General features: G+C 39.3%; 56 protein-coding genes, 1 pseudogene and 2 riboswitches (2 of these 59 cut by a window edge). Of the genes and pseudogenes, 49 read left to right on the forward strand and 8 right to left on the reverse strand.

What is annotated here, in order from left to right; genetic code table 11:
- The 3 genes from BUB56_RS01835 to BUB56_RS01845 all read left to right on the forward strand — a co-directional run.
- Positions 1–630: the 3' portion of a phosphatidylserine decarboxylase gene (locus BUB56_RS01835; protein WP_110939677.1), read on the forward strand. It extends 261 nt beyond the left edge of the window; only the last 630 of its 891 coding nucleotides appear in the window; its start codon lies off the left edge, out of view; it ends in the stop codon at positions 628–630.
- 20 nt (positions 631–650) lie between these two features.
- Positions 651–1460 carry a histidinol-phosphatase HisJ family protein gene (locus tag BUB56_RS01840; protein ID WP_110939678.1) on the forward strand — a complete coding sequence of 270 codons (810 nt, stop codon included), beginning with the start codon at positions 651–653 and terminating at the stop codon, positions 1458–1460.
- Positions 1461–1479: 19 nt separating this feature from the next.
- A riboswitch (Fluoride riboswitch) is annotated at positions 1480–1546 on the forward strand.
- Between the two features lie 86 nt (positions 1547–1632).
- Positions 1633–2820: a cation:proton antiporter domain-containing protein gene (locus BUB56_RS01845; protein ID WP_110939679.1), complete on the forward strand. Its 1188-nt coding sequence runs from the start codon at positions 1633–1635 to the stop codon at positions 2818–2820.
- A gap of 134 nt (positions 2821–2954) precedes the next feature.
- On the opposite strand, the gene BUB56_RS01850 is transcribed toward BUB56_RS01845, so the two are convergent.
- Positions 2955–3710, reverse strand: coding sequence for an ABC transporter permease (locus BUB56_RS01850; protein ID WP_110939680.1), 756 nt, complete (start codon positions 3708–3710; stop codon positions 2955–2957).
- Positions 3711–3724: 14 nt separating this feature from the next.
- Entirely contained in the window at positions 3725–4441 is a 717-nt protein-coding gene (locus BUB56_RS01855) for an ABC transporter ATP-binding protein (RefSeq protein ID WP_110939681.1), read from the reverse strand.
- Between the two features lie 197 nt (positions 4442–4638).
- On the opposite strand from BUB56_RS01855, the gene BUB56_RS01860 reads away from it, so the two are divergent.
- The 5 genes from BUB56_RS01860 to mgtE (BUB56_RS01885) all read left to right on the forward strand — a co-directional run bounded on the left by BUB56_RS01860 (position 4639) and on the right by mgtE (BUB56_RS01885) (position 9690).
- Positions 4639–5076: a MarR family winged helix-turn-helix transcriptional regulator gene (locus tag BUB56_RS01860; protein WP_110939682.1), complete on the forward strand. Its 438-nt coding sequence runs from the start codon at positions 4639–4641 to the stop codon at positions 5074–5076.
- A gap of 15 nt (positions 5077–5091) precedes the next feature.
- Entirely contained in the window at positions 5092–5907 is an 816-nt protein-coding gene (gene arsM / locus BUB56_RS01865) for an arsenite methyltransferase (RefSeq protein WP_110939683.1), read from the forward strand.
- A gap of 12 nt (positions 5908–5919) precedes the next feature.
- Complete coding sequence (locus BUB56_RS01870; RefSeq protein WP_110939684.1) at positions 5920–6414, forward strand: arsinothricin resistance N-acetyltransferase ArsN1 family A; 495 nt, start codon at positions 5920–5922, stop codon at positions 6412–6414.
- Between the two features lie 102 nt (positions 6415–6516).
- A riboswitch (M-box (ykoK) riboswitch) is annotated at positions 6517–6683 on the forward strand.
- Between the two features lie 166 nt (positions 6684–6849).
- Positions 6850–8187, forward strand: a complete 1338-nt coding sequence (gene mgtE, locus BUB56_RS01880) for a magnesium transporter (protein WP_110939686.1) — start codon at positions 6850–6852, stop codon at positions 8185–8187.
- Positions 8188–8355: 168 nt separating this feature from the next.
- The gene (gene mgtE, locus BUB56_RS01885) at positions 8356–9690 is read left to right on the forward strand and encodes a magnesium transporter (RefSeq protein ID WP_110939687.1); all 1335 of its coding nucleotides are present in this window, start codon (positions 8356–8358) and stop codon (positions 9688–9690) included.
- Positions 9691–10083: 393 nt separating this feature from the next.
- Here mgtE (BUB56_RS01885) and BUB56_RS19275 read toward each other — a convergent pair whose 3' ends face one another.
- A complete protein-coding gene (locus BUB56_RS19275; RefSeq protein ID WP_190014062.1) occupies positions 10084–10257 on the reverse strand; it encodes a hypothetical protein in 174 nt (57 codons plus the stop codon).
- Positions 10258–10409: 152 nt separating this feature from the next.
- Between BUB56_RS19275 and BUB56_RS01890 the strand changes: the two genes are divergently transcribed.
- From BUB56_RS01890 to pstA, 4 genes are all read left to right on the forward strand, one after another.
- Complete coding sequence (locus BUB56_RS01890; RefSeq protein WP_190014064.1) at positions 10410–12296, forward strand: methyl-accepting chemotaxis protein; 1887 nt, start codon at positions 10410–10412, stop codon at positions 12294–12296.
- A 141-nt stretch (positions 12297–12437) separates the two neighbouring features.
- The gene (locus BUB56_RS01895; RefSeq protein WP_207650380.1) at positions 12438–13301 is read left to right on the forward strand and encodes a phosphate ABC transporter substrate-binding protein; all 864 of its coding nucleotides are present in this window, start codon (positions 12438–12440) and stop codon (positions 13299–13301) included.
- Positions 13302–13807: 506 nt separating this feature from the next.
- Positions 13808–14692: a phosphate ABC transporter permease subunit PstC gene (gene pstC, locus BUB56_RS01900; protein WP_110939690.1), complete on the forward strand. Its 885-nt coding sequence runs from the start codon at positions 13808–13810 to the stop codon at positions 14690–14692.
- Positions 14693–14695: 3 nt separating this feature from the next.
- On the forward strand, positions 14696–15610 hold the full coding sequence (pstA, locus tag BUB56_RS01905; RefSeq protein ID WP_242946192.1) for a phosphate ABC transporter permease PstA: 915 nt from the start codon (positions 14696–14698) through the stop codon (positions 15608–15610).
- Between the two features lie 56 nt (positions 15611–15666).
- On the opposite strand, the gene BUB56_RS01910 is transcribed toward pstA, so the two are convergent.
- Positions 15667–16014, reverse strand: a complete 348-nt coding sequence (locus BUB56_RS01910; RefSeq protein ID WP_110939691.1) for a DUF2680 domain-containing protein — start codon at positions 16012–16014, stop codon at positions 15667–15669.
- 215 nt (positions 16015–16229) lie between these two features.
- Between BUB56_RS01910 and BUB56_RS01915 the strand changes: the two genes are divergently transcribed.
- On the forward strand, positions 16230–16934 hold the full coding sequence (locus BUB56_RS01915; protein WP_110939692.1) for a response regulator transcription factor: 705 nt from the start codon (positions 16230–16232) through the stop codon (positions 16932–16934).
- A complete protein-coding gene (locus BUB56_RS01920) occupies positions 16931–18346 on the forward strand; it encodes a sensor histidine kinase (protein ID WP_110939693.1) in 1416 nt (471 codons plus the stop codon). Before BUB56_RS01915 ends, BUB56_RS01920 begins: the two co-directional genes overlap by 4 nt.
- 69 nt (positions 18347–18415) lie before the next feature.
- Here the strand turns inward: BUB56_RS01920 and BUB56_RS01925 are convergent, their stop codons facing one another.
- Positions 18416–19990 (reverse strand): HD domain-containing phosphohydrolase, encoded by a 1575-nt coding sequence (locus BUB56_RS01925; RefSeq protein ID WP_110939694.1) that lies wholly within the window; start codon positions 19988–19990, stop codon positions 18416–18418.
- A gap of 280 nt (positions 19991–20270) precedes the next feature.
- Here BUB56_RS01925 and BUB56_RS01930 point away from each other — a divergent pair, with 280 nt between their 5' ends.
- The 31 genes from BUB56_RS01930 (at position 20271) to kduD (ending at position 49747) form a co-directional block, all read left to right on the forward strand.
- Positions 20271–20900 (forward strand): CBS domain-containing protein, encoded by a 630-nt coding sequence (locus BUB56_RS01930; RefSeq protein ID WP_110939695.1) that lies wholly within the window; start codon positions 20271–20273, stop codon positions 20898–20900.
- 104 nt (positions 20901–21004) lie between these two features.
- Positions 21005–21601, forward strand: a complete 597-nt coding sequence (locus BUB56_RS01935; RefSeq protein WP_110939696.1) for a hypothetical protein — start codon at positions 21005–21007, stop codon at positions 21599–21601.
- Between the two features lie 286 nt (positions 21602–21887).
- Complete coding sequence (gene acpS / locus BUB56_RS01940; RefSeq protein WP_110939697.1) at positions 21888–22307, forward strand: holo-ACP synthase; 420 nt, start codon at positions 21888–21890, stop codon at positions 22305–22307.
- Positions 22291–23844: an NAD(P)H-hydrate dehydratase gene (locus tag BUB56_RS01945; RefSeq protein WP_110939698.1), complete on the forward strand. Its 1554-nt coding sequence runs from the start codon at positions 22291–22293 to the stop codon at positions 23842–23844. Before acpS ends, BUB56_RS01945 begins: the two co-directional genes overlap by 17 nt.
- Positions 23845–23857: 13 nt before the next feature.
- Positions 23858–24304 (forward strand): CBS domain-containing protein, encoded by a 447-nt coding sequence (locus BUB56_RS01950; RefSeq protein ID WP_110939699.1) that lies wholly within the window; start codon positions 23858–23860, stop codon positions 24302–24304.
- 49 nt (positions 24305–24353) lie between these two features.
- On the forward strand, positions 24354–24995 hold the full coding sequence (locus BUB56_RS01955) for a LolA family protein (protein ID WP_110939700.1): 642 nt from the start codon (positions 24354–24356) through the stop codon (positions 24993–24995).
- A 167-nt stretch (positions 24996–25162) separates the two neighbouring features.
- Positions 25163–26338: an alanine racemase gene (gene alr, locus BUB56_RS01960; RefSeq protein WP_110939701.1), complete on the forward strand. Its 1176-nt coding sequence runs from the start codon at positions 25163–25165 to the stop codon at positions 26336–26338.
- Between the two features lie 165 nt (positions 26339–26503).
- Positions 26504–26779 carry a CopG family ribbon-helix-helix protein gene (locus tag BUB56_RS01965; protein WP_110939702.1) on the forward strand — a complete coding sequence of 92 codons (276 nt, stop codon included), beginning with the start codon at positions 26504–26506 and terminating at the stop codon, positions 26777–26779.
- 1 nt (position 26780) lies between these two features.
- Complete coding sequence (locus BUB56_RS01970; protein ID WP_069979814.1) at positions 26781–27131, forward strand: type II toxin-antitoxin system PemK/MazF family toxin; 351 nt, start codon at positions 26781–26783, stop codon at positions 27129–27131.
- A 197-nt stretch (positions 27132–27328) separates the two neighbouring features.
- A complete protein-coding gene (locus BUB56_RS01975) occupies positions 27329–27823 on the forward strand; it encodes a hypothetical protein (RefSeq protein WP_110939703.1) in 495 nt (164 codons plus the stop codon).
- A gap of 23 nt (positions 27824–27846) precedes the next feature.
- Positions 27847–29343 (forward strand): lipopolysaccharide biosynthesis protein, encoded by a 1497-nt coding sequence (locus BUB56_RS01980; protein ID WP_110939704.1) that lies wholly within the window; start codon positions 27847–27849, stop codon positions 29341–29343.
- Complete coding sequence (locus tag BUB56_RS01985; RefSeq protein WP_190014068.1) at positions 29330–29818, forward strand: DUF4330 domain-containing protein; 489 nt, start codon at positions 29330–29332, stop codon at positions 29816–29818. Before BUB56_RS01980 ends, BUB56_RS01985 begins: the two co-directional genes overlap by 14 nt.
- A 13-nt stretch (positions 29819–29831) precedes the next feature.
- The gene (locus BUB56_RS01990) at positions 29832–30368 is read left to right on the forward strand and encodes a hypothetical protein (protein ID WP_110939706.1); all 537 of its coding nucleotides are present in this window, start codon (positions 29832–29834) and stop codon (positions 30366–30368) included.
- Position 30369: 1 nt separating this feature from the next.
- Positions 30370–31722, forward strand: a complete 1353-nt coding sequence (locus BUB56_RS01995) for an O-antigen ligase family protein (RefSeq protein WP_190014070.1) — start codon at positions 30370–30372, stop codon at positions 31720–31722.
- Between the two features lies 1 nt (position 31723).
- Positions 31724–32908: a glycosyltransferase gene (locus tag BUB56_RS02000; protein ID WP_110939708.1), complete on the forward strand. Its 1185-nt coding sequence runs from the start codon at positions 31724–31726 to the stop codon at positions 32906–32908.
- On the forward strand, positions 32898–34196 hold the full coding sequence (locus BUB56_RS02005; protein WP_110939709.1) for a nucleotide sugar dehydrogenase: 1299 nt from the start codon (positions 32898–32900) through the stop codon (positions 34194–34196). The genes BUB56_RS02000 and BUB56_RS02005 overlap by 11 nt, the downstream gene beginning before the upstream one ends.
- 34 nt (positions 34197–34230) lie before the next feature.
- Complete coding sequence (locus tag BUB56_RS02010; protein WP_110939710.1) at positions 34231–34722, forward strand: DUF4330 domain-containing protein; 492 nt, start codon at positions 34231–34233, stop codon at positions 34720–34722.
- A gap of 67 nt (positions 34723–34789) precedes the next feature.
- Positions 34790–35929 (forward strand): glycosyltransferase family 4 protein, encoded by a 1140-nt coding sequence (locus BUB56_RS02015; protein WP_190014072.1) that lies wholly within the window; start codon positions 34790–34792, stop codon positions 35927–35929.
- On the forward strand, positions 35926–37008 hold the full coding sequence (gene csaB / locus BUB56_RS02020; RefSeq protein ID WP_110939712.1) for a polysaccharide pyruvyl transferase CsaB: 1083 nt from the start codon (positions 35926–35928) through the stop codon (positions 37006–37008). Before BUB56_RS02015 ends, csaB begins: the two co-directional genes overlap by 4 nt.
- A 12-nt stretch (positions 37009–37020) precedes the next feature.
- Positions 37021–37746 (forward strand): WecB/TagA/CpsF family glycosyltransferase, encoded by a 726-nt coding sequence (locus BUB56_RS02025; RefSeq protein ID WP_190014074.1) that lies wholly within the window; start codon positions 37021–37023, stop codon positions 37744–37746.
- Positions 37747–37785: 39 nt separating this feature from the next.
- Entirely contained in the window at positions 37786–38652 is an 867-nt protein-coding gene (locus BUB56_RS02030; RefSeq protein ID WP_110939713.1) for a YitT family protein, read from the forward strand.
- Between the two features lie 18 nt (positions 38653–38670).
- Positions 38671–39498 (forward strand): transketolase, encoded by an 828-nt coding sequence (locus tag BUB56_RS02035; protein ID WP_110939714.1) that lies wholly within the window; start codon positions 38671–38673, stop codon positions 39496–39498.
- The gene (locus tag BUB56_RS02040; protein ID WP_110939715.1) at positions 39498–40439 is read left to right on the forward strand and encodes a transketolase family protein; all 942 of its coding nucleotides are present in this window, start codon (positions 39498–39500) and stop codon (positions 40437–40439) included. The genes BUB56_RS02035 and BUB56_RS02040 overlap by 1 nt, the downstream gene beginning before the upstream one ends.
- A 367-nt stretch (positions 40440–40806) precedes the next feature.
- On the forward strand, positions 40807–41928 hold the full coding sequence (locus BUB56_RS02045) for an ABC transporter ATP-binding protein (RefSeq protein ID WP_110939716.1): 1122 nt from the start codon (positions 40807–40809) through the stop codon (positions 41926–41928).
- A 70-nt stretch (positions 41929–41998) separates the two neighbouring features.
- Positions 41999–43081 (forward strand): glycoside hydrolase family 88/105 protein, encoded by a 1083-nt coding sequence (locus BUB56_RS02050; protein WP_110939717.1) that lies wholly within the window; start codon positions 41999–42001, stop codon positions 43079–43081.
- 208 nt (positions 43082–43289) lie between these two features.
- Positions 43290–44597: an ABC transporter substrate-binding protein gene (locus tag BUB56_RS02055; protein WP_110939718.1), complete on the forward strand. Its 1308-nt coding sequence runs from the start codon at positions 43290–43292 to the stop codon at positions 44595–44597.
- Positions 44598–44649: 52 nt separating this feature from the next.
- A complete protein-coding gene (locus BUB56_RS02060; protein WP_110939719.1) occupies positions 44650–45534 on the forward strand; it encodes a carbohydrate ABC transporter permease in 885 nt (294 codons plus the stop codon).
- Positions 45531–46442, forward strand: a complete 912-nt coding sequence (locus BUB56_RS02065; protein WP_110939720.1) for a carbohydrate ABC transporter permease — start codon at positions 45531–45533, stop codon at positions 46440–46442. Before BUB56_RS02060 ends, BUB56_RS02065 begins: the two co-directional genes overlap by 4 nt.
- Before the next feature lie 76 nt (positions 46443–46518).
- Entirely contained in the window at positions 46519–48099 is a 1581-nt protein-coding gene (locus BUB56_RS02070) for a glycoside hydrolase family 28 protein (RefSeq protein WP_110939721.1), read from the forward strand.
- Positions 48099–48932, forward strand: a complete 834-nt coding sequence (gene kduI, locus BUB56_RS02075) for a 5-dehydro-4-deoxy-D-glucuronate isomerase (protein WP_110939722.1) — start codon at positions 48099–48101, stop codon at positions 48930–48932. The genes BUB56_RS02070 and kduI overlap by 1 nt, the downstream gene beginning before the upstream one ends.
- A gap of 35 nt (positions 48933–48967) precedes the next feature.
- Complete coding sequence (gene kduD, locus BUB56_RS02080; protein ID WP_110939723.1) at positions 48968–49747, forward strand: 2-dehydro-3-deoxy-D-gluconate 5-dehydrogenase KduD; 780 nt, start codon at positions 48968–48970, stop codon at positions 49745–49747.
- A 132-nt stretch (positions 49748–49879) separates the two neighbouring features.
- On the opposite strand, the gene BUB56_RS02085 is transcribed toward kduD, so the two are convergent.
- Positions 49880–51277 carry an MATE family efflux transporter gene (locus BUB56_RS02085; protein WP_110939724.1) on the reverse strand — a complete coding sequence of 466 codons (1398 nt, stop codon included), beginning with the start codon at positions 51275–51277 and terminating at the stop codon, positions 49880–49882.
- A 216-nt stretch (positions 51278–51493) separates the two neighbouring features.
- On the opposite strand from BUB56_RS02085, the gene BUB56_RS02090 reads away from it, so the two are divergent.
- Together BUB56_RS02090 and BUB56_RS02095 are read left to right on the forward strand one after the other, a co-directional pair.
- On the forward strand, positions 51494–52342 hold the full coding sequence (locus BUB56_RS02090; protein ID WP_110939725.1) for an AraC family transcriptional regulator: 849 nt from the start codon (positions 51494–51496) through the stop codon (positions 52340–52342).
- A 322-nt stretch (positions 52343–52664) separates the two neighbouring features.
- Positions 52665–53663 carry a LacI family DNA-binding transcriptional regulator gene (locus BUB56_RS02095; RefSeq protein ID WP_110939726.1) on the forward strand — a complete coding sequence of 333 codons (999 nt, stop codon included), beginning with the start codon at positions 52665–52667 and terminating at the stop codon, positions 53661–53663.
- On the opposite strand, the pseudogene BUB56_RS20325 reads toward BUB56_RS02095, so the two are convergent.
- Positions 53620–54006, reverse strand: a pseudogene (locus tag BUB56_RS20325) (asparaginase); the annotation flags it as partial. The gene BUB56_RS02095 and the pseudogene BUB56_RS20325 overlap by 44 nt on opposite strands.
- Positions 54007–54237: 231 nt before the next feature.
- On the opposite strand from BUB56_RS20325, the gene BUB56_RS02105 reads away from it, so the two are divergent.
- Complete coding sequence (locus BUB56_RS02105) at positions 54238–54711, forward strand: protease complex subunit PrcB family protein (RefSeq protein ID WP_242946193.1); 474 nt, start codon at positions 54238–54240, stop codon at positions 54709–54711.
- Positions 54712–54846: 135 nt separating this feature from the next.
- On the forward strand, positions 54847–57291 hold the full coding sequence (locus BUB56_RS02110; protein WP_110939727.1) for a Lon protease family protein: 2445 nt from the start codon (positions 54847–54849) through the stop codon (positions 57289–57291).
- Positions 57292–57327: 36 nt separating this feature from the next.
- On the opposite strand, the gene BUB56_RS02115 is transcribed toward BUB56_RS02110, so the two are convergent.
- Positions 57328–57671: the 3' portion of a 5-formyltetrahydrofolate cyclo-ligase gene (locus tag BUB56_RS02115; protein WP_110939728.1), read on the reverse strand. The gene runs 226 nt beyond the window's last position; 344 of the gene's 570 nt are visible here — the last part of the coding sequence; its start codon lies off the right edge, out of view; it ends in the stop codon at positions 57328–57330.

Raw genomic sequence — 57671 nt, forward strand, 5'->3', positions numbered from 1 at the left:
TTTAATGATTTCTTTGCGAGGGAATTAAAGCCGTCAGCAAGACCAATTTGCAGGGAGAATTCCTGCCTCATTGCCCCTGCTGACGGAAGGGCACTGGCCTATGAAGATATTGATATCCGACAGGTGATCCAGGTAAAGGGTTCCTATTATTCTCTTGAGGATGTTTTTAATGATAAAGAATGGGCAGAGGAATACCAGGGGGGAACCTGTATTATCGTGAGATTATGTCCTGCAGATTATCACCGGTTTCACTTTCCTGACAGCGGAATTCCGCAAGCAGCCAGAAGAATCAAAGGTGAATACTACTCTGTTAACCCCATTAGCTTACATAAGGTTGAAAGAGTATATTGTGTAAATAAACGGGAAATTACCAAATTCGGCTCTGATCATTTTGGAGAAATAGCCTTTGTTGAGGTAGGCGCTACCTGTGTAGGAACTATCATACAAACCTATAAGTCAGGGGAAGCGGTGGATAAAGGACAGGAAAAAGGTTATTTCAAATTTGGCGGATCCACGGTAATCCTTTTTCTTAAAAAAGGTCAAGTGAAAATCGATGAGGATATAATACAAAATACAAAGGCTGGCTTTGAAACCAGGGTATTGATGGGAGAGGCCATAGGCAGAAAGTAGATTTGAAAGGTGTGATTTTTATGTATGATTATCATATGCATACATCCTTTTCAAGGGATGCAAGCATGGAGCTTGAAGAGGCTATACAGCGAGCTATAGAGGTAGGGTTAAAGGAAATTGTTTTTACTGACCATGCAGAATTAAATGTATGGAGCCCCGAGGATTTGATCATTGATGATATCTTTGATGAGGAAACCTATATTTCGACACTGCAGGCAGTCCGGGAGAAATATAAGGATCAGATTCAAATAAAAATTGGGATAGAAATGGGTCTTCAGGTGGAAGAAAAGGAGAGAATTCATCAACTGATACAAAGACATCCCTTTGATTTTGTCATTGGTTCCAGCCATACCATCGATAGAGTAGATTTATACTATGGGAAGCTTTTTGCAGACAGAAGGAAAGAGGAAACCTATGAGCGTTACTTTACAGAGATTCTGAGGATTGTAAAGGAAGTAGACGATTTTGATGTATACGGACACTTGGATTTAGTGAGAAGATATGCATTGAGTAAATATAAAGAGATAGAGCTGAACAGTAAAGATTATGAAATCATTGAGGAAATACTTAAGGTGCTGATTGGAAAGGGAAAGGGAATAGAGGTTAATACATCCGGGTATCGCTATGGACTGAATACGGTGAATCCTTCTCCAGAAGTATTAAAAATGTATAAGCAACTTGGGGGAGAAGTGATTACGGTAGGATCCGATGCCCATAAAAAGCAGGATGTAGGCTGCTATATATTAGAGACTTACCAGTTATTGAAAGAAATTGGATTCAAATATATCACGACCTTTGATCAACGAAAGCCGCATTTTGTGAGAATATAGGACTATAGGTTGTAAGTGATAGAAAGACGGTGATGGAGCTCACCTTTAAGTATTGCATCCGTGCAATTAATGGCTCCTACTTGGCTAAGCTAGTCGAAGTAGGAGTTTTTTGCTTTTATTTTCTCGGTTTAAAGATGATGTACATTTATGACTACATGGGAGGTTGAAACCAATGGCACTAAGTCTCGCTATCATTGTATTATTAGGATTGGCTTTTAATAAGGGTTTTGAAAAACTGAAGCTGCCCGGACTATTGGGAATGCTGTTGCTGGGAATATTGATCGGGCCCTTTGGGCTTAACTTGATTAGCAAGGAGATTTTAAATATTTCTTCCGAGCTTAGAAAGATTGCTCTCATCGTCATATTGTTAAGAGCAGGATTGGGAATAAAAAAAGAGACCCTCAATAAGGTAGGTGTGCCTGCCCTGAAAATGAGCTGTATACCCGGCCTGTTTGAAGGATTTACCATACTTTTCACAGCAAGCTATCTTTTGGGCATCACAACAGTGGAAGCAGGAATTTTAGGCTTTATTATTGCTGCCGTGTCCCCTGCGGTCATCGTTCCCTCAATGCTTCATTTTATTCAGATGAGAAAAGGGGAGCAGAAGGGTATTCCTACCTTGGTACTGGCAGGAGCCTCTATTGACGATGTATTTGCCATAACCCTGTTTTCCACCTTTCTGGGACTATATGGAACTCAGAATCTAAACATATTTAGACAGGTTTTAGATATACCCATTTCGATTGTCTTAGGGATCGGATTAGGCGTTGTGGTGGGGATTAGTCTGGTGATGATTTTTCAAAACTTCCATATTCGGGACACTAAAAAAGCCCTGATCATATTAGGTATTGCCATAGTTTTTACAAGTCTGGAGGATGCACTGAAGGATATGATTCCTATGGCCAGCCTTTTAGGGGTCATGACCATTGGATTTATAATTTTAGAAAAGTATCCTAAAGTGGCCAATCGGTTGCCTCAGAAGTTTAACAAGATTTGGGTGTTTGCAGAGCTGCTGCTATTCGTTCTTGTAGGTGCACAGGTGAATATTTACGTTGCCTTAAACTCTGGACTGATTGGCCTTCTGATCATCGCAGTAGGGCTCATCGGCAGAAGTCTGGGTGTGCTGCTATCACTGGCAGGAACTAATTTAAACCGGAGAGAACGGTTCTTTTGTGTATTTGCCTATATACCAAAAGCAACAGTACAGGCAGCCATTGGAGCTGTACCCTTGGCTGCCGGAATACCCTCCGGGGAGGTTATCCTAGCCATATCGGTTCTGTCTATTATCATTACGGCTCCTTTAGGTGCTATAGCCATTAGGATTACAGGAGAGAAGTGGCTGGCAGAAGATGCAGTATAAGGATAAGGGATGTAAAGTTGGAAGAAATGTAATATAATGGTACGAGGGTGGTAAGTCTGGGATGTGGAAATGGAAGGATTGCAGAAAAGAAGAGTATTGAGATTGCAGGATTATGATTATTCACAAGCAGGATATTATTTTCGTTCTAATGTCAGTTGAACCCTTTCATTGAAAAATTCCCGATAAGCCAGAAAACTGGAAGTAAAAGCAGAGATGGAAACGGCAGAAGAAAGCATGAAGGTAACCAGAATCTGATACTGAATAGCTACCAGCGGTGATACTCCTGCCAGAATTAAACCGGTCATCATTCCCGGGAGCTGAATAATTCCCAAGGTTTTCATAGAATCCACCGTAGGCATCATGCCGGTTTTTACTGCATCGCGGATCAGACCGATAGAAGCCTCCTTAGCAGAGGCACCTAGGGAAAGCTTAACCTCTATCTCCTGTATTTTATCCAAATAGTTTTGACGAAGCTGTTTAAAGGTCAGTCCTACAGCTACCATGGAGTTTCCAACAATCATGCCGCTGATGGGAATGACTTGGGAAGGGACGTATTCTATGGATCCAACTGCAATTAAGATTCCAAGGGTGGTTATGGTGCCGGCAGAAATAGCGTAAAAAGCAATAGATTTACTATTTTTGATTTCCTTACCTCTCTGAGCAGCTAAATAACTGGCGTTAAACATCATAATCAAGATCATGACGAAGGTGAGTAATCCGTTATTTACGTTAAATATATATTTTAAGACAAAGCCGATGGCAGATAACTGCAGCACTGCCCGCAGTGTACCGATTAGAATCTCTTTTTCAAGGTGAAGCTTTTGAACTTTAGAAAAGGCCAATGGGATTAACATTAATAAAGACGCCATGGAAAGTGAAAAAATATTCATATAGCAATCCTCCCTTATCTTTGACCACTCATAAATTTATCCAATTCCCCATCTATCCCCCGCCCAAAGAAGGACTCAGTAGGCATATCATGAACGATTTTTCCTTGATTCATATACAGGGTTCGGTTTCCTAATCCTTTAGCCTGCTGCATATCATGGGTAACCAATAGGATGGTGAGTTCGCTTCTTTGGTGAAGCTGTTTAATAAAATCTTCGACCATAGAGCGGTTAACCGGGTCCAGAGAGGCAGTGATTTCATCCAACAGCAGTACCTCAGGTTCTAATATTAAGCTTCGAATGAGTGCAATACGCTGTTGTTCGCCGCCTGATAGGGAATGAATATTTTTCTGAAGAATGTCCTCATCCAGATTCAGTTCCTTTAACAAAGCGCTAATTTTACCAAGATCAATCTCCTTACTATGAAGCTTAAAGGGATATTTCAGATTATCAATAACCTTAGTACCAAATAAATAGGGTTTTTGAAAAACATAACTGATTTGAACCCTCAATGCTTCCGGGACATAGGTATTTATGTTTTTTTCTCTATATAAGATATTCCCGCTGGTTGGACTGTTGAGGTTGTTCAGTAAACGAAGCAGGGTTGACTTACCGCTTCCTGATGGACCAATGATCGTTAAAAACTCTCCAGTGGAGATATTCAGGTCAATACCTCTGAGGATCTCCGTCCTATTTATCCTATAATGAACACTTTGAAGTTCAAGCAGCTTCATAGTTTTCCCTCCATAAATTCCATTCCATATAGCATAACCTGCACGATAATAAACATAAATAAATATAATTCATATATCGTATATTACGGTATATGAATTATTATATCTGAAACAGATATATTTTTTCAAGTTAATTTTCAAAAAATATAGTTGCAAAATACAACTGTTTTATATTACAATTAAATTGAGGTGATGAAATGGAAAGTGCAGGTAAGATTAGAGAGCTGGTGCGACTGTTTATCCGCAATTTAGAAATTCTGCATAAAAGCGAAGCCTCTTGCTGTGGGATTACCATCGGCCAATGTCATGCCATTGTAGAAATTGGTAGAGCCGGTAGTATTTCTCTAAATGAATTAGCGCTTTTACTCAACTTAGATAATAGTACCATGAGTAGAACCGTCAATAACTTAGTGCAGCAGGAGCTGGCTGAGCGGGAGGCAGATCCCCAGGATCGCAGATTTGTCAGCATTAGGCTGACAGAAAAGGGAGGTGAGGTTTTTAGAGGAATAGAAGAGGAAATGACGATTTATTTCAATAAGGTTTTCGCAGATATCCCTGAAAGGAAACGGGATCAAGTCATTGAAAGTTTAGAGCTGCTGCTGGAGGCAGTAAGGAAAAATAAATGCTGTTCATAGAAAGGGGCCATGAAAATGAAAGAGGATCTAAGAGAAAAGGTTAAAGAGTATTATGGAGGGATTGCAGATAAGGTGGTTCAGGGGGAAAAAGGAAGCTGTGGCTGCGGAACCTCTTGCTGCGGTGATATCAGCGAACTTATCCTGTACGACGGGGAAGCAACTCAGGATCTGCCAAAGGCTGCTGTCAACGCCTCTTTAGGTTGCGCCAATCCGCTGCTATTTGCAGACCTTCAGGAGGGAGAAAGTGTGCTGGACTTAGGAAGCGGCGGAGGCATTGATGTGCTGATGGCCTCTAAGATTGTAGGTGAACGGGGGATGGTTTACGGATTGGATATGACCGATGAAATGTTGGCGCTGGCCAATAAAAACAAGGAAGAAATGGGCGCAGTCAATGTTGAGTTTATCAAGGGCTATATCGAGGAAATCCCACTGGGGGACGGTATAATGGATGTCATCATGTCTAACTGCGTGATCAATCTTTCTGCGGATAAGGAGAAGGCATTGGCAGAAGCCTATAGAGTGCTGAAGCCTGGCGGCCGTCTGGCTATCGCAGATATTGTTGCCCTTAGGCCTGTTTCCCAGGAAATTAGAAAACAGGCAGAGCTTTGGGTGGGCTGTATCGCGGGAACCCTGGAGGTGGATGCCTATATGGATATTTTACAGAAAGTAGGTTTTCATACGATAGAGATTGAACCTGTTCATGTGTATACTAAACCTATTATTGAAGGTTTACTGGCATCAAAGAAGGAACTTCTGCCTCAGGAACTGTCCATCTCCCTGGATGCAGTAGATGGTGCTTTTGCCGGTGCCTATATTAAAGCTTATAAATAGGGGGGCGTAGGAATGTATAGCATAAGAGAAGCCGTATTGACGGATGTTCCCCGAATCACGGATATATACAACGAGGGGATCGCAGATCGGGTGGCTACGCTGGAAACCAGACTGAGAGAATCAGAAGAAATGGAAGCCTGGCTGTTGAACAGGGGGGAAGCCTATAAAATACTGGTAATCGCTGACGAGGCAGATCAAGTACTTGGGTGGGCATCTTTAAATGTATTTAATGCAAGGTGCTGTTACAGCAGCGTTGTGGATATTTCCATCTACATCCAAAGAAGCATGCGGGGAAAAGGGCTAGGCAAAATTCTACTGCAGGGTTTAATAGAAACTGCTAAAAAACAGGGATTCCACAAACTGGTGCTGAGTACTTTCAAATTTAACGAAGCGGGCCAAAACCTCTATCGAAGTCTTGGCTTTAGAGAAGTAGGCACCTATATGCAGCATGGATTGCTGGACGGGAAATGGGTGGATGTAACGATTATGGAAAGATTGCTGTCCTAGTGCATGCATTAGGGCAGCAATCAAAACAAAAGGTATAAGACAGAGGTTGATTAATGGAAAGCGATGACATATAATAATAGAGGAGTAACTGCAAATTAGTTTCATAGGTTATGTTAGGTGAGGTTCCTATTGAGATAAACGCTGCTGCCCAGAAATGTCGAGAGACGCCAATGCGGTTAGCAAATATAATCGAGAAGGTTATATTTAATGCAGCTGACTTCGAAAGGTCAAAGCTCTCTAGTGCTAAAGCTCAACATAGAAGGATTGTTGATTCTCTCTACTGTTGGGTAGAGATTTTTTTGTATCAAAATTTATGTGTAAGGATGGTGATGGTTATGGATTCGAGTCCTTTGCCCAGGCGTCAGGCTAAAAAAAATAATATAGGAAAAGCTATAACCATCTCATGGTTCAATGGCTCTTCAAAGGAGGCATTAAATGATAAAAGAATTAATCCTTACACTGTTAGCTGACAAAAGATTTAGTGAAGCCCGCAGGGAGATTATGGAACTGAACGAAGTAGATATCGCTGAACTTCTGGGAGAATTAGAAGCAGACCATGCGATTATTTTGTTTCGTATGCTGCCTAAAGATACTGCGGTGGATGTTTTCGCCTATCTATCCAATGAACAGCAAATTGATATTATTAACAGAATAACCGATAAAGAAATTAAGCATATCATTGATGAACTATACTTTGATGATATGATCGATATGCTGGAGGAGATGCCTGCGGGCATCGTCAAAAGAATTCTTAAGCATACTAAGGAAGAAGAGAGAATTCTTATCAATCAGTTCCTGAATTACCCGGAAAACTCAGCAGGCAGTCTGATGACGATTGAATATGTAGGACTCAAGAAGGAAATGACGGTAAAGCAGGCATTGACATACATTAAGCGAATTGGAATTGATAAAGAAACCATCTATACCTGTTATGTAACCGATGAAAATCAGAAATTAGAGGGCAGCATATCCCTTCGAAAGCTGGTGATCAGCGATGAAACTGTCCCCATCGGAGAAGTTATGGAGACCGATGTGATTTATGCCCATACTCATGACGATCAGGAAGAAATTGCCCAATTGTTTAAGAAGTACGACCTTATGATTGTACCGGTGGTGGATAAGGAGCAGCGTTTAACAGGAATTATTACCATAGACGATATTGTAGATGTTATCGAGCAAGAGGATACGGAAGACTTCCAAAAAATGGCTGCCATTATTCCTTCAGAGATAGAATACCTGTCAACAGGTGTTGTAGCTCTGGCAAAAAATAGAATAACCTGGCTGCTGATCCTAATGATTTCGGCTACCTTTTCCGGAACGATTATCCGCAGATTTGAGGATGTTCTTTCCTCCGTAGTGATATTAGCTGCATTCATTCCTATGCTGATGAACACCGGGGGGAATGCAGGGGCACAATCCTCAACCCTTGTGATTCGTGGATTAGCCTTGGGACAAATTGGGATCGGCGACGTTCTGCGGGTTATTTGGAAAGAGTTTCGAGTAAGTCTCGTAGTTGGAGCGATCCTTGCAGGATTTCATTTCTTGCGTATTTATTATTTAGAGGGAATCAGCTTATATATATCTCTCACGGTTTGCGGAACCCTTATGGTTACTATTGTATTTGCAAAGCTGGTTGGAGGCATACTACCTATTATAGCCCAGCGATTGAAGCTTGATCCGGCCATTATGGCCAGCCCGCTAATTACAACGATTGTAGATGCAGTCACCCTTGTGGTATATTTTACATTAGCCAGTGAAATTATGGGAATATAATAGGATGTGAGATACTTTGAAAAAAAGATATAATAAAAGATTGAAAGGTGGTGATGGCTATGGATTCTAGTCCCTTACCTAGGAGGATCCTTTGGAGTAAAAAAATATTGATAAGAACCGTAGCCATTCATGACGATGAATGGCGGTTCTCTTAAGGAGGAGTTGCCTATGAAAGAAAGAGTTATGGAATTGATGCAGGAAAAAAGATTTGGGGATGCACGCAGAGAAGTGATGGACCTAAATGTAGTAGATATTGCTGAACTATTAGAAGAATTTGATAAGAATCAAGCACTTATTCTTTTTCGAATGCTGCCTAAGGACACAGCTGTAGAGGTTTTTGCCTATCTTTCCAATGAACAGCAGCTGGCCATTATCGATGCGATCACAGACCGTGAAATCAAGCATATTATGGATGAATTGTATTTTGACGATATGATTGACTTTCTGGAAGAAATGCCCGCCAGTGTTGTGAAAAAAATACTTAAAAATACAAAAGAAGAAGAACGGATTCTGATTAATCAGTTTTTAAACTATCCTGAGAATTCTGCAGGGAGTCTGATGACCATTGAGTATGTAGGCTTAAAAAAGGAAATGACCTTGAGAGAAGCACTGGATTATATCAAGCGCATTGCTTTAGACAAAGAAACGGTCTATACTTGTTATGTGACCGATGCCAATCGAAAGCTGGAGGGAATTATCTCCTTGAGAAAACTGGTTACCAATGATGAGGACAAAACCGTCGGCGAAATGATGAATACCGATGTAATCTATGTTCATACCCACGACGATCAGGAGACCATCGCTCATCTGTTTAAAAAGTATGACCTTATGGCGGTTCCTGTAGTAGATAAGGAAGAAAGATTGACGGGAATCATCACCATCGACGATATTGTAGATGTTATCGAACAGGAGAATACAGAGGACTTTCAAAGGATGGCTGCTATGGCCCCCTCTGAAGAGGAGTACTTGGAAACGCCGGTTTTTACCTTGGCTAAACATCGTATTACCTGGCTGCTCATATTGATGATTTCTGCAACCTTTACAGGGAATATTATCCGACGGTTTGAGGATGTCCTCTCATCTGTTGTTGTACTGGCGGCTTTTATCCCGATGCTGATGGATACAGGGGGAAATGCCGGTTCTCAGTCATCCACTTTAGTCATACGGGGTCTTGCCCTGGGGGATATCAAGCTAGGCGACGTATTAAAGGTGATGTGGAAGGAGCTTAGAGTTAGTACTATTGTAGGGGTTGTTATGGCAGGCATCAACTTTTTACGAATTTTTTATGTTGAAAGGGTAGGCATTCAGATTGCCGTAACCGTCTCTATTACCATGTTTGTGACCGTGGTATTGGCTAAGCTGGTTGGAGGGATACTGCCCATTGCCGCCAGACGGATGAAGCTGGACCCTGCCATCATGGCCAGTCCATTGATCACAACGATTGTGGATGCTGTAGCCTTAATTGTATACTTTTCCATGGCTGCATGGATATTAGGATTATAAAGGCACTCGTTGAGTGTCTTTTGTCATATTGTTTAAGGACGAGACAGAAAATAAAGACACAGATTCGCGAGGTTTGCTCTTTTGATTGTTCTAAAGCTCTTTCCAAGAAATAATTCTAAAACTTGCAAACTCACTACCTTCAGACATGCAAGTTTCTTAACGAATTATTTCTCTCCACTCCCTAAGAACGACAGCAAAAGGATCAAAAATTCGCTCACTTAGTGTCTGTTATTTTCTAATATAGGTAAACGCCTCTATAATGAAATAAAATTGTAGGGGACGACCAATGTGTCGTCCCTCAAAAAAGCAGGCAGACACGTGGGTCTGCCCCTACACAATAATACTTATATTTATAATGGCTTAAATCTATAACGATTGCATCGGTGCTGTAGATTACTCAAGCAAATGATGAATAGTAGATTTGATATCCTCTAGACTGCCATCAATTCTTTTTAATTCTTGGATCATTTCCTGCAAGATTTTTTCCTGCTTTTTATGATCCTTTTTCTTCTGATTATGCATGTCATACAGATCTATTCCATAAGGATTATAGTTGCTGATTCCCATTTTTTTCCTCCTTGTTCGTGAGCGTTACCATCCTAAATACTCCATAATATTTCTTTACCAAAGATTAACAAATCTCTAACATTTTATGATAGTAGGGTTTCCATGAATTCCATAGAATGAAAATGGACATTGATAAATGGAGGCTTAAACCAATGGATAAAAAAAGGAAAAAGTTCTTTAATAGGATACATCTTTTTAAGGAGCGCAAGAAATTGCCCAAAGATGTAAAGGCCACTGAAACACAAAACAGATTTTTAAAGCCTAATCTTAAGATGACAGCGAAAATTTCTAATTTATTCAGTGGAAGAAATCTGTTGGCGGAGCTTATTAAAAGATTGCCCTACTTCAAAAGAAAAATTACCGGCCGGAAGCATGAAAATATTGTTAAATTATCGAAGAGTAAGGTGATTCATAAACAAATTCACCGGGCTTTTATCGTACTCACCCTCCTGATTCTAACGGTTTCTATCATTACAAGCTTCTCTCTATATTCTTCCAATCAAAATCTAGAGAAGGTGGAAGGTCTTATTAATCAGCAGATGATGCTGGCATCCCAGATACAGGTAGAAACCCTGCAATTTCATGTTATTTTTCAAGGCTATTTGACCCGGAATTATTCCATCGGAGATGTGGAGAGGAAGTTGTCAGAAATTCATGAAAACCTTGAGCTGCTGCATGATGCAATACGGACCAATGACAGCAGTGCTGAGGCAGAAGAAATTATTAAAGAAATAGAAGCTTATGGAGAAATTTATGCAAGACTGGTTGAGTATGCCGGTAAGCTGCCCATCACCTATGGGGATACGGCAAAGGCTACAAATGATACAATTGTATTGTTGTCCCTGGACCGCATCGGAAAAATGAAGGAATCTGCAAACCTATTGAAGCAGCATACCCTAAGCTATACAACGCCCATTATACATAACATCCATAAGCAGAATGATCTCTATGTAGTCCTATCTATACTTATGGCTGTAGTTGCTTTATTGATTACCCTATATTATCTTTTTACCATCACTGCCAATGTTAAATCCTTCAGGGAGCATATTCATCATCTGACGAAGGAACTGGTGGTGGAAGCCGATGAAATGATTCAGATCGCTTCCGATGTCAAAAAGGATGCTATTATTGCAGAAGAACATCTGAGTGAACTATCCAGGGATATTGAGTTTTTAGTGGCAGGTACCGATGAAATTGCCACAGCTGTTGGGGAAGTAAACAGAGGAATCGGGGATGTGGGTCTATTAAATGAAACATTGGCCCGTTCTACTGAAAGTACAATTGTTTTTGTAGAAAAAACCCAATCGGATCTAACCCTATTTAACGAGAAACTGGAGACAAGACTGGAGGATGTACAGAGAATCATAGGATGTCTTCATGGAAGCCTGGAGGAAATCACGGAGGCCTCAGACAACGTGGTGCAGCTCACTGATAAAATTGGCAACATCAATCAAATTTTAACGGATATCACCAATATCTCAAAGCAAACGAATCTATTGGCGTTAAATGCTTCTATCGAAGCAGCCAGAGCCGGAGAATACGGCAGGGGCTTTACAGTAGTGGCTGAAGAAATAAGGAATCTGTCCAATCAATCATCACAATTTGCTTTAGAAATAGAAAAGATCATTAAGGATTTGGTTGGACAAAGCAGCCGGACTGTAAAACAGCTAAATCAGAGTACCCAGATAGCCGTTGCTTCTGTAGGCGAAACAAAGCAAATTACTGCAATCTTCCATGAAGTAAGCGATATTTTCCGAGATATCGTAAAGGACATTGACAATATTAGGGAATTATCCGACTTGGTTTCTGAGAATTCCCTCAAAACTAATCATGAAACAGAGCAAATACGTGCTTACTCCGAGAGCATAACGGAAAGAATTCAGCAGTTTATTTCATCCATACAGCAGTTTACGGGAGTAGTTATAGAGGTAGCCAACAGTACGAAGGACTCTCTGGAAGGGGTGCAGCATCAGTTTAAACTGTTGGAAACCCAGAAGGATAACATCGAAAATATTTATCAAACGGTAAAAGGCTTGTAGAAATACAGCATTCAGGAAATTTTTGGATTTAACACATATTTAACAGTAGCTTTATAGTAGGTTAACAATACAATCGTATACTCGTAAATGTGGGTAATGCAAGTTGGACGAACAAACACAATGAATGGGGGAAATTTTAAAATGAAAAAGATTCTATCTCTTGCTTTGGTACTTATGCTAGCTGTTACAATGCTAGCAGGCTGCGGTTCAAAGCCGGCAGCAGATGAGCAAAAGCCAGCTGAAGAAGCAATGTTAACAGGAAAAGTTGTTATAGCCGGTTCAACATCAGTACAACCATTGTCCGATGAATTGGCAGAAGCATTTAAAGCAAAGTATCCTGAAGTGTCTGTAGAAGTACAAGGCGGCGGTTCCAGCGTAGGTGTAAAGTCAGCTATCGATAAAATTGTAGACATCGGTATGTCTTCAAGAGAATTGAAGGATGACGAAAAAACTGCAGGATTAACAGAATATGTAATTGCAAAAGACGGTATTGCAGTAGTAGTAAACCCAGCGAACAGCGTGGAAGATTTAAACATGGATCAAATAAAAAAGATTTTCACCGGCGAAATTACGAACTGGAAAGAAGTTGGCGGTGCAGATAAGCCAATCGTAGTTGTAACAAGAGAAGAAGGATCCGGTACAAGAGGTGCTTTTATCGAAATTACGAAGGTTGAAGCAAAAGATGCAGATGGCAAGAATAAAGACTTTACAACAGCCAGTGCATTAGTGCAGCCTTCAACAGGTGCAGTGAAGCAGACTGTGGCAAATACACCGGATGCTATCGGTTATGTATCCATGGGAGCCCTTGATGCTACTGTAAAGACAGTGAAAGTAGAAGGTGTAGAAGCTACTGAAGAAAATGCCAAAGCAGGTACCTTCAAAATTGCCAGACCATTTTTATACCTGACAAACGGTGAAGAGTCCGAAGCTGTAAAAGCTTTCATCGAATTCGTCATGAATGAAGGACAAGAAATTGTTAAAGAGCATTATATTTCTGTAAAATAGCACATAACTCCCTTCCAAGGCATAGAGAGACGGTCTGCAGAGATCGTCTCTCTTTCTGCTTATAGATAAATGCCTCTATAAAGTAATATAATCGTAGGGAACGACCCATAGGCGTCAACTTAACTCATAATTTGTCATCCTGAGCGGAGTAAAACGGAGTCGAAGGATCTTTAAGCTAGATGATATATTCTGATAATCAAAAGCAATCTTGCTTATGTTTTATAAGATTCTTCGCTAACGCTCAGAATGACATGCTTCTAAGGTTTATTTGGAAATATCTAGATTAAGTTGACGCCTATGGGGAACAGCCCCTGTGCTGTCCTGAAAAAGCGGGCAGACACGCAGGTCTGCCCCTGCAAAACAACATCTTGTTGTAGATGCGTAAGTCTATAGAAGGCTTTTAACATGATTTTAACATAAAGTTAATTTGCTTGTAAAAATTGAGAAATAAAATGTATATGGGAAGAATGAACTGAGGAAGTTAGGAATTTGGGAGGAGACAAGAAATGAAGACCCATGAAAAAATAGTAGAAGCAATGCTGTTTATCTGTGCGACCACAGCCACACTGTCTGTATTCTTAATTACGTTTTTTATCTTTAAAGAAGGATTGCCGATTTTAAGTGAATATGGATTTCTTAATTTTATCTTTGGAAAGAACTGGAGTCCCACCAACGGAGAATATGGTGCTTTCCCCATGATTGCAGGCTCTGTTTCAGTAACGATCGGAGCGTTGATCATCGGTGTTCCTATGGGATTGGCCTGTGCTGTTTTCCTGGCAGAAATCGCCCCAAAGTCTGTTGTGAGGGTTTTTAAACCTGCGGTGGAGCTATTAGCAGGTATTCCTTCCGTTGTGTATGGATTCTTTGGATTATCTATTTTAGTACCGCTGATCCGGACACAAGTGCTGCCCATTGTTCAAAAATTCAGCCCTGATACCTATACCTCCGGTTACAGTATATTGGGCGGGGCGATTATTCTAGCTATTATGATTCTGCCGACTATTATCAATATATCCGAAAATGCCATACGTGCGGTCCCCTCAGAATATAAGCATGGGTCCTTAGCCTTAGGGGCATCTCACTTTGAAACCATCAGCAAGGTGCTTATTCCTGCAGCCAGATCGGGAATTATTGCATCGGTAGTATTGGGGATGGGAAGAGCAGTAGGAGAAACCATGGCAGTCATTTTGATCACGGGGAATATGCCAAGAGTACCAGGGGGCATTCTAGATTCAGTAGCGACCATGACGGGGACTATTGCCATGGAAATGGGATATGCAACGCCGACCCATCAAAAGGCATTGTTTGCCACCGGAATTATACTTTTTCTTTTTATTATGACCTTGAATATATCAGCTACTGCGATCACAAGGAAACTGGGAGGAGAGTAGGATATGATGAATTTGAATGTAAATACGGAAAGTACTCCAAATATTGCCTCGAAAAAATGGATTGCAGGCAGTACAAAGAAAAAGATCAATATAGGGGAGAAACTGGCCTATATAGGGATTTATCTTGCTGCCATACTAACAATTTGTGCTTTGGTTTCGATTATAGGTTATGTTTTGCTGAACGGGTTAAAATATATCGATCTTGATTTCTTTACACAAGAACCCAGCAGCATGGGAAGACAGGGCGGAATTTATTCTATTATCATTGGAACGATTTATTTAACACTGGTAGCTGTTGCTATTGCCACTCCCATTGGTGTTGCTGCAGCGATTTACCTTACAGAATATGCAAAAGAAACGAAGTTGGTAAAGCTGATTCGATTTGGTACAGAGACATTAGCAGGAATTCCCTCCATTATATTTGGATTGTTTGGATTCGTTTTCTTTGTAATCTTTTGGGGGTTCAGATGGTCGATACTTTCCGGTGGATTAACTCTGGCAATGATGATTTTGCCAACACTGGTTCGTGCAACCGAGGAATCTATAAAGACTGTTCCACAGGCTTATCGTGAAGGCAGCTTTGCCCTGGGAGCAACAAAGCTGCAAACCATTGTAAAGGTGGTTTTGCCCAGCAGTATATCCGGAATTCTGACAGGACTTATCCTGGGAATCGGAAGAGCTATTGGTGAAACTGCCGCTGTCATGCTGACAGCAGGCAGCTCATTAGGCGTTCCCAAAACCCTGATGGACCCGGCAAGAACCATGGCGGTACACACCTATATACTGGCGTCGGAGGGTTTATCCAAGGAAAAGACCTTTGCAACAGCTACGGTTTTAATATTGCTCGTGTTATTTATTAACTTTATGGCGAATATGACTGCCAACCGGTATATGAAAAAAACAAAGGTAGAAGCATAAACTTAGACTTTCCTGTTTAAAATCAAAAAGACTGCGGAATTCCGCAGTCTTTTTGATTATTGATTTGAAAAGTTAAAACGGTTCATCATACCGCCGCCAAAGCCGCCGCGAATACCGGATCTATTTAAGAAGCCTCCCCGGCACTGTCCAAAGCCCATGCCATTGAATGCAAAACCATTTTCCTCATGATATTTTTCCATTGCATCCAAGCGCTCATTAAACTGCTTTGCATCCTCAGCAGTAATGATGCCTTCTTCGACTGCCTGCGTTATCTGATCCTTTTTCCACTGAATCATGTCCTTAAACCATTGTGGGGTTTCTTTTGTTTCAGCTGCAAAGGCTGCAGTAGCAAATAAAGCAACCAATAGAGCAACCACCGTCAAACTAAGTACTAATTTTTTCATTGCGTATTCCTCCTTCAATGATAGGATTTTGTTTACAAAGTCATTATAGAAAAAGAATGTGGAGGAATTATGAAGAAAGAAAATTTATTAGAAATTTTTCTGTTATTTTATTGCTTCATAAAATCTTCATATTGTTTTGATAGAATAAATTACTTTACAAAGTAGGCTTGATCGTGGAAAAATGAATTAAGAGGCTTTAGAGGAGGATCTGATAGATGAAAGAGCAAAAAATCAGGATATTGCTTGTGGAGGATGAAGAAAAGATTTTGCAGGTGCTGGAGGCCTATTTAAATAAAGAAGGATATGAAGTGATTAAGGCAACTGATGGCCTGAAAGCCTTGGAAATTTTTAAGACAGAGGAAATACACCTTTTAATATTAGATCTAATGCTGCCGAAGCTGTCCGGGGAAGAGGTTTGCAGACAAATTAGAGAGTTTTCCGTTGTGCCGATTATCATGGTAACGGCTAAAACTGAAGAAGATGATACGCTGGAGGGTTTGGCAATTGGCGCCGATGATTATGTAACAAAACCCTTTAGTCCCCGGGAGGTGGTTGGACGTGTTAAAGCTCTCCTTCGGAGAAGCTATCGAGATTATCAGCCTGTGGCACAGCTGCTTCAATTCAATAACGGAGAATTGGAAATAGATGCTGATCGGGTAGAAGTCAAAGTAAGAGGGGAAAGTGTGAATTTAACTCCCAATGAATTTAAGCTTCTCATGGTTTTATTATCTCATCCGGGGCAGGTTTTTTCGAGAGAACAGTTGGTAGAAAGGGCTTTTGGCTTTGATTATGACGGTTTTGACAGAACCATTGATACCCATATAAAAAATATACGGCAAAAGATTGAGAGAGATCCTAAAAGCCCTGTCTATATTCAAACAGTATATGGAATGGGATACAAGTTTGGAGGAATACGATGAAAACTTCCATAGGAATAAAATTAGCATCCGGTTTTCTGTTGACCGCTGTTTTATCCATAGTGACTGCTGGACTTATTTCGAATTATATGATTGACAAGCGGTTTAATCAATATTTAAAACGAAGTCACGAAAATAGAATACAGAAGGTTGTAAAAACAGTGGAAGACTTATACAGCAGCAGTGAGGGCTTCGCTAAGCTTGATCCCTTTGAAATGAGGCGATATGCTGTACTGGAGGATCTGTACATCGAGATCCGGGATAGAGAAGGGAAAACAATTTTTTCGTCAGGACAAGGCCATTTGATCCATAAAAAGGGTATGGGAAATATGATGGGGCCTATGATGGGGCGAAGAATGACGGACCGGGTAGGGGAATATATTGAAGAAAAACACTCCCTTAAGCATGAAAGCGTTATAATAGGGACGATCCATATCGGCTATTTTGGAAGCTGGAATCTCACGGAGGGCGACATTGGTTTTAAAAATACACTAAATCAGGCCTTCGCCTTGTCCGTTGCCATCGCTTTGCTGCTCGGGCTTACCATCAGTATTATCCTTTCAAAGCAGATGACCACTCCTTTAGTTAGCATTACGAAGGCGGCCAATGAAATGAAAAATGGAAATCTGAATATCCGTGCAGAGGGTACAGTAAACACTTTAGAGATCGAACAGCTGGCAAGAGCTATTAATTATCTGGCGGAGAGCCTTCAGCAGCAGGATATGATGCGAAAACGTCTTACCACAGACATGGCACACGAAATCAGGACACCCCTGACAACCCTTCAAAGCCATATTGAAGCGATGATGGATGGTATCTGGGAGCCTACCGTAGAAAGGTTTGAAAGCTGCCATGAAGAAGTACTGCGCTTGAAGAAAATGTCAGACAGTCTGCAGGACCTGGCTAAACTGGAACAAGCAGCCTATCCGTTAAACAAAAGCACTTTTGATTTGTCAAAGCTGTTGGATAAAATAATTGCAGCTTTTCAAGCACAAGCCCGGAAGAAAAGTATCCGGCTGCTTTCTAATATTGAGCCAGGGCTTATCGTAGAGATGGATCAGGATAAGGTTAAACAGATTTTGCATAATTTGCTGTCCAATGCCTACAAATATTCAGAGGAAAAGGCTAGTATTGAAATAGGATTAGAGCGGGATTCCCATAATATTGTCCTGACGGTTAGGGATCAGGGTGCAGGAATTGATCCTAAGGACTTGCCCTATATCTTTGAACGTTTTTATCGTGGGGATCTGTCCCGGAATCGAGGGACTGGGGGTGCAGGTATTGGCCTAACGATTGTAAAAGGCTTAGTGGATGCCCATGGAGGCCGTATTACTGTAGAGAGTGAAAGGGGAAAAGGAAGCAGTTTTAAGGTATTTTTCCCTATAGAAATATTGCTTCACCATGAAAAAACATAAAATAAATCCTTAAGCTTTGGGCTTCAGGATTTATTTTTTAGCCAATAACGTAGAATCAGCTTTGTAATATTAGCCCGCCTGTTCACCCAGTGGCTCCTGCAGATCAAAGCTTTCTGAGGAGCTCACCACCTGTATGAAAGCGTCTACGATTAAAGGATCAAACTGTGTGCCGGACATCCTTTGGATCTCTTCCAGTGCAGCGGCAGTAGAAGAAGGGGACTTATAGGGTCTGCGGCTGGTCATTGCATCAAAGGCATCGGCTACAGCGATAACCCGGGCGCCCAGAGGGATAGAATCACCGGAAATTTTTAAAGGATAACCCTTACCATTGAACCATTCATGATGATGACGAATCATTTGCTTAATATCTTTAAATTCTTCTATCATATCCAGAATTTTAAAGCCGATTTCCGGGTGCTGTTGAATATAGGAGAACTCTTCTTCTGTCAGTTTTCCCGGTTTATTTAGAATGGATTCTGGTATCCCGATTTTTCCAATGTCATGAATGAGCGCAGCAGTTTCTATCTCTTTGGCATTCGCTAATCCTAAGCTGTTTGCAATCATGAGGCTGTATTTGGCTACCCTCTCTGAGTGTCCCTTGGTGTAAGGATCTTTTACCTCAATGGTGGTCACCAAAGCTTCAATCGTTTGCAAATAACTATTCTGCAGCTGAGAAATTTTAGACAATATGCTGTGGGAAAGCTGATTAACGCTAAGAGATAGACTCTGTATTTCATCTTCACCGATTACATCCAGCTTTTGTGTATAGTTGCCCTCTGCTATTAATTTTATACCTTCTACAACATTGTTGAAGCGGTTTGAAAAGCCTCTGGAGAAGGAACGAATAGCTATAGTACAGAGGATGACAGAAGCAAAGATCAATAGGGAGATATTCAGGAATAACCTGGACTTTAAATGATTAATCGGAGAAACGTCAAGGGTAACCTTATAAGAAGCTAAATACTGCCCATTTTCATCAAAAAAGTCGTGCATAAAATAAATTGTATTCTCATTTAAAAAATGGTGATGACTATTCTCTAATTGTTCAAAAGTAAGCTGAATCGATGACGAATTGCCAATATATTCAATCAAAGGGGATAAGAAATCTTCATCCAATTTTCTCCCCAGCAGCAGAGATCCTGCAGGAGCTTTTGTTCCAGCATTATTCGTAATAGGGGCGATTGAGAACATATAGATTTCCCCATTTAGGAACCGTAAAAAGGCTGTAGCAGATGAATTGGGTACTGCAACAGAAGCCGAAATTTCATGGAGCTGCTGCGCTGATATTTCATCGCTATACATTTGGGATAAGTGGCTTTTATCCAGATTTAAATATACGGCGTCGATATCGAAAGGGGATTCAAAGAGATACTGGGAGATATTTTCCATCAGCCAGGTTCGATCCTGTCTTTCAATAGCTTCTAGTACATCATCCCAATACGCATATTCAATGGTTTTCTCCTGCAGTTCCATTAATCTTCTATGTAAGTATACTTCTATGGTCTGAGATTTCTCGTTCACTAAGCTGTCGATGCTGTCATGCTGAAAAGTACTAAGGGGCAGCATGATGAGCAGAATACTAAAAATACCGGCAGTAATAATACTAAGAATCGTTCCAAAGAGATATTTGCTGGTTAACTTCATGGGACACCTCAATAATTATAATAAAAGCTATAAAATTATTATAACATATCCTGGAAGCGATGAGTAGAAAAAGTAGAAACATGTCGAAATATTTCTATAAATGAAAAAATAAGGAGATTCATAGGTTAAACTTCAAAGACCGTTGTTTTAAACCGCCATCTGTCGATTAAAAAAAGAAGCCTAAAGGTTTAATGGTCGGAAAAAAAGTGTATGAATAAAGTAAAGGTTAAAGTAGCGGAATCATAAAGAGAGAATGAGAAAATATTAGGGGGGAGAAAAAATGATCGTTAAAAACTATATGCTAAGGAGAGAGGATTTGCTGGTTCTGGACGTATCCCAAAGAATTCAGGATGCTTTAAGTCTCATTGTAGCTGACGGACACCTATCTCTGCCGGTGGTAGAGGGTGATCATTTCAAAGGCTGTTTATCTATCTACTATATTTATAAAAAATACTACGAGAAGGATGGGGAGGAACGGAAAGCATTTTTGGACAGCTTTGTGGGGGACCACTATCGAAAGGATATACCAACCCTAACCGTAAAGAATATTGTGGAGGATGCCTCTATTCTATTTGCCAATGAAAATATTCCTTTTGTACCTGTTGTAAATGATCAGCAGCATCTGCTGGGGATTGTAACTCAGAAATCAATTTTTCAATCCTTTAGCAAATTGATGGGTTACGGCAGAGGTGTTCGTTTAACTATCCACACTCCGGATGTAAAGGGGAGGATTTCCAGATTAGCTAAGGCAATTAAAAAAGGAGACGGAAATATTATCAGTCTGGCTGTCAATGATCCGGAATCTAAGCTAGGAGTCAAAGAAATCATTCTAAGATTAGATGGTGAGAATATGGAAAAGATTAAAAGCAATATCGAAAAGGAAGGCTTTAAGATCATCGAAATAGAGTAGGCACTATGCAGCTAGGACACAAGGCCCATAAATTGGAAGACCATTGAAAATAAGGAAAGGCCGTACTATAATAGGTGTATAGTGTAAATACGGAGGCATTTTCGATGATAAAGGACATAACTTTAGAGGAGCATATTATAAGACGAAAAAGAATACCGATTCTCATAGAGAGCAAAGAGTGGCGAAATCTCTTTGAAGAAAATTCCACGAAACAAATGCGAAAAATTTCTAAGGAATTAGAAGCGATGATCTCAGAAGAAAAATCAGCTGCACAGCTCCTGCGAAACTGCCAGAGGCAGAAAAAGATATTTATGGAAAGAATCCTTAGACTTTCAGATGAAGTAAACTCCGGGGATAATCCGGTGGCCTTGGAGCAGTTGGAGGCTACTAAAAGAGGCATAATTGATATCAATCAGCAAATGGAAGAATTGCAGTTCAAACTGGACACACTTCCTAAGGAGATTGATCGTCTCAACCTGGAACTACTGAAAGAAACAGTGGGCATTGCTTATGAAGATATCCGCATTAGCGGTCAAAAACTGCCTAAATTGACAGAAGAAATCCTTCAACTAAGGCAAAGCCTCACAGAAAAATGGGAGGAAAAAATTCAAACGGAAACCCGTGTTCAAGAGTTGTACTCCTATTTACACAATACCTTAGGTCACGAAGAGACCGATAAACTGGATAAACAATTTCTATAAAGTACGCGTGAGCGTACTTTTGTTGTAAGAGAATGCAATATAGTGATATAGATTTACGCGTCTACAATAAAATGTTGTTTTGTAGGGGCAGACCTGCGTGTCTGCCCGCTTTTTCGGGACGACACATAGGTCGCCCCCTACATTTATCTTTCATTTTACTGGCGTAAATCTATAGAATCTTTTACGAGTAAAAAGGAATTTATAAGAAAAAATAGAAATATAGGATGGGACGTAGGGTATCAATCTGCCCCGAAAAAGTTTGTCCCATAAGGGAGTTATAAAATAAATGATTAAGGGTATAGGTATTGATATCATTGAGGTGGAGAGAATAAAAAGTGCCTTAGGCAGGAATAGCAAATTTCTCCAAAGAATTTTCACAGAAAAGGAAATAAAATACTTTGAAGAAAACAATTTTCAGGCTGTTTCCATAGCCGGAAATTTTGCGGCTAAGGAAGCCGTTGTAAAAGCCCTTGGAACCGGCTTGAGGGGTTTTTCGTGGAATCAGTTGGAAATACAAAGAGATTCTTTAGGAAAGCCAATGGTAATACTGTATGGACAAGCAAAAAGTATTGCCGAGGCATTGAAAATTCATGAAATACTAATTACCATTTCCCACAGCAGAAGTTATGCAGTTGCACAAGCCATAGCGTTAGGGAATCTACAGCATATAAAGGGGAGCGTTGAAAATTATGAAAATTGTAAGTAACACACAGATGAAGCAGCTGGATCGTATGACCATTGAACAATATGGGATTCCGGGCATACTGCTTATGGAAAATGCAGGAATTGCCGTTTTTCACGAGGTATATCATCATCTTCAGATGATGGGAGGCAAGCAGGTAGCTGTTGTCTGTGGACGGGGGAATAATGGCGGAGATGGCTTTGTTGTGGCAAGACAGTTGTTTCAGCATAATATCAAAGTAAAGGTTTTCATTTCAGGCAACCCTGCTGTAATCGGTGGAGATGCAAAAACAAATCTGGAAATATTAAAGCGTCTGGAGGTTCCTATTGAAGTAATATCTCCTGGTGAAAATAAGAATGTTTTTTTAGGTCAACTGAAGCAATATGATTTAATTGTAGATGCAATTTTTGGCATTGGACTGGACCGAAATGTTGATGAATTCATCGGCCGTGTTATAGAAACCATTAATGAAGCTGAAAAGACGGTAGTTTCCATTGATATTCCTTCCGGAGTGAATGCGGCTGATGGCAGTATTTGCGGCACTGCAGTGAAGGCCCACAAAACCATAGTATTTCAATTGCCAAAATTGGGGAACATAAATTATCCAGGAAGTTACTATACCGGAGAAATGATTGTTAAAAATATTGGAATTCCCCAGGAAGCAATCATCTCCCTAAACCCGCGGATACAGATGATTACCACCGATTGGGTCAAATCAATACTGCCGAAGCGGAAGGCGGATACTCATAAAGGCGATTATGGAAGAGTCTATATTGTTGCCGGCTCCACAGGCATGACAGGGGCTGCAATGCTTACCTGCGAGGCAGTATTGAGAAGCGGTGCAGGCTTGGTAAAGGTTGCTATCCCTCAAAGCTTGAACAATATTATGGAAGTCCGGTTGACAGAGGCCATAACGGTACCATTGCCAGAGCTTAAAAAAGGCGTTGTTGGAATTAGTGATATAGAAAAAATCATGAAAACCATGAGTCAAAGCGATGCAGTTGCTGTAGGACCGGGAAGCGGCCAAAGCCGTGAATTGGAAGAAGTTTTGAGAAATATATTTGAAAATTCCACTACCCCTATTGTCTTAGATGCCGACGCTCTGAACTCACTGGCCAACAGAAAAGAACTGCTGAAACTGCTGAAAGGTCCTGCAGTACTAACCCCTCATCCAATGGAGATGGCGCGATTGACCCAAATTGCAGTAGAGGACATTCAAAAAAATCGGGTTGAAATAGCCGGGGAATTTGCACAAAAATGGAACGTAATTGTTGTATTGAAGGGAGCTAGAACTGTTGTTGCAGCACCATCTGGTGAAATCTTTATCAATACTACAGGTAATCCGGGTATGGCAACAGCCGGAAGCGGAGATGTACTAACCGGCATTATTACAGGTTTTATAGCACAAGGAATTGAACCGGTTTCAGCTACTGCAGCTGCTGTATATATACACGGCTTAGCCGGTGATATGGCTGCCGGAGATATTGGAGAATATGGAATGATGGCTGGAGATATTGTGACCCATCTGCCCCATGCACTAAAGAAGATTGTGGGTAAGTAAAGGAGGTGCTTCCATGAAAGCAAAGGATATTATGAACCGCCGGATTATCACCGTGAAGGAAGAAATGACGGTAGACGAAACCGCAAGGATTCTGCTGGAAAACAAAATAAGTGGAGTCCCGGTAGTGGATGACCAAAATCAAGTTATTGGAATTGTTTCAGAAACGGATTTGATTTATCGTGAAAAGCATCTGCATATTCCAAGCTTTATTTCAATTCTGGACGGTGTTATTTTTCTGGAAAGTACTAAGGAATTAGAGCACCAGGTAAGAAAAATGGCAGCTTATAAGGTTAGGGATGTTATGACCAGGAAGGTGCTTACCATCCAAGAGGATACGGAACTGGAAGACATTGTAGATATTATTGTTGAGAAGAGGATTAATCGGCTTCCTGTGGTAGATCAAGAAGGGAAGCTGGTAGGAATTGTTACCCGGTCAGATATTTTGAGACATATAATTTAAAAAACAACGTAAAGATGATATAAGAATCTTTACGTTGGAGGTATTTTTCATGAGAAGCTATAAAGTCATGCTGTTGTTTCTCATATTACTGGCATTGACTATATCAGGCTGTGCCCCGAAAAGCGATGAGCAGATCTATTATGAATCACAGAGGCTTTTGAATAAAATAGAGAGCTATTTTTGTGAAGCGCAAATAACTGTGATTGGCAATAAGGATCCTCAGCACTATAAGATGCGTCAGTGGTTTAGAAAGCCTGATCAATATAGGCTGGAAGTGTTGGAACCTGAAGAACTAAAAGGAAACATCACCTTATCAGACGGTAAGCGGGCTTGGATTTATCATCCAGGAATCGAGGAAACCTGGGTGATGGAGGATTTCAGGAATTCAGAAAAACAAAACATGTTTCTAGGCTACTTTATAAAAAACACTTTGGAAACGGAGCAAGTAACGCTAAATAGAGAGAAAATAAACAACAAGGTATATCTGGTCATTGATACCATGATTCCAGGCAACCATGTTTATTTCCATATGGAAAAGCTATGGTTTGATATAGAAACCATGGAGCCTCATCGGCTACAGGTTCTAGATTCAGAACATCGGGTACGTATTGATGTTCGCTACGAGAATTTTGAGTATAATCCAAAGCTGGAGGACAATCTGTTCAGAATTTCCGGATCAAGCAGTTCATAGGGGACGTATAGAATGTAAATATACAGAACGATCCCTATAAAGGGCAGTATTTGTAGGGAACGGCCTCTGTGCCGTTCCGTATGAGTCAATTCTGCCTCTATCTAGCAGAATATATGGGGATTGTCAACGGAAAATGATGAAATGGGACGAATGAGGAGGAAACAAAAGTGATTGCATTAGAAAAAACAAGACCTGTATGGATCGAAGTAAATTTAGATCATTTGGCTCACAATATGAAAGAAGTAAGAAAAGCTGTAAAGACAGGAGTTTTGGTTACTGCTGTGATTAAGGCCGATGGATATGGGCATGGAGCTGTAGAAATTGCAGATACGCTGCTGAAAAATGGCGCAGACCGTTTAGCTGTAGCTACCCTTTCCGAGGCTATTGAGCTGAGGCGGGTTTATGAAGAGGTTCCTATTTTAGTAATGGGGTATACACCCGAAAGTTGTGCTGAAGAGGTTGTGAAAAATAACATCATCCAGACGGTCTATTCCTTTGAACAGGCGGAGGGCTTTTCTAAAGCAGCTCAATTATTTGAAAAAGAAGCAGTTCTTCATATAAAAGTAGATACAGGAATGAGCAGACTCGGTTTTCAGCCAGATATTACCACTGTAGAAGCCATAAAAAAAATTGCAGAACTGCCGAATATAAAAATAGAAGGCATATTCACCCACTTTGCTGTAGCTGATGAAAAGGATAAAAGCTTTACCAACCAGCAATATTCAAAATTTATGGAGCTAGTTGAAAGATTGAATATGGATGGTGTTAGAATACCTATCCAACACTGTTCTAACAGCGCGGCAATTATTGATTTGCAGCACTATAATCTGGATATGGTGCGGGCAGGAATTATGCTCTATGGACTCTATCCCTCCGATGAGGTTAATAAGGAGGAGGTAAAGCTAAAGCAAGTAATGGCATTAAAGGCTAAGATATCCCATCTGAAGGAGCTCGGACCAGGGATTGGTGTGAGTTATGGTTTAAAGCATGTCACTGCCGGTAAGGCGAAAATTGCAACGCTGCCCATAGGTTACGCCGATGGATTTACGAGAATGTTGTCGGGAAAAGCAGAGGTGCTTGTAAAAGGCAATAGAGTTCCAGTGATTGGAAGAATTTGCATGGATCAATGTATGATTGATGTAACCGGTATTGACGATCTTCATAGAGGAGATGTAGTAACCATAATCGGAAGAGAAGGAGAGCAGGAGATTTCCATAGACGAAGTTGCAGCGAAACTGGGAACCATTAATTATGAGGTAGTTTGCATGATGGGCAAGCGAATCCCCCGTGTGTATATTCGTAAGGGCGAGGTTATTAAAATTAAGGATTATTTGCTGGAGTAAAAAGAAAGTGAAAACTTTCTAAGTAGGGTATAAAAAGGTAGTCATATTGACACACTTATAATGAATAGTATATAATTGGATATATATTTTTGTATATACTATAGTGGATGATTCTGTCTTAATATAAAGTATTTTTATTTTTGGTACTTTTTTGGAGGTGTTTCTGTGGCTGAGTCTAAGCGGATTATTATAAGCTTGCCGGACAGTTTGTTGAGAGAAGTAGATGATATTGTGGAAGTGGAGAAACGAAATCGAAGTGAATGCATCCGTGAGGCTATGCGGCTGTACATTCGGGAAAGAAAAAAGATCCAAATTCGTGAAACCATGAAGAAGGGCTACAGGGAGATGGGCGCGATCAATTTAGCCTTAGCTGAAACAGGAATACATTCGGATTTTCAAACACTCGAAGGCTATGTAGCAAAGCTAGCGGAGTGTGAGTAGCGTGATTGTAAAAAGAGGCGATATTTTTTATGCAGATCTCAGTCCTGTGATTGGTTCAGAACAAGGCGGCGTTAGACCTGTTCTCATTGTTCAGAATGATGTTGGTAATAAATACAGCCCTACGGTGATCGTAGCGGCGATTACTTCTCAGATCAATAAGGCAAAGCTACCTACGCATTTAGAAATAAGTGCCACAGAGTATGGGCTGTCAAAGGACTCGGTTGTGCTGTTGGAGCAAATCAGAACTATTGACAAGAAAAGACTTCGGGAAAAGTTGGGACATTTGGATGAAGAGATGATGCATAAGGTGGATGAGGCCTTGTCTATCAGCTTTGGGTTAGTGGACTTTTAAGACGGTATAAAAACCGTCTTTTATTATTTTTGTTGTATTTTTGGATATATTTGTAATGAAAAAATAATATTGCCTGTGAAATATAGTAAGCCTTTCTAGAGGTTTTATGATAAAATAGACTTAGATTTCGTCATTCTGCACCATGGTTTGATAGAATACTTTATATTTCCCAGGCAATAGACAAAGGAGGAATAAGGATGTGGAAAAATTTAAGAAATAGCAAACTGTACGTAGCTGTATTAGGGGTATTTGTTCTAACTGTTGTTTTTGCTCAAGTGGGTAAGGCCGGTTATTTTGAACCGGGTACCAAGGAAGATCCAATCGTAACCCAGACATATGTGGAAAAGAGAAATGAACAGCTTCGTTATTACATAGATCAAAAAATTGAAGAATTGAACAGTAAACTGAATCAAACACAAGCTAATCAATTCTTTCAGGTAATAGAAGTGCAAAAAGGTCAAAAGGTTATTTGCAGAGCCAGCACAGAATTGATTGTACGTTCAGGACAAGCAAAAGCTATTGCCAGTAGTGCCGGCGGGTTATCCAACCTAATTTCAGGAAAAGATCTAAAATCCGGTGAGATTGTGCCAATGAACCAGTTGATCCTAGTGCCGAGGGATGATGGAAGAGGATTAGATGTTACAGCGGATAAGACCTTTATTCTTATTAAAGGCGGTTACGATATCAAATAATATGATTGTTTGGAGAGAATAGCATGGCCAGTATAAATCAAATGTTGAAAAATGTAGCAAAAGATACAGTTTATTATACGGCTGCAAAGGTTGTAGCAGGCTTGATGGGAATTCTATCTGTCAAGCTTTTTACAAGTCTTTTTGCACCGGATGTATTCGGGGATTATTCCATTGTCAGCACAACAGTGAATATGCTGTTGATGATTGTATTTGGCTGGCTGTTTCACTCAGCAATTCGCTTTTCTCAGGAATATCAAGCGGTGGAGGAAAAAAAGAAATTTTACTCTACCCTGTTTTTGTGTTCGGCAGCAGTTTCCGTCCTGACGGTTTTTATCGGAGGGTTTCTGCTTTTCTTTCTGCAAAACAGCATTGATAAAGGTTTGACAATCTTGATTTTGGGTGGCATACTATTTCTAGGCACCCAGAGCAATGCTTTAATTCTGTTTAATCTGCTTCGGGCTGAACGTATGAGCAGGCTTTATTCTTTGCTGACCATAGGCTACAGTGTCTTAAAACTGGCAGTGATCTATGTGATGGCCAGGGCTTTGGGCTTTGGGGCAGACAGTATTTTCTGGAGTGGAGCCCTATTGGATGTAGCTGTGATTACCGCTATGGCTTATAAACTTCAAATATGGAAATACTTTGACAAAGACAGCTTTGCACCGCAGTTGCTTAGACGGTTTTTCTCCTATGGCTCTCCACTCATAGGAGTATCGATTACCACTTGGATCCTATCAGCCTCGGATAAGTATGTTATAAAAATATATCGTACTTCTGCAGAGGTAGGGATCTACTCCATCAGCTACAGCTTAGTAGCAGCAGGCTTTACACTGGTCAATACCTCTTTAATGCTGGGGTTATACCCTATTATTTTGAAGACATGGAAAGAGCATGGGAAAAAAGGTACTGAGGAACTCATGGGGAAAATACTCCGGTACTATTTGATTATGACGATACCTGCCTTTGTGGGATTAAGTGTCCTTGCGCTGCCGGCCCTTACAGTATTGTCATCACCGGATTATATCAGTGGATATACCGTTATCCCCTGGGTTGCACTAGGGCTTCTCTTCCAAGGATTGACGGAATATGTAACCAAGGTTTGGGAGCTTCAGGAGAATACGAAGACCATCTTTTATTTAATGATTGTAGCAGCAATCGTGAATATACTGCTAAATATTGTGATGGTGCCTTATTATGGGTTTTACGCTGCGGCCATTACCACAGCTGCATCTTACTTGATTTACCTTATATTGGCATTGGGCCTGTCTCATAAAATATTTGCATGGAAGATATCTTTGAAGTCTATGGGCAGGATTGCCATAGCTTCATTTATGATGGCGGGAGTTCTGCAGGTGTTTTTGCAGTGGATACATCGAAGTACCCTGCATCTGATCTTAGGGATCCTATTTGGGGTAGTCGTTTACTTCATTGCCTTGATTCTTGTTGGAGAGTTAAAGGATGAAATCGTCCAGATTCAGGGAGTTTTGAAAAGACGGAGGAATGAATATGAAGATTATTGATGAACGTGGGAGACTATTTTGCCTGATAAATATAGTGGATCTGGCACTGCTGTTGGTTATGGTGCTGTTTGCCGGCGGAGTCTATTATAAGCTGGTAGCCCAAAAATCTATCACTAACAGCGGCCACGCAGAACAGGAGATTCTAGTTACAATAAAATACACACCATTAGATGCAGATGAATTAAGGGGTATAGCTAAGGGAGATCAATTGGTAGCCAATAATGCACTTCAGCCAATTTTCGTAGATAGGGTAGAAATAAGAGCTGAAAAGGCAATGCTGGAAAAGGATGGCGTGCTAACCGTGGCAGAACACCCTTATGAACAGAGCTTATATATTACCATTAAGGGGAAAGCCTCCATTACGGATGCCAATATACACATGGCCAATCAAATTGTTAAGATTGGAAGGGAATTTTTCTTAAAGACCCTTACTACAGAATGGAAGGGAACCGTAACCAGTATTGAAATGAAGTAAAGGAGATCAGGATATGGATGTAATCAGTAGAATCGTACAAGAAAGCTTAATTTTTCGCTGCATCCAATGGCTGCTTTCTGCTTATGAGCACAGCAGCTTTCGTCGTATCATGGATGTACTGGGCATTTCTTTTGAGAACAGCGGCGTCTTTAACCGGTTTTTAGGAAAGGGAAACAGGGAGTCGGTTTACAGGCACTCTTTACTATATAAATTTCTGACATGGGTCATTGAATGTCTGGACAGGTTCTTTCATAGGATTTCTAAGCTGTACAAGCAGGCTGAGCCTTCAAGCTTTCTGCTTGGGGGATTAAAACAACTGTGGATAGAGATGGAGACCCAGCCTATGAAAAGCGGATGGGTTTTGATCCTTGGATTCAGTATTGGGTTTTTACTGCTGCGATTTAGCCTGAAGGCAGCAGTGGTTTTAGCAGCCGCCAATGGAATATTATTTATATTTTCCGGACAAAAGGCAAAATTGAAGGATATTCTATCGGGGAGTATGCTTTATCGGCTCTATCAATACTTTTTAGATGAAGACGGGTGGTTATAGCATGAGGAAAATAGGAACAGCTTTTTTATGGGCAGGAGGCCTGGCTTTAGGGGCTATGGCTGCAACCCTAGGGATAAAATATGCCTTTGCTTTCGCTATTTTATTAGTTGCACCGATTGCTTTGATTATAAAGCCGGAGCGTGGATTAAATCTATTGGCTGCTTATGCAGTGATTGATTTTATATTTCGGACAAGGGGCGGAATGTTGTCGGGTGTCTGGGATGAGTTGTTGTTCATTATGATGATTGCTGTATTCTTCCTTCATTTATTGATCAATAACAAGGGATTTCCCATAAAACTGACACCACTGGACGTGCCGATTTTTGTGTTTTTTGGCATCAGCGTGTTTTTACTGCTGGTAAACTCGCCGGAGCTCCATGTAGCGTTAGAAGGAATACGGGTAATTTTACAGTATATTCTTTGGTACTTTGTGGCTATAAATATCATCAAAGATCGTAATGCAGTGAGGAAATTACTACTGGTTTTAATTGTCATTGCCGTGTTTTTATCCCTACACGGTATTTACCAGTATATTATTGGTGTTGAAATCCCAACGACCTGGTATGATTCTAAGTATGAAACCAGTATGCGTACCAGAGTATTCTCTATTATCGGCAGTCCTAACATTTTAGGCAGTTTGTTGGTCCTGATGCTGCCCATTACTCTTTCTTTCGTATTAAACGAGAGAGGCTGGCTTAGAAAACTGGTTTACTTAGGTGGGATGGGTGCTATGGCGTTATGTCTTGTATTTACATTTTCAAGGGGTGCCTGGCTGGCCTTTGCCTTATCTGCGGTGATCTATACGATGCTGAAGGATAAACGGCTGATTGTGCCGATGGTATTGGGAGTGGTGGTACTGTTGATTGCAGTGCCTCAAATTGGCGATCGGATCGCTTATATGCTTAGTCCGGAATATATGGTAAGCAGTGCCCGCGGCGGAAGAATTGCACGATGGACTGCAGCTTTAGAGGCGGTGAAAACCAGTCCTATCTTTGGTGTGGGGTTAGGCCGTTATGGTGGTGCTGTTGCCATGCGGTATATACCAGGGTCCTTTTATGCAGATAACTTTTATTTGAAAACAGCAGCTGAGATGGGGATCATCGGTTTATCCGGTTTTATTTATCTGCTGTATCGGGGCTGTATTGAATCCTTAAGAACCATACGGGAACTTAAGGATCCGAAACTATATAATATGGCTGTGGGGATATTCACCGGCTTGTTGGGTATATTGGCCCAAAATGCCGTAGAAAATGTATTTGAAGTGCCAATGATGGCAACCTATTTCTGGCTTTTGGTAGCGGGGATTCTTTCCTTGCGATATGTTGAGGCAGGGTCACAGTGTGAGGTGAAATAATATGGAGTACAGGAATATACCCCGTAAGGTTATTTGTATTTCATCGATTGATTGGTTTCCAATACCTACAAGGAAACAACAGGTAATGTCCAGACTGCCGAAGGACTATGACGTTTTATATATCGAACCGCCCATTACATTAATTTCACCCTTAAAGGATCGGGGCATGACCTTTAAGCTGACAGAGTTTTTAAAGGGAACCAAAAAGGTAAAGGAAAATATCACCGTATATTGTCCGCCGCCTATACTTCCCTTTGGGAATATGTATCCCTGGATCAATCGGTTGAATCAATGGTGGCAGTCCTTATTTATCAAAAGGGTTATGAAAGAAAACAATATGAACAATCCTCTGATCTGGACCTATATGCCAAACAGCCTAGAATTAGTAAAAAGACTGGAGTATCAGGCTTTGATTTATGATTGTGTGGATGAGCATTCAGAGTATAAGGGCTTTATCCGTAAGGAAGCACTGCTGGAAATGGAGAAGGCCTTGGCAGAAAGCTGTGATTTGGTTTTCGTCACAGCCGAAGGTTTATATGAATCGAAGCGGGGCTATAATCCTCATACCTACTGTATTCCTAACGGCGTCAATTTTGAACTGTTTAATGCAGTGGATCAGGAGCATACAGCGATAGCTGAAGAGATAGAGCATTTGCAAAAACCTATTATCGGATTTGTAGGTGTGATACAAGAATGGATTGATTTAAAACTAATTCATCGTATCGCTAAGGAAAACCCTGACGGAACTGTGCTGATGGTAGGACCTGTCGGTGCGGGTATTGATGTAGAACCATTAAAATCCTTGCCCAATGTATGCTTTGTAGGCGGGAAAAAGCCGGAGGAACTCCCTCATTATATCAAGGCTTTTGATGTTTGCATCAATCCTTTCCGCAAATCGAATTTAACTAAAAATGTTAGCCCGTTAAAATTTTATGAATACCTGGCTACGGGGAAACCTATTGTGACAGTGGATATGCCAGCGGTTCAGTCTTTTGGAGATTGTGTGATGATCTCAAAGGATGAGGATGAATTTTTGGAAAATATAGGTCAGGCATTAAGGCAGGATAATGATGGTTTAAAGCAAAAACGAATCGAGAAGGGCAGAGAATCTTCTTGGGACAAAAAAGTAGTAGAGATACTTCAAATCATTGATGAAAGGTTGGGAGGAAAAAAACATGGAAAATAGAAATCAGGTAGCCGTATTCGGCCTTGGGTTTGTAGGACTGCCTTTAGCACTAAGCTTTGCCATGAGAGGTGCAAAAGTTGTAGGCGTAGATATTGATACACACTTGATTGAGGAGTTAAATCAGGGTGTTACCCATCACTTAGAAGCATACCAAGGTGAAACCATTCAGGAAATTTTAAAAACTCAGATGGCTGCAGGCCGATTTGAAGCAACCGCAAATCCTGCGATTGCTATGGATAAGTGCAATAGCTTTATTGTTACTGTGGGGATTCCCGTAGTGGATGGAAATGGCTATATGGGACATCTGGAAAGTGTAAGCAAGACCATTGCAAAGGGGCTAAAAAAAGGTGACCTGGTAGTTTTCCGTGGTACTGTGGTACCTGGTACAGTGCGCAGCTTTATTCAACCGATTTTGGAAGAAAGCGGTCTGAAGGCGGGAGAAGACTTCTATCTGGGCTATGCCTCCGAGCGAATTGCAGAAGGAAAAGCCTTTGATGAGTTTGAGAACATGCCAACATTAGTTAGTGGTATTAATGAGGCTAGCATCAAAGCTACTGAAAAATTGTTGAAGATCGTTACAAAGGCAGAGATTGTCATTGCCTCATGCATTGAAGTGGTAGAAACCTCTAAGGTATTGGAAAATCTATCAAGAGATATCAACATTGCTATGGTAAATGAGTTTGCAAGGTTTACAAAGGAGATGGGTATAGACATCTTTGAGGTTATCAAGGTGGCCAATACCCACAAGCGTGTAAATCTGCTGTATCCAGGACCGGGAGTGGGAGGATACTGTATCCCCAATGCCTTCTACTATCTAAAGCCAAAGGCAGATGAACTGGGTGTATCTTTGGAACTGTCAGCCACAGCCAGAGAGATTAATAGAAGTACACCAAGCCGAGTGGCTGCAATGGCTATTAGAAAATTAGAGGTTGCACCGAAAAATGCGAAGATTTGTATTTTAGGTATGGCCATGAAGGATTACTCTTCAGATGATCGTATGAGTCCCGCTCTTGATGTGATTCATGCGCTGCAGGAGCATGGGGTTGAGGTCTCTGTATTTGATCCTGCTGTGCCAACAAAGCATGATTATCTGGCAGATAAGCTGGAAGATGCTTTGCACAATGCCCATGGCATTATTGTTTTAGCAAAGCAGGAGGGAATTGACTTTGAAAAGCTGGAATACTTCAGGAGCTTTATGACTGGAGACAGGCCCTTTATTATAGATACAAGAAATGTTTATCAAAAAGATACGGTAGAGGCAAAAGGATTTGTATTTGAGGGCCTTTAGAATATATTAAATATCAATAAAGCGGGGTGTAAAAATGGGTTTAATAGATCAAAAAGGTCGTTTGTTTGGGATCATTAACCTTATAGATTTAGTTGTATTGCTGATGGTTGTGGTACTGGCCTTCGGAACCTACTCTAAAATGGCAGCGAGAGCACAGCAGAATCAACAGGTAGTGCTGCAGGAAATTGAAATGGATATGTTTATAAAAGATGTAATGCCCTTTGCATTGGAGAGTTTTGCAGTAGGGGATATTGTTAAAGATGCCAACTCAAAGACTGTATTAGGGACCATCTCAGCCATTCGATCAGAGCCCTATCGCGAACCGGTAGTAGATCCGCAAGGAAACTATGTAATGAAGGAAGTTCCGAATAAATTAAACATTATTCTTACAGTAACCGGGAAGGCACAGGTAAACAACAACAGTATTAGGATTCAAAAAGACGATGTGCTGGTGGGGAATATATTGATTATCAATACCCATAAGAGTAAAGCACAAGCTGTAATCATCGGCGTAAAAACGGAGTAAAACCCAGGCAGTGCTTTTGCGCTGCCTTTCTTTGCGTGATAGGGATAGGAAAGGAGGGGTTTTTCCCTTGAAAGGAAATCAAAGGCTAAAAGTACTGCATTTAATCAGTGGAGGAGATATTGGAGGAGCGAAGATTCAGGTGTTGACGCTTGTGAAGAATCTCCAGAAGCAAGATGTAGATGTGAAGCTGTTGTGTTTTATAAGAGGCGTCTTTTATGAAGAAGCAGCAGCTATGGGACTGAATATTGAATTAATTAAGCAGCCATCCCGGTTGGACATGTCGGTGGTGGACAAAATTAAAGCCATTGTAGATCAGGAGGGCTTTGACTTAATACATTCCCATGGTGCCCGGGCGAATCTCATCAGTATGCTGCTAAAACGAAAAGTTAAAATTCCTGTGATTACGACTATACATAGCGACTATCGTTTGGATTTTGAAGATACCTTCTATAAAAGATGGATCTTTACACCTTTAAATGCTTTAGCATTACGGTTTATGGATTATTATATTGCTGTTTCCATGGAACTGCGGGAGAAGCTGCTGGAACGTGGATTTCCAAAGAATAAGATTTCCTATGTTTTTAATGGACTAGATTTTGAAAGTGAAGTCAGCTATATTTCAAGAGAAGCGTATTTTGAAAGGATGAATATACCCTATGACCCTGCCTGTATCTATGTGGGGATTCTGGGCAGACTTCATCCTGTAAAAGGCCATAAGGTTTTTTTGGAAGGTGCTGCGGAAGCTTTGAAAAAAGTTGAACATCTACGGTTTATTATTGGCGGGGATGGCATAGAGATGGAGAATTTGCAAAAGCTGTGCAGCAAGCTGCAAATTGAACATGCGGTACATTTTATCGGATTTGTACAAAACCCCTATGATTTTTTCAATGGAATAGACATTAATGCACTTACTTCCTACAGTGAAGGCTTCCCCTATGCTTTGCTGGAGGGGGCGAAGATGAAGAAGCCTACCATCAGTTCTGATGTAGGTGGTGTTGGTAAATTGATACTTCCGAACCAGACAGGATTACTTTTTGCTTCTGGAGATCATAAAGCTTTTGGGGATCATCTAATTACCCTGGCCACATCTGAAGAAAAACGAGAGCAGCTTGGGCAGCAGCTCTATGAATACGGCAGAGAACATTTTTCAGCAGTAGAGATGGCCATGCAGTATCATGCCATATATTTGCAGGTGAAAGATATATGAAGAAGGTATTCATATTTGGATACTACGGTTTTCAAAACATTGGCGATGAAGCCATTCTTTCAGCCATAGTCTCTACCCTAAGAAAGGAAAAAGAGGATATATACATCTCTGCCTTATCCTATAATGCCCAATATACTGAAAAGCTCCATGATATTCATGCAGTGAGCAGGAATAGCCTTCGCGGGATTATCCAGGCTATTAGAGAATCAGATTTGGTGATCAGCGGCGGTGGGTCCCTGCTTCAGGATGTAACAAGCAGCAGATCCCTGATCTACTATTTAAGTATCATTTATCTGGCAAAAAAGATGGGAAAGAAAGTAATGTTTTACGGTAATGGCTTTGGCCCCATCACAAAACACTGGAATCGGTATTTGCTTCAGCGCATCCTCCGCCAGGTAGATCGTATTACCCTAAGGGATTATGATTCAATGGAAACCTTCGAGGCCATTGTATTAAATAAAAGCGTGGAAGTCACAGCAGATGCAACCTTTGTGTTAGAGCCGGAAGAACATGATCAGGTGCAGCATATTCTAAAAGCGGAAAATATCCCGATGGACAAACCCCTCGTCGGAATATCCGTAAGACCCTGGAAGCATGCAGACAGTATTGTAAAGGTGCTGGCATCGGTCAGTGATTATATCATTGATAGAAATATGAATGTAGTATTTCTGCCAATGCAGTTTACAAAGGACATTGCAATGTCACAACAGATATGCGATAGAATGAAAAACAAGGCCTACGTACTCCAGCAGGAGGTAAACCCCAAGGAAATGATAGGTGTCATTGGTAAAATGGACTTCCTGATTGGTATGCGCCTTCACGCCTTGATTTTTGCCGCTCGAATGGGAGTTCCCATGATTGGCATCGAGTATGATCCCAAGATTAAAGGGTTTTTGGATGTGGTGCGGCAGACTAATATTGGAAAAGTGGAAGAATTGGACACCATCAAACTCTGCAGCGAATTTGACCGTTTATGGAATGAGCGGCAAAAGGATCAGCAAATGCTGCAGAAAACCGCAGAATATTTAAAAAAGAAAGCAGCGATCAACGGTGAAATTGCTGTAAGACTGTTAGAGTAAGCAGGTGAAGACATGATAAAGCGAATTGAAATTATGGGTGTTCCTATTGATGCTGTAGATATGACAGAGGCAGAGGCACATGCTTCAGCATTTTTTGAACAGGAAAGTCTTCGGGTGATTTACACCCCAAATACGGAAATTGTGATGGCTGCCCAACAGGATAAAATCCTTTTAGATGCAATTAAAGCAGCTGATTTGGTGATTCCTGACGGCATTGGACTCATTTACGCTTCCAGAATATTGAAAAAAGGACTAAAAGAAAGAGTTACCGGAGTAGATTTGATGGGGAGAATCCTGTCCTACTGCAATCAGCAGGAGAAATCGATCTATATATTAGGCGGAAAACCTGGTGTGGCACAGCAGGCCTGCGCAAATATTCGAGCTAGATTTCCCCATTTGAAAATAGCAGGATTCAGGAATGGCTACTTTCAGGAATATGAAACAGATCAGATCATTAAAGAAGTTAATCAAAGCTGCGCAGATATTTTATTTGTAGGTTTGGGTGCCCCTAAACAGGAGAAATGGATTTATCAGCACCGAAAAGCCTTGGAGACTAAAATCGCCATGGGGGTAGGAGGCGGTGTAGATATATGGGCCGGAACGGTTAAAAGAGCCCCTGTGATTTATCAAAAGCTAGGCCTGGAGTGGTTTTACCGACTTTTAAAAGAACCCTGGAGATACAAACGGATGATGTCCCTACCCAAATTTATGATAAAGGTTTTGTTTAGTAAGAGATAATTAGAAGGTAAATTGTGATATAATATTGGAGATGAGAAAATGAGTATAAAAGGCAAATCGTCTGCATTATTGGATTATGCTTTGATCACAATTGGCACATTGATTATGGCGCTAGGACTTATTTACTTTTTAGAACCTTATACCATTGCTCCCGGAGGAGTGACTGGATTAGCGATTGTTATCAATAAGGTTTTAGGAATTCCTATTGATATAACAAACCTGGCGATAAATATTCCTCTGTTTATTCTGGGATTGATAACGCTGGGAGGAAGATTTGGGCTAAAAACTGCTTATGGTACATTAATGCTCTCCCTTTTTATTAGGATGTTCATGATTCTATTGGGACAAAATATCGTCATGGTAGAGGATTTATTATTGGCTTCCCTCTATGGCGGTGTGTTGATGGGTGTTGGTATTGGCCTTGTGTTTCGGGCCGGAGGTACCACAGGCGGTACAGATTTAGGTGCAGCGATTTTGAATAAATATTTTCCACATCTAGGTATCCCCAAAATGATGATGGCACTGGATTTGGTCATTGTAGCCTTAGCTGGAATTGTTAATAGAAAACTGGAAACGTCTCTATATTCAATTATAGCATTATACATACTTGTAAAGATTGCAGATTTCATTGTAGAGGATTTGAGTTATGGAAAGGCTTTTTTTATCATATCTAAAGAATCCCAAACTATTGGCAAGCAAATTCTTACAACCTTGGATCGCGGCGTAACAGTTTTAAAGGCTACAGGCTTTTATACAGGAAATGATCAGGATGTGCTGCTATGCATTGTAGATAGAACACAGGTGACAAAGCTAAAAAACATTGTATATGACATTGATGACAGTGCATTTATTATGGTTACCACGGTACATGAGGTGCTTGGAGAAGGATTTAAAAAATTTGTGTAGAATTAGGAGGGATTTTACTTGACGAAGGTAGGGCATGAGAGATTAAAGGAAACCGCATTGGAGATCCGAAGAAGTATTATTCGTTCTGTCCATGCAGCAGGATCTGGACATCCGGGAGGATCATTATCCGCTGTGGAAATATTAACGGCACTGTATTTTGAAAAAATGCAGATAGATCCAGCAAACCCAAAGTGGGAGGATAGAGACCGGTTTATCCTGTCAAAGGGGCATGCTGCACCTGTGCTGTATGCAGCCCTGGCAGAAAGAGGATTCTTCCCCAAAGAAGAACTTCTAAAACTGAGACATGTGGGTGCCATGTTGCAGGGGCATCCTGAAATGAAGGGGACTCCAGGAGTTGAAATGTCTACCGGTTCTTTAGGACAAGGCTTTTCCACCAGTATAGGTATGGCACTGGGGGCTAAGCTAGATCAGCGAAGCAATCGTATTTATGTACTTTTAGGGGACGGAGAAGTACAGGAAGGTATTGTCTGGGAGGCGGCTATGGCTGCTGCCCACTATAAGCTGGATAATTTAACTGCTTTTATGGATTATAACGGACTGCAAATTGATGGGAATACTGACGAAGTTATGAATATTGATCCTGTTACGGATAAATGGAAGAGCTTTGGATGGAATGTTCTTGTGATTGATGGTCATGATTTTGATCAGATTTTTGATGCACTGGAAAAAGCAGAGAACACAAAAAATCAGCCAACCATGATCATTGCAAAGACTGTAAAAGGTAAAGGTGTATCCTTTATGGAAAACCAGGTGAGCTGGCATGGAAATGCACCTAAGAAGGAAGAGGCTGAAAAGGCTTTGGAAGAACTAGGAGGTGTGCTGTAATGACTGAAAAAATTGCAACCCGCGACGCCTACGGAAAAGCTTTAGCTGAACTAGGAAAGTGCAACGAAAATGTAGTAGTATTGGATGCAGACTTATCAAAATCTACTAAGACTGCAGTATTTCAAAAGGAATTTCCGAGTCGATTCTTCAATATGGGTATTGCTGAACAAAATCTTATGGGCACAGCTGCTGGTTTAGCCGCTGTCGGAAAAATACCTTTTGCCAGTACCTTTGCGATGTTTGCAACAGGCAGAGCCTTTGAGATCATTCGAAATTCTATCTGTTATCCAAAGCTGAATGTAAAAATCTGTGCTACTCATGCAGGAATCACTGTAGGTGAGGACGGCGCTTCCCACCAGTCTTTGGAAGATTTAGCATGTATGCGTGTCATTCCGAATATGGTTGTGATAAATCCTGCTGATGCAGTAACCACACGAAAAGCAATTTTTGCTGTTGCAGAACATCAAGGACCTGTTTATGTACGATTGGGAAGATTAAATGTACCTGTGATTTATGATGAGGCAGATATAAGCTTTGAAATCGGAAAAGGAATAGAGGTTCGGGACGGTAAGGATGTAACCCTGGTAGCTACCGGCATCATGGTATCAGAGGCCTTAAAGGCCCGAGAGCTTCTGGCACAAGAGGGAATCGATGCCCGTGTTATTGATATCCATACCATTAAGCCTATAGATAAAGACATCCTTGTAAAGGCTGCATTAGAAACCGGTGCCATCGTTACTGCAGAGGAGCATAATATCGTTGGCGGTTTAGGATCTGCGGTAGCGGAGGTTCTAGGGGAGCTTCAACCTGTGCCGATCAAGCGGATCGGTACGAAAGATACCTTCGGTGAATCAGGAAAACCTGATGAATTAATGAAAAAATATGGCTTAACGGCAGAGGCGATTGCGGAAGCTGCCAAGGCTGTAATAGGGATGAAATAAGGAGAAACCATTTTTAAAACAATAAATCATATATACATAAAAATACCTTCCAACTTGTTTGGAAGGTATTTTTATGTATATATCCCGTGTTTGTAATTTTGAAAAACAAATTGTTAAATTAATTTTAAAGAGGCAGGCATCAGTTTTATTAAAAAATGGCTAATTTACAACAAAACGCCGCGAAAAACCTCCAAACTTATATTATTGACAAAATTATAAAAATTAATTATAATTTTATTGTACACGTTTGCAAAATATAGAAATAAAATTATACGAATGTTAATAAATTAATAACGTTTTAATATGAACACGTTTGCAATATCTTGCATGTGCACAAGAGAAAAGTAGAGGATAGAGGAGTGAAGATATGGCTGAGGTAGTATTAAAAAAAGTTGTAAAAACATATCCGAATGGATTTAAGGCTGTACATGGAATTGACTTACACATTAAAGATGGAGAGTTTATGGTTTTTGTAGGCCCTTCAGGATGTGCGAAATCCACTACCCTTAGAATGGTAGCCGGTCTTGAAGAAATTACAGGGGGAGAAATTTGGATCGGAGACAAATGTGTAAATGAAATTCCTCCGAAGGATAGAGGAATAGCTATGGTTTTTCAAAACTATGCACTATATCCTCACATGTCAGTATATGATAATATGGCATTTGGTCTAAAACTCCAAAAAACTCCTAAAGAAGAGATAGACAGAAGGGTCATGGATGCAGCTGAAAAGCTGGAAATAACAGAGCTTTTAGATAGAAAGCCGAAAGAAATGTCAGGTGGACAAAGACAAAGGGTTGCGGTAGGAAGAGCTATTGTAAGAAAGCCTGAGGTGTTTTTATTCGATGAGCCCTTATCAAACTTAGATGCAAAGCTTAGAGTGTCTATGAGGGTTCGAATTGCTCAGCTTCATGAACAACTAAAGCAAGAAGGACAACCGGCTACAATGATTTACGTAACCCATGACCAGGTAGAAGCTATGACAATGGGAGACAGAATATGCGTTCTGAATTATGGAAAAATCATGCAGGTAGATACACCAATCAATCTTTACAGCAAACCTGCCAATAAATTTGTAGCTGGATTTATAGGAGCTCCTGCAATGAATCTTTTAGCAGCAGAACTTGTGAATGAGGGAGGAAAAGTAGCTGTTAAGTTACCGGAAATATTGCTTCATTTACCGAAAGAAAAAGCTAATAAGGTTAAAGGATATGTAGGAAAGAAAATATGGTTTGGGATCAGACCCGAACACATCGGTTCTTACGAAACTCATCCGGACAAAGAGGAATATGCAAATGGAGAAGTTACAGTAATAGAGCAACTGGGTAACGAAGAATTTATTTACTTTACTATTGGCGGGATTCAATATATTGCAAGACTAGATTCAATGAAAGTGCAGAATATCTCAAAAGGAAAAGGTTGTAAATTTTGGTTTGATATGAATAAATGTCATTTCTTTGATTTTGAAAGTGAAGAAAATATTTCATTGTAATAAATTCACTATATTCAAATGGATATTATGAAAACGTTATATTAAAACTTACTATGTTAGGATGGATATTATGAAAATACTAGACTTTGCAGAGCATTATATTAATAATTATAAAAGATATAAAGAGAAATGGAACTATGAAGACGGTTGTATATTTAAAGGTGCTTTAGATTTATATAAAGCTACTCAGGATAAGAAGTACTTCCAATTTGTTTTAGATCATATTAATGAAGCCATTACAGAAGAAGGATCCATTTTAAAGTATGAAGTAGAAGAATTTAATATTGATAATATTAACTGTGGTAAGGTGTTATTCGATCTTTATGAAGCAACCGGAGATGGAAAATATGTAAAGGCTATTCATAAACTTTATGAACAGTTAAAGAGACATCCTCGTACAGAGGAAGGAAACTACTGGCACAAGAAGATTTACCCGAATCAAGTTTGGTTAGATGGATTATATATGGCCATGCCTTTTTATGCTAAATACGAAAAAGAATTTAAGGGTACAAATGCCTATGAAGATATCTACAAACAATTGAAGGTAGTAAGAGAAAGAATGTTTGATGATGAAAAATCTTTATATTATCACGGTTATGATGAAAGCAGAAAAGAAAGATGGAGCAATCCTGAAACAGGGTTATCGCCTAATTTTTGGAGCAGGTCAATGGGTTGGCTTCTGATGGCTTTTGTTGATATACTAGAGATACTGGATAGGGAAACTAGTCAATGGACAGAAATAAGAGACATGTTCGAAGAAGCTGTTGCCGGAGTTTTAAAATATCAAGATGTTGAAAGTTCTATGTGGTATCAGGTGATTGATAAGCCGGAGGAAGAAGGAAACTATTTAGAAACCTCAGGAACCCTGATGATTGCCTATGGAATCCTAAAGGGAGTAAGATTAGGGTGCTTGCCGGACTGCTATAGAGTATTTGGAGAAAAGGCTTTTGAAGGAACCATAAAAAAGTATCTGGATATTGAGAAAAAAGAATTAGGTGGTATATGCGGTGTAGCTGGTTTAGGCAATATGCCTTATAGAGATGGAAGCTATGCGTATTACATCTCAGAGCCAATTTTACCAAATGATCATAAAGGTGTTGGAGCATTGTTTATGGCTTATGGAGAAGTGTTGAAGCTAACCTCTGATAACTAAAATGCAGTATTTGTGCAATATGGTTTAAAATATATTTTTTCTATAAACTACACACGTTTGCACATACTTAAAACCTTTGATTAAAAAGTATTGACGCGAATAAAATGTAAACGTTTACATTGTGTTGGACAATCACTTTAACTTACTACTTGTGGAAGTAATTGCAACACCATATAAAAACAAGCAATATAAAAAGGGAGGAAGAAGAATGAAAAAGATAGCAAAGATAATGGCAATTGTACTCACATTGGCACTGTTATTTACAGCATGTGCACCAAAGAATCCAAGTACGGGCAACACAGGAGATCAATCAAAGGAAGTAAGCTTAAGATTCTCTTGGTGGGGTGGAGATGAAAGACATGAAAAGACGCTAGAAGTGATTAAGCTTTATGAAGAATTGAATCCAGGCGTTAAGATTACAGCTGAGTATGGTGGCTGGCAAGGGCATTTGGAAAAAATTACTACTCAAATTCTCGGTAATACAGCAGCAGATATTATACAAATTAACTGGAACTGGATCGCTGCTTTTTCAAAAGATGGCAGCGGATTCTATGATTTAAATACATTAGCAGATTATATTGATCTTGGAAACTACGAAGATCATTTGCTGGCACAAACAACAGTAAATGGAAAATTAAACGGTCTTCCAGTAGGTATCGCTGGTAAAGTATTCTACTACAATGCTAACACGTGGGAAAAAGCTGGAGTACCAATTCCAAAAACTTTTGATGAGTTATTTGCTGCGGCACCGGTATTTAAAGAAAAGCTAGGAAAAGATTATTATCCATTTGATTTAGATCAATACGGTGCTTTCCTAATGACACTATATTATCTGGAGCAAAAAACAGGCAAGCCTTTTATCGGAGATGACAATCAAGTAGCTTATACAGCAGCTGAGCTAGAAGAAGCTTATGAGTTCTATCTAAAAATGGTAGAGGCAGGTGTAACCCCTTCCATAGAAGCAAGGGCAGCTGCAGGCAATGTTCCTGTTGATCAGACTCCGGGTTGGATTCAAGGGAAATACGGTGGTACTTATGAGTGGGATAGTGCAATCAATAAGTTTCAACAATCCTTAGAAGGAGATCAAAAAATAGTAACGGGTGAATTTTTAACAGGAATTGGATCCCATCCTTCTGCTTTAGCAAAAGTTTCAATGGTGTATGGGATTAACAAAAATACAAAATATCCGGAAGAAGCTGCTAAATTCTTAAATTTCCTAGTATCAGACCCTCGAGCCACAGAAATATTAGGAACTTCAAGAGGAATTCCTGCAAATAAAGCGGCTGTAGAAACACTTGTAAGCAAAGATCAATTAAAAGGTTTAACATTTGAAGGAAATACTAAAGTAAATGAATTTATTGGACAAGGTATTAGCCCATACTTCGAAGCAGACGAGCTTCAACAATTCTACAGAGCAGTAATTGAAGAATTAGGTTATGGCAAACTTACTGCAGCCCAAGCAGCTGAAAAAACGATTAAAGAAGTGAATAGACTATTAAAAGAAAAAGCAAATTAACTATTTCAGGGGGAGATTCTCCCCCTTAAACCATAAGTTGGAGGATACAATAATGACGAAATTATTGAAAAAATATGAAGGGATGTTGTATATTACCCCATGGCTAATAGGAATTATCGTTTTTACAGCCTTCCCCTTTATCACATCCTTTGTACTGAGTTTTACAAACTATAATTTGATGTCTGCTCCTAAATTTATTGGACTTCAGAATTATATTACAATGTTTAGGAGTCCGGATTTTAGAAAAGCTTTTGGGGTAACTTTTAGATACGTTGCCATAACGGTTCCTTTAAAATTGGCCTTTGCATTATTTATTGCCTATATATTAAACTTTAAAATAAAAGGAGTTAACTTCTTTAGAACTGCCTATTACCTACCGTCAATACTAGGGGGAAGTGTAGCCATATCAATCTTATGGAGATTTTTATTTGCTGATACAGGGCTGATTAATATTTTTCTGGGATTTTTAGGTTTTCAAAGTATCAGTTGGCTGGGAAATCCAACGTATGCTATTTTTACCTTGAGTCTTTTAAGAGTTTGGCAATTTGGATCACCGATGGTTATTTTTTTAGCAGCATTAAAAAATATTCCTGAATCTTTATATGAGGCGGCAAAAATTGATGGAGCCAGCAAAGTAAGTATGTTCTTTAAAATAACGCTGCCGCTGATTACTCCAGTAGTGTTTTTTAACTTCATTATGCAATTAATACAAGCATTTCAAGAGTTCAATGCGCCTTACATTATTACAGGTGGTGGTCCTCTGAAATCAACCTATTTACTGCCTTTAATGATTTACGATAACTCCTTCAAATATTTTAAAATGGGATACGGAAGTGCTTTATCATGGTTCCTGTTTGTGGTTATTATGATATTTACAGCGATTACATTTAGGTCTGAAAAATATTGGGTGCACTACTCAGATGGAGGGGATGAATGATGGAAGCTAAAAGCATGAAGAGAGAAGAAGAATTAGTGAAAATAGATAAAATCCGTAGAAAAAGAAGACACAGAAAAGAGCAGATCGGCAAAGCAATAAGATATGCTATATTAGTTTCTGTAGGGCTTATCATGTTATACCCTCTTATTTGGCTGATAGGAGCTTCTTTTAAGACAAATGCAGAAATCTTTACTTCTATTGGATTCATGCCTAAAGATTTCGATTTTTCAGGTTATATAAGAGGGTGGAGAACATCGACTGAATATACTTTTGCTAGGTATTTTGCAAACACTTTTAAAATCGTTATTCCAAAGGTAATATTAACGGTGATATCAACTGTATTAACTGCTTACGGTTTTGCAAGATTTAAAATTCCGGGCAAAAAATATCTATTCAGTATCTTAATTGGTACACTATTGTTGCCAAATGTGGTTTTAAGAATACCTCAATATTTGATGTACAGGGAATTCAACTGGTTGAACTCTTATAAACCATTAGTAGTACCGGCAGCTTTTGCAGTAGATGCATTTTTCGTATTTATGCTGATACAATTTCTAAGAGGGCTTCCTAAAGATCTGGAAGAAGCTGCAGTAATTGATGGATGTAACTCATTTCAAGTACTAATATATGTATTAATACCTATGTTAAAACCAGCTATTATCTCCGTGGCTCTGTTCCAATTCATGTGGACGATGAACGATTTCTTAGGACCATTAATCTACATTTCAAGTGTAGAAAAATATCCTGTTTCCATTGCCCTTAAGATGTCTATGGACGCTAGTGCTATTGTACAGTGGAATCAAGTTCTAGCCATGTCAGTAATTGCATTACTTCCATCACTAATTGTTTTCTTCTTAGCTCAAAAACACTTTGTTGATGGTATATCTACTACGGGTATGAAAGGCTAGGCGATATCGTAAAAAGGGAATAGATGCGTGTTATGAAGAGATTAGTAAAGAGCAAAGCTTATTATCGGGAGGAACTATGAAGTTTGATATTATATCAGTAACATCAAGGACAATAACAATAGAAGTTGTAAGTGATGAATGTGTTTACGCCAAGAATAACTTTGAGATTTATTTAGATGGAGAAGTTACTAAATTATCAAATAAAAATGTAACAACCATATCTGGTTTGGAGCCAAATAAAGAATATGAGGTTTATTTGAAGGATATCAATGCATTGTCTTATAGTAACATCAAAATTTTTAGAACGAAGTATGAATGTGCAACTTTAAACGTCAAAGATTTCGGAGCATTAGGGACTGGCAACCAGTACGATACCGCAGCGCTGCAGGCTGCAATATTGGCCTGTCCAGAAGACGGAAGGGTGGTTATTCCACCGGGAAACTATTTAACTGCCCCCCTTTTTTTGAAAAGCAATATGACCCTGGAAATTCAAAAAGGAGCTATACTTTTAGGCAGTACGATAAGGAGAGATTATCCTATACTGCCAGGCATTATTCAAACAACAGATAAAAGTGATGAATTGTATTTAGGTTCATGGGAAGGCGATCCGGCAGATTGCTTTGCCAGTTTAATAACGGGTATAGGGGTAAAAAATGTTAAGATAATTGGAGAAGGAATTATTGACGGAAATGCATCCTTTGAGAATTGGTGGAAGGACGCAAAGCAAAAAAGGACGGCATGGAGACCGAGATTAATATTTTTAAAAGATTGTAGTAATATTTTAATAGAAGATATTACTGTACAAAATTCACCTTCATGGACAATCCACCCAATGTTTTGTGAAAATTTAAAGCTAATCAATCTAAAAATAGTGAATCCTAAGGATTCGCCAAACACAGATGGAATCAATCCCGAATCTTGTAACCATGTAGAGATCATAGGCGTGGACTTCTCTGTTGGAGATGATTGTATCGCAATCAAGTCAGGAAAAATATATATAGGGCGAAAACTAAAAACTCCGTCACAGGACATTATCATTAGAAATTGTCATATGAAATTTGGACATGGTGCAATTGTTATTGGTAGTGAGATGGCAGGAGGAATTAAAAATATATATGCTTCTAGGTGTATTTTTGAAGAAACCGATCGCGGAATCAGAATAAAGACAAGAAGAGGCAGAGGTAAAGACGGCATTATAAATGGAATTAATGCTGAAAATATTATTATGAAAAAAGTCTTAACGCCCTTTGTAATCAACTGTTTTTATTTCTGTGACCCTGATGGGAAGACTGAATATGTTTGGAGTAAAGAAAAACTGCCTGTAGATGAAAGAACACCATCTATTAGAAACGTCTATATAAAGGATATTATTTGTGAAGGGTGCGAGGTTGCTTCAGGATTTATCTATGGCTTGCCTGAAAAAAAGATTGAGAATATAACTCTTGAAAATATTAGGATGAGCTTCACCTTAGATGCAAAACCAGGCTACCCTGCAATGATGAGTTTCTTAGATGAACAGGTAAGAGCAGGATTCTTTATAGGCAACGCAAAAAATGTAATGATTAAAAACTTTACAACTGAAAATGTTATAGGTGACCCTTTTATTTTTTCAGAAGTTGAAGGGTTATTTTATCAAAATTACAAGGAGGTATTTTAATGTTAGAAATAAGATATGCATCAAGTAATAAAGACGCCAAGGGTTATGATACAAGTAGATTGAGAGAAGAGTATCATATAGGAGGACTTTTTCAAAAGGATGATGTGAAACTAGTTTATTCGCATATTGACAGAATGATTGCAGGATCTGTATGTCCCGTAGAAAAAGCATTAAAGCTGGAAGCCGGCAAAGAGATTGGAGCAGAGTATTTCCTTGAAAGAAGAGAATTAGGTGTTATTAACATTGGTGGTAAGGGAATCGTGGTTTTAGACGGACAAGAATATGAACTCGATAAAAAAGATGGACTTTATGTAGGAATGGGAATAAAAGACATCATTTTCAAGTCTATTGATAGTCAAAATCCTGCTAAATTTTATATCAATTCAGCACCAGCCCATGTTGCCTATCCAACTGTAAAAATTAACATAAAAGATGCAAATCCGGTACATTTAGGCTCAGAAAAAGAACTAAACAAAAGAACGATTTATCAGTATGTTCATCCTGCTGTATGTAAATCATGCCAACTAGTAATGGGGATGACATTACTGGAAGAAGGTTCAGTATGGAATACAATGCCTGCCCATACCCATGATAGAAGAATGGAAGTGTACTTCTATTTTGACATGGATGAAGATGCTATGGTGTTTCACATGATGGGTGAACCTCAAGAGACAAGACACATTATTATGAGAAACGAAGAGGCCGTTATCTCCCCATCTTGGTCAATCCACTCCGGAGTCGGTACTAAGAAATATACCTTTATTTGGGGAATGGCTGGAGAAAATCAAACCTTTACGGATATGGACCATATTGATAACAGAGATCTACTATAGGAGTTAGACGATAGAAGTTAGGGAGGGCGATATGGATGGAAAATTATAATTATGTATTGGATACGTTTGGTTTGAATGGAAAAGTAGCTATGGTAACAGGAGGAAATAGTGGGATTGGTTGGGCAATTGCTAAGGGTTTAGCAAAAGCTGGAGCAGATTTGTTTCTTTTTACCCATTCTCCAAGAAATCTAGAGGAAATTACAAAGGAAATTGAAGCCATGGGAAGACAAGTAAAGTTTGCCCACGGTGATCTGGATGTGGAGGCAGATGCCATGGGAGCAGTTGAAAAATGTATTGAGGCCTATGGTAAAATTGATATTTTAGTAAATAATGCAGGTACGATTCATAGAGCACCTCTTTTAGAAGGTGATAATGAAGGCTGGAAAAAAGTAATTGACTTAAATTTGAGTTCAATCTACTACTTATCTAAGATTGCAGGAAAGTATATGGTAGAGCAAGGAAGTGGAAAGATTATTAATATTGCATCTATGTTATCCTTCCAAGGAGGGAAATTTGTGCCTTCCTATACTGCTTCAAAGCACGGAGTAGCAGGTTTAACAAAGGCCTTTGCAAATGAACTGGCAGAAAAAAATGTACAAATCAATGCAATTGCTCCGGGTTATATAGAGACTGCTAATACAGCTCCAATTAGAGCTGATGAAAAGAGAAATGCTGAGATTTTAGGAAGAATTCCAGCAGGAAGATGGGGAAAACCGGATGATTTGGCTGCTGCGGCAGTATTTTTGGCATCTAAGGCCTCTGACTATATGAATGGTCATATTGTATGTGTAGATGGAGGATGGTTGGTTAGATAATAGTATTTATAAGTACGCAAGAAAAAGGAAAAGGCTGCTTTTATAGACAGCCTTTTTCATATATACTTTATTTTATCAGGAAGTTAGAGATTATTGAGTTGAAAATAAGTGATAAAGGGTGGTAGGATTTAATCAATTGGCCTGGATAATGAAATAGTTATCGTCCTTTTTTTTCATTTTTTGAATTACCATAAAGCATATACCTAGGGCGGTTATTCCTACTAGTCCGTTACTAATCATCATAGCAATTCCTACACTTTCACTGCCTAAATTGGTGAAATTCTGAAGGATATATAAGCTTGGTATTCTAAATAAAAATAAACGTAGGAAGTTAATGACTAAAGAGAGTTTCGTATAGCCAAATCCATAAAGCAGTCCCATAACAGCAGAAGTTACTGTCAATGTTATTAAAGCAAAGATTTCATATTTTAGTATGCTTCTGATGATTTCTAAAAATTGCAAATCGCCTTTAGCGAATATACGAATAATCGGATCCATGAAAATATTTATCAATACCATGCCTAATGCACCGATGACTAAAGTAACAAGAAGGGTTTTCTTAAAAGCATCTAAGGCCCTTTCGAAATTTTCATTTCCTAAATTCTGACTAATAATTGCTGCTTCTCCATCTTGGAAACCATTGGCTATGCTCGTTGGAATACCGGCTATATTATTAGAGACACCAAGGGCACCGACTACCATACTTCCATAAAGGGCGCTCATAGAATTTACGATAACTTTACCAAGGCTAAAGGTAAATTTTTCAAAGAAAATTGGAAGTGCAAAAATCATTATGGGACATATGGTTTTCTTAGATAAATCTATATTTTTAAAAGAAAGTCTAAACATATTATCCGAGTTTAGCATATTAGACAATCCTACTACAGTTAAGGTTAGATGAGCTATCAATGTGGCAACGGCCATCATCATGATACCAAAATTAAAAACATATACAAATAAGGCAGTAAGAATTAGTTTAAGTGCAAGTACCATCAAGTTTAAATTCAATATCAGCTTTGTATTTCCTTTCGCTCTTTCAATAGCCATATATACATTATTGATAAAAATAGCAATAATCATGATGATTTCAACAACAAAATAGCTGCTGCCAACAGTTATAAGCTCCTCCGGTGTGTTTACCAACCTTAGAATCGGTTTTGTAAATGGAATGATAAGAAATAGCAATAGGAGACTGATGCATATTGCCAGAAATAATACTGTGTTCACATATTTTTGTGTATTCTTCATATCATCGGCACCATAATATCTCCCAATGATAATTCCTCCGCCAACAGCTAAGCCGGCTCCTATCGCTGTTATCATTGTCTTTATTTGGACTAGGTAAGCAATAGCAGAAACAACATTAGAACCTATATGGGCCGCCATCATTGTATCCAGGAATCCAAACAAATGATTAAACCCATTATAAACTGCTAAGGGAAAGGATATAGACAAAACTACATTCCACATATTTCCTTCCAATACGAAACTTCTTCTTTTTCTATCGGTTTTGTTTAAAGTATTATTCATATTTTGTCCATCCTCATTTATGTCTTTTGATCTAATTATTTTCCTATTGGTGCAGCCAACTATATTGACAAAGGGTCACTGATAATGAATATATGTAATTATACCCTACCCTATAGTAAAATTCTGCACGTATTTTGCTATTATTGTGAATTTGTATGCATATTTTGCTTTGTTGTAATGGCCAATGATGATATAATTAATTATAGGTGATTTATTATGAGAGAAATCAATATAGACTTTCAGTGTCCTGACAACGCTTTCTATTTTTCTCATCGAAAGGTGTTTGGTCAGTTTACGATGCATGCCCATCACTTTCATGATCAATATGAGGTTTATTATTTGTTATCGGGAGAAAGGCATTATTTTATCAAAGATAGAGTTTTTCATGTAAAGCCTGGGACTTTAGTAATAATTAATGAATATGACCTGCATAAAACAACAGATGCCGATTCAGAAGATCATGTGAGAATTTTAATTAATTTTACTAAAAACTACTTTGCAGCATCTCCACATGTAAACGAACTTCTAATTAAGCTCTTTACAAAGAATAATTTTGTTATTCCTTTTTCACCGGCTGACAGACAATATGTTGAGGCTTTGTTATATAAAATGACCCATGAAGTACAGAATAAGGCTATTGGATTTGAAGTTTCTTTGCAGGCTCTTTTGATGGAGCTTTTAGTGTATGCCGTAAGGTATATAGAAGAAAATCGTAATCATAAGTTAGAGCATCCAAGTCCTATGCATGAAAAGATATCAGAAATTGTTCAATATATAAACAATAATTATAATACTCCATTGTGTCTCCCATCTGTTTCTAAAAAGTTTTTTATCAGTCAATATTACTTAAGTAGAGTCTTCAAGCAAGCAACGGGCTTTACTTTTATCGAATATGTAAACAGTATAAGAGTTCGGGAAGCACAGCGCTTGCTCCGGGAGTCAGGAGACAAGGTTATTGATATCGCTGAGAAAGTGGGATTTAAAAATGTGGCTCACTTTGGTAGAGTTTTTAAAAAGATCACCAATTTTTCACCATTAAACTATAGGAATTTGAATAAAAGATAGCTATTGACCACTCCGGCAACCAAAACAGAATAGATCAGGGCTGTCTTGCACTTGGAGCAACCGGTCTTTGGAAATTTATTGTATAAACAAATAATTAAGATAAAAACAAATAAATTCATAGAAAAATCAACATAAATGTAGTATGCTCTTATAGAGCATATTGGCATATTGCATTTTAGTAAATGTTTAAAAATACAAAAATCTACTAGCTTATTCCTGTGATAGAGGTCTATAATAGATATTTTTTAAATACAGCTTATAGATTTTATAATAGAAACTATATACCGTCTAAATTTTACTGAGAAATTCATGAGGTGAGAAAATGAGCGTTACAATAAAGGACATAGCAAAACTGGCCAATATTTCCCATGCAACAGTCTCTAGGGCACTAAATGATAGCCCTTTAGTCAATCAGGAGACAAAAGAAAAGGTTATGAGTATTGCTAAAGAACTTAACTATATTCCCAACTATAATGCAAAAAGCCTAGTATTGAATAGATCTTATCATATTGGTCTGTTTTTTTCTTCTATAAACCAAGGGCCTTCTGCCCATATCTTTTATGAGGTGGTTAAAGGAGTTAACAATGTAATTAAAGATCAATACAACCTAATCGTAAAAGGGATAGATGAGTATCAAGATTTTAATAGAATAGATAGAAAGGTTTTTGACGGAATTATAGTAATGAGTCAAAGCATGAAAGATACGACTTTCATTTATCACATTATAGATAAAAAAATCCCGTTAGCAGTACTAAATAGAGAATTAAAGGAAGACAATGTAATAAACATTTTATGCGATGATAAAAAGGGAGCATATAGTGCTATTGAATATTTAATTAAAATGGGGCATAAAAAAATTGGATTTATTGAAGGGAAAGAAGGCTTTAAGTCTTCCCTTGAAAGAAAAACCGGATATCTGGATGCATTAGTAGACTATGGTTTACCTATTCATAAGAAGTTTATTGTAAAGGGAAATTATGACTTAGATAGTGGCTATGCAGCTATGGAACAGTTACTGGCAAATGAAGAATATCCTACAGCAGTATTTTGTTCCAATGATGATATGGCGGTAGGAGCTATGAAAGCCATCAGAGAGAAAAACTTAAGTGTGCCTCAAGATATCTCGGTTATCGGGTTTGACGATAACATTTTTTCTAATTTCTTGACACCGGCATTAACTACAGTCAGGAGGCCAATCGGAAAAATCGGCGAAGCAGGGGCAAAGGCATTAATTAAATTTATTAACAAGAAAAAAGTTGAAAAAGATGCGATATATATTAATACGGAGTTGATTCAAAGGGATTCGGTAAAGGAAATCTAAAGAGACGGGGACGGATCGAAACCAATGAAAACCCTAATAAATATCGTATAAAAGTCAATATATCGTACTTGTAGCATGACACGACATAAAATGTAGGGTTGGGTCTCCGTGCCCAACCAGATAAAAGGTCTAGCACATGCTGGTGGGTATGGAAACCTGCCACTTCCGTACAAAATTCTCTTTCACTGCTGACCATTTCCAGGTTGTAAGGATTACAAATTCCACAATCTAAAGCGTCTTCTGCCAAACCTATTTTTTGCAGTATGGAATGAACCACCCGCCTCTGAAAATCCTCTCCACTATGGGAAGAACAAATAATTGCCAGTTCCTCATTGCTGATAGTGAAGCTGTTTGTGGTAGTCGCTTATGCAAATAAAACCGCTGTGCACACTTTCTATGCGATAACTTCTTGTGAGTACAACGAGAGGTTTCATGTAAAACTCCTTTTCTATTGAGAATTCTATATTAGTACGACTGAAAGACAAATATTCATGATTTATAAAATCTATATAGAATATTTAAGGGACATTCAGAATACTATTTAGTATATATTAAGGAGCAAGGGGGGATATGGGTGAAATTCAAATGGTCTTTTAATCTTAGGGGTCTCAATTGGAGAACCATTGCAATCGTAGCGGTTGTGATATTAATCGTGGTTGCAGGAATTTATACGCTTAAATATTTTATGAAGGATGATGGAAAAGTGGCTTTTGAAGTACTGAGTGAGGAAATGATACCGCAAAAAGTCCAGGAGATACTGCCCAGATATAAAGCTTTAGAAAGGGCACTGGCATGCAAGGTAGATGGAGATATTTATGTGATTGCTACAAGAGGAGAAAAACCCACAGGTGGATATACGGTTGATATAGATCGCATTATGAAGGTAAAGGAAGAAGATAAAAATAAACTGGTAGTATATGTAACCTTCGATGATCCTAAGCCAGGAGATGTGGTGACACAAGTAATTACATACCCTTATACAGTTGCAAAAACCAATCTGAAGGAGCTCCCAGATAAGATAGAGCTAAAAGTAAAGTACGATGAGTAATGAAGAGCCCGCATATTAAAGTGCGGGTTGTTTCTGTTTTTTTTGACATTTCTTACAAAAATCAGTAAATTTATTTTTTGCAGGGTACATATCTGGGTATTGATATTAACAAACTAAAATAGGGAGGTTGAGTAAATGTTAGATCAATACAAAGTCCCGGTGGACAAACTAAAAAATAAATGTGATATAGGATGTTTTGATTTTAATACAACTGCAGATTTATATCCTTTGCAGGGAATTATTGGTCAAAAAAGAGCAGCAGATGCTCTGGAGTTTGGCTTAGATATAAAAAAGAAGGGCTATAATATTTTTGTTTCAGGATTAAGCGGCACAGGGCGCAACAGCTATGTGATTTCTATCGCAGAAAAAAAGGCTGAATCAAAAGAAACACCCGATGATTGGATCTATGTACACAACTTCAAAAATCCAGACAGTCCCATTGCCTTAAGCCTGAAAAATGGCAGTGCAAAGCATTTCAAAAAAGAAATCGAAAACATGATTGAAATTCTTCAGAAGGAAATACCTCAAATTTTCTTGAGTAAAGAATACGAGAATAAAAAAAGCGTTTTGGTTCAGCAATATCAAAACTATACCCAGCAAATTATTGACGAATTGAACGTTTTAGCTAGATCCTATGATTTTATGTTTACTCAGACGGAGCGGGGATTAATGAGCGTTCCTCTTAAAGAGGGACGACCCATGAGTGAGGAAGAGTATAGAAATTTAAGTCCTCAAGAGGTTGACAAACTGCGGCAAAATTCCAATCAGCTCAGCCTGGAAACCATTGATGTGTTTAATAAGCTGAGAGCCTTGGAAGAGGAATATCGAAACCGCATCAAGCAGCTGGATGAAAAAAGCGGGTTTGATGTAGTAGATTTTTATATCAATCAGCTAAAGGAGAAGTTTGGAGACCGGGATGCCATAATAGAGTTCTTAGAGCTGCTAGAAGACGATATCGTAGGACACATCGATAAATTCAAATCCGATAATGGACAGGATCTGAATAATCCTTTTGCCATGTTTCAGATGCGTTCAACAGAGGCATTCTTTGACCGCTATAGAGTCAATCTTTTCATTGACAACAGTGAGAAAAAAGGCGCACCGATCATTAATGAAACGAATCCCACCTATTACAACCTGTTAGGTAGAATTGAGTATAAAAATGAATTAGGAGTTATGAAAACGGATTTTACAGAGGTAAAGGCTGGTGCCCTGCATCAAGCCAACGGGGGATATCTCATCCTTCAGGCTAAGGATTTATTAACCAATCCATTTGCATGGAATGCATTAAAGAGAGCTCTAAAGACCAATGAGATCATGATCGAAGGACTAGACAAGCAGGTGGGCTATGTCGTTACCTCTACCTTAAAGCCACAGCCTATCCCCCTGGATATAAAGGTTATCATCGTGGGAGATCCCTATACCTACTATCTGTTATACAGTTACGATGAAGACTTTAAGAAACTATTTAAAATCATGGCGGATTTTGATATTGAAATGGAGCGCAGTGAAGAAAATATTTACAAGATGGCTCGGTTTATTGCCACCCATTGTGAAAAAGAAGGTTTAAGGCATTTTGACAAAAGTGCTGTAGGACGCATGATTGAATATAGTTCACGGTTAGCCGAAGATCAATACAAGCTGAGTTCAAGGTTTAACCAAGTAGTAGAAATTCTCTATGAAGCTGACCGCTGGGCGGAAATGATGGGATCAGATCATGTTTCTATTATTCATGTGGAGAAGGCTATTGCAGAAAAGATTCAGCGAAATAATAAATACGAAGAGAAAACCATGGAAATGTTTGAAGATGGGACCCTCCTCCTAGAGGTTGAAGGGGAAAAGGTAGGGGAAATCAATGGATTGGCTGTTACAGGAACTGGAGAATACAGTTTTGGTAAGCCCAGTAAGATTACTGTGACCACCTATAAAGGAAAATCAGGCATTATCAATATTGAAAGAGAAGTAAGAAAAAGTGGAAGCATTCATGATAAGGGTGTGTTGATCTTAAGTGGATATATTGGGGACAAATTTGCTCAAAACAAACACTTATCCTTATCGGCTAATATTGTATTTGAACAGCTTTATTCTGGGGTTGACGGAGATAGTGCATCCAGTACAGAATTATATGCGCTGTTGTCCAGTTTGTCCAGGATTCCAATTAAGCAATACATCGCTGTTACCGGCTCTGTTAACCAGAGAGGACAGATTCAGCCCATTGGAGGAGTAAACGAAAAGATAGAGGGCTTTTTTAGGGTTTGCAAGTTGAAAGGCTTAAATGGAAAACAAGGGGTTATGATCCCACACCAAAATGTAAAGAATTTGATGTTAAGCGATGAAGTACTCAAGGCTGTAGAACACGGACTGTTCAATATTTATGCCATTAAGACCGTGGAAGAAGGGATAGAAATACTCACCGGAGTGCCTGCTGGGACTCTAGAAGAGTCTGGTGAATATACGGAGAACAGTGTATATGATTTGGTAGACAAGCAGTTGAAGAAATTCCTGGAAGAGGATGAAATCAGAGAAGCAGATAAACTGCATAAGCATACAAAGAGAAAAGGAAAAAAGCAAAAGGAATAGAACAAAATGTAAATAAGGGCAGACAGTTGTCTGCCCTTATTTACATTGAATGATCTCTGATTCTGTTATAATGTAATCTACCGCCTGATCAAAGACTTCTGCAGGGACCTTTTCTACCAGCTGTAAATCGAAGGCTAAGGCTACTGCAGGGATTTTTTTCGGCAGCTTTTCAAAAAATCTGTCATAGTAGCCGCCGCCATAACCAATGCGATATCCTTTTCTATCGAAGGCCACACCGGGAACAATCACAAGGTCAATTTCATCAGGCGCAACCGGTCGTATGTATTCCTCTTTAGGTTCGAAGACCCCAAAGGTACCTTCAGCCAGCTCTTCAGCAGGATTTTTCAAATGAGATAGAATCATTTCCCGGGTTTTAGGTA

It is taken from the genome of Geosporobacter subterraneus DSM 17957 (assembly GCF_900142145.1).
GTDB lineage: Bacteria > Bacillota > Clostridia > Peptostreptococcales > Thermotaleaceae > Geosporobacter > Geosporobacter subterraneus.

Bases quoted from the DNA above. Each gene is read 5' to 3' on its own strand.
- BUB56_RS01980 (WP_110939704.1), top strand. From the start codon at position 27,847: ATGGCCAGTATAAATCAAATGTTGAAAAATGTAGCAAAAGATACAGTT.
- BUB56_RS01990 (WP_110939706.1), top strand. From the start codon at position 29,832: ATGGATGTAATCAGTAGAATCGTACAAGAAAGCTTAATTTTTCGCTGC.
- BUB56_RS02085 (WP_110939724.1), bottom strand. From the start codon at position 51,277: ATGAATAATACTTTAAACAAAACCGATAGAAAAAGAAGAAGTTTCGTA.
- BUB56_RS02025 (WP_190014074.1), top strand. From the start codon at position 37,021: ATGATAAAGCGAATTGAAATTATGGGTGTTCCTATTGATGCTGTAGAT.
- BUB56_RS01870 (WP_110939684.1), top strand. From the start codon at position 5,920: ATGTATAGCATAAGAGAAGCCGTATTGACGGATGTTCCCCGAATCACG.
- BUB56_RS01920 (WP_110939693.1), top strand. From the start codon at position 16,931: ATGAAAACTTCCATAGGAATAAAATTAGCATCCGGTTTTCTGTTGACC.
- BUB56_RS01955 (WP_110939700.1), top strand. From the start codon at position 24,354: ATGAGAAGCTATAAAGTCATGCTGTTGTTTCTCATATTACTGGCATTG.
- BUB56_RS01935 (WP_110939696.1), top strand. From the start codon at position 21,005: ATGATAAAGGACATAACTTTAGAGGAGCATATTATAAGACGAAAAAGA.
- BUB56_RS01855 (WP_110939681.1), bottom strand. From the start codon at position 4,441: ATGAAGCTGCTTGAACTTCAAAGTGTTCATTATAGGATAAATAGGACG.
- BUB56_RS02000 (WP_110939708.1), top strand. From the start codon at position 31,724: ATGGAGTACAGGAATATACCCCGTAAGGTTATTTGTATTTCATCGATT.
- BUB56_RS02055 (WP_110939718.1), top strand. From the start codon at position 43,290: ATGAAAAAGATAGCAAAGATAATGGCAATTGTACTCACATTGGCACTG.
- mgtE (WP_110939686.1), top strand. From the start codon at position 6,850: ATGATAAAAGAATTAATCCTTACACTGTTAGCTGACAAAAGATTTAGT.
- pstC (WP_110939690.1), top strand. From the start codon at position 13,808: ATGAAGACCCATGAAAAAATAGTAGAAGCAATGCTGTTTATCTGTGCG.
- BUB56_RS02030 (WP_110939713.1), top strand. From the start codon at position 37,786: ATGAGTATAAAAGGCAAATCGTCTGCATTATTGGATTATGCTTTGATC.
- kduD (WP_110939723.1), top strand. From the start codon at position 48,968: ATGGAAAATTATAATTATGTATTGGATACGTTTGGTTTGAATGGAAAA.
- pstA (WP_242946192.1), top strand. From the start codon at position 14,696: ATGATGAATTTGAATGTAAATACGGAAAGTACTCCAAATATTGCCTCG.
- BUB56_RS02110 (WP_110939727.1), top strand. From the start codon at position 54,847: ATGTTAGATCAATACAAAGTCCCGGTGGACAAACTAAAAAATAAATGT.
- BUB56_RS01945 (WP_110939698.1), top strand. From the start codon at position 22,291: ATGAAAATTGTAAGTAACACACAGATGAAGCAGCTGGATCGTATGACC.
- BUB56_RS01930 (WP_110939695.1), top strand. From the start codon at position 20,271: ATGATCGTTAAAAACTATATGCTAAGGAGAGAGGATTTGCTGGTTCTG.
- kduI (WP_110939722.1), top strand. From the start codon at position 48,099: ATGTTAGAAATAAGATATGCATCAAGTAATAAAGACGCCAAGGGTTAT.
- acpS (WP_110939697.1), top strand. From the start codon at position 21,888: ATGATTAAGGGTATAGGTATTGATATCATTGAGGTGGAGAGAATAAAA.
- BUB56_RS02060 (WP_110939719.1), top strand. From the start codon at position 44,650: ATGACGAAATTATTGAAAAAATATGAAGGGATGTTGTATATTACCCCA.
- BUB56_RS02070 (WP_110939721.1), top strand. From the start codon at position 46,519: ATGAAGTTTGATATTATATCAGTAACATCAAGGACAATAACAATAGAA.
- BUB56_RS01850 (WP_110939680.1), bottom strand. From the start codon at position 3,710: ATGAATATTTTTTCACTTTCCATGGCGTCTTTATTAATGTTAATCCCA.
- BUB56_RS01985 (WP_190014068.1), top strand. From the start codon at position 29,330: ATGAAGATTATTGATGAACGTGGGAGACTATTTTGCCTGATAAATATA.
- BUB56_RS02005 (WP_110939709.1), top strand. From the start codon at position 32,898: ATGGAAAATAGAAATCAGGTAGCCGTATTCGGCCTTGGGTTTGTAGGA.
- BUB56_RS01915 (WP_110939692.1), top strand. From the start codon at position 16,230: ATGAAAGAGCAAAAAATCAGGATATTGCTTGTGGAGGATGAAGAAAAG.
- mgtE (WP_110939687.1), top strand. From the start codon at position 8,356: ATGAAAGAAAGAGTTATGGAATTGATGCAGGAAAAAAGATTTGGGGAT.
- BUB56_RS02045 (WP_110939716.1), top strand. From the start codon at position 40,807: ATGGCTGAGGTAGTATTAAAAAAAGTTGTAAAAACATATCCGAATGGA.
- BUB56_RS19275 (WP_190014062.1), bottom strand. From the start codon at position 10,257: ATGGGAATCAGCAACTATAATCCTTATGGAATAGATCTGTATGACATG.
- BUB56_RS01895 (WP_207650380.1), top strand. From the start codon at position 12,438: ATGAAAAAGATTCTATCTCTTGCTTTGGTACTTATGCTAGCTGTTACA.
- BUB56_RS01995 (WP_190014070.1), top strand. From the start codon at position 30,370: ATGAGGAAAATAGGAACAGCTTTTTTATGGGCAGGAGGCCTGGCTTTA.
- BUB56_RS01925 (WP_110939694.1), bottom strand. From the start codon at position 19,990: ATGAAGTTAACCAGCAAATATCTCTTTGGAACGATTCTTAGTATTATT.
- BUB56_RS02065 (WP_110939720.1), top strand. From the start codon at position 45,531: ATGATGGAAGCTAAAAGCATGAAGAGAGAAGAAGAATTAGTGAAAATA.
- BUB56_RS01975 (WP_110939703.1), top strand. From the start codon at position 27,329: ATGTGGAAAAATTTAAGAAATAGCAAACTGTACGTAGCTGTATTAGGG.
- BUB56_RS02095 (WP_110939726.1), top strand. From the start codon at position 52,665: ATGAGCGTTACAATAAAGGACATAGCAAAACTGGCCAATATTTCCCAT.
- BUB56_RS01860 (WP_110939682.1), top strand. From the start codon at position 4,639: ATGGAAAGTGCAGGTAAGATTAGAGAGCTGGTGCGACTGTTTATCCGC.
- BUB56_RS01950 (WP_110939699.1), top strand. From the start codon at position 23,858: ATGAAAGCAAAGGATATTATGAACCGCCGGATTATCACCGTGAAGGAA.
- BUB56_RS02090 (WP_110939725.1), top strand. From the start codon at position 51,494: ATGAGAGAAATCAATATAGACTTTCAGTGTCCTGACAACGCTTTCTAT.
- BUB56_RS02050 (WP_110939717.1), top strand. From the start codon at position 41,999: ATGAAAATACTAGACTTTGCAGAGCATTATATTAATAATTATAAAAGA.
- BUB56_RS01840 (WP_110939678.1), top strand. From the start codon at position 651: ATGTATGATTATCATATGCATACATCCTTTTCAAGGGATGCAAGCATG.
- BUB56_RS02040 (WP_110939715.1), top strand. From the start codon at position 39,498: ATGACTGAAAAAATTGCAACCCGCGACGCCTACGGAAAAGCTTTAGCT.
- csaB (WP_110939712.1), top strand. From the start codon at position 35,926: ATGAAGAAGGTATTCATATTTGGATACTACGGTTTTCAAAACATTGGC.
- BUB56_RS02010 (WP_110939710.1), top strand. From the start codon at position 34,231: ATGGGTTTAATAGATCAAAAAGGTCGTTTGTTTGGGATCATTAACCTT.
- BUB56_RS01910 (WP_110939691.1), bottom strand. From the start codon at position 16,014: ATGAAAAAATTAGTACTTAGTTTGACGGTGGTTGCTCTATTGGTTGCT.
- arsM (WP_110939683.1), top strand. From the start codon at position 5,092: ATGAAAGAGGATCTAAGAGAAAAGGTTAAAGAGTATTATGGAGGGATT.
- BUB56_RS01890 (WP_190014064.1), top strand. From the start codon at position 10,410: ATGGATAAAAAAAGGAAAAAGTTCTTTAATAGGATACATCTTTTTAAG.
- BUB56_RS01845 (WP_110939679.1), top strand. From the start codon at position 1,633: ATGGCACTAAGTCTCGCTATCATTGTATTATTAGGATTGGCTTTTAAT.